A 57,333-nucleotide genomic window follows, 5' to 3' on the forward strand; every position below is an offset into this window, starting at 1 on the left:
AGCGCCTCGCTGCCCTCCACGCCCAGCACCTCACGCGCTTGCGTCGCAATGGGCAGGGTGAAATTGCCCAGGCCACAAAACCAGTCGATCACCCGCTCGCTCTTCTGCGCGTCCAGCAGACGCAGGGAGCGTGACACCAGCACGCGGTTGATGTGCGGGTTGACTTGGGTGAAATCGGTCGGTTTGAATGGCATGTAGATGCCGAACTCGGGCAGTTCGTAACTCAACTCTTCGCCACCCTCGTCCAGCAGATGCACGGTGTCTGGGCCATGCGGCTGCAGCCACCACTGCACCCGGGGATGCCGCCTGGCAAAGTCGCGCAGGGCGGCCAGGTCAGCGTCACACAGGGGTTCCATGTGGCGCAGCACCAGCGCAATCACGTTGTCGCCGCAGGCCAGTTCGATTTGGGGCAGGGTCTCGATGGCGTCCATCGAGGTGATCAACGCACGCAAAGGCAGCAACAAGTCACTCACCTCGGGCGGCAACACGTGACACTCTTTCATGTCGGCCACATAGCCGCTTTTACGCTCGTGAAAGCCCACCAGCACCGTACCTTTTTTGCGCACATGGCGCACAGAAATACGCGCGCGGTAGCGATAGCCCCAGGCAGGGCCTTCAATCGGCCGCATGATGTTGTCGGCCTTGACCTTGCCCAGGTGCCAGAGATTGTCTTCCAGTACACGCTGCTTGACGGCCACTTGCGCGCCCACATGCAAATGCTGCATCTTGCAACCGCCACAAGCACCTTCATGCAGGCCGAAATGAGGGCAGCCGGGTTTGACACGCTGGGACGACTCGCGCTGGATCGCAGTCACCATGCCCTGCTCCCAATTGTTTTTCTTGCGGTGCACATTGACCGTCACCACTTCGAACGGGAGGGCCCCTTTGATGAACACCACCTTGCCATCAGGCCGGTGGGCAACACCCTGGGCTTCCAGGTCAAGCGATTCAACCAGGAGCCAGTCGGGTGGATAAAGATCGGGTTTTTTGATTTCTTCAGTCATGCCGCTATTGTCTCAGGCTCATGCCCGGGTTCCATCGGCCCAAGGGGTGTCAAAGCAGGGCTTGCAGCGTGATTCCGTGGCGCAGCAGATGCCGCTTGAGCTTCAGCAAGGCTTCGTTTTGCACCTGCCGCACACGCTCACGCGTCAACCCCAGACGGGCGCTGAGCACATCGAGTGTTTCGGGATCGCGGTCATGCAGACCAAACCGGGCTTCAAGCACCTCTTTTTCACGTTCCGACAGGGTACTGATCCAGTCCTCCAGCATGTGGGCGACTTCGTGGGCCTGTGTCACACCGGAGGGATCGGGCGTCAACTCGTCGACCAGAGAGTCTCCCAGGGTCTGGTCCTCACCCGAGGAGGCGTCCAGCGACCGGAGGGGCTCGGCCAGGGCCAGTAAATCAGTCACACCCGTCGCGTCGCGGCCCAACAAGGCGGCGATATCCTCCACGCGCACGCCATCCGGTCGGACCGCGGCCAGCACGGGATCGCTCTCCAACGTGCGACGGGCCCGCAGCACCTGCTGCAGCTCCCGCACCACGTTCACCGGCAGACGCACCGCCCGCCCCTGGTTGATCAAGGCACGCTCCACCGACTGGCGAATCCACCAGGTGGCGTAGGTTGAAAAGCGGAATCCCCGGTCCGGCTCGAACTTGTCAATGGCGTGCATCAGGCCGAGGTTGCCCTCCTCAATCAGGTCGGACATGGGCACACCGCGCCCCATGAAGGACTTGGCAATGCTCACCACCAGGCGCAGGTTGTGCTCGATCATGCTTTGGCGTGCGGCAAAGTCGCCAGCGCGAGCCCGGCTGGCAAAGTCAAACTCTTCCTGGGGGGTGAAAAGACGGGTTCTGCGCACATGACGCAGGTAAATGGTCAGGGCATCGCCAGGCTCGCCGGAAAATTCCAAAGCGTCAGCCGACAGCCCCAATTCGGGCAGCGACTGAATTGCTACGAAATCAATAGCTGCTTGCGCACTGTCAACGGGGGCTAGAGGACTATTTTGATCTGTACCGGAGGCACACCGCGAAGGGGTTCTGGCTACTGGGCCATGACCATTCGCGGGGGGCGTTCTCACGGCATGGTCCCACTACCGGGCGGGCAGGTACTTGGCCGGGTCAACCGGTTTGCCTTGACGGCGCACTTCAAAATGGAGCTTCACGCGGTCGGCGTCGCTGTTGCCCATCTCGGCAATCTTCTGGCCCTTGCGAACCGATTGGTCTTCCTTGATCAGCAGCGTCTTGTTGTGTGCATAGGCTGTCAGGTAGGTGTTGTTGTGCTTGAGGATGATCAGGTTGCCGTAGCCCCGCAAACCAGCTCCCACATACACCACGCGTCCGTCAGCGGCGGCCAGCACGGGATCGCCTGCCGCGCCACTGATGTCCAGCCCCTTGTTCTTGACCTCGTCAAAGCCGGCAATGACCGCACCGCTGGTCGGCCAGATCCAGTTGATCTCGTCGTCCCCAGCGGAGGCCGCCGCAGAAGCGGGCGGTGCCGGTGCGGGCACTGGCGCCGTGGTCGCGCTGGCCGGGGCAGACGCCGCTGCGGCCGGTTTGTCCAGGCTGCCTGGTGTTGCGGACGACGTTGCCACGGGCGTGGCGCTGGCCACTGCGACGGGTTTGGACGCCGCACTGGCAACAGCGCCGGAAGCCCCGCCAATGGCAGGCGCGGTAGCGGTGGGCGGCACCACGCGCAGCACCTGGCCGATTTCAATGCGGTTGGCATTTTCCAGCGCGCTCCAGCGGGCGATGTCTTTGGCCGATTGGCCAGAATCCAGGCCAATGCGAATCAATGTGTCGCCCGGCTTGACGGTGTAATAGCCGGGCTTGCCGGCATTTTCATAGCCGGGGAGCTGCTTGATGGCTTGCGCCGCCGGATCCGTGGCTCCCTGTGAGGACTTGCCCATGGCAGAACCACGATCTTCCACTGGTGCGTGATTGAGTGCTTTGGAGCCGCACCCTCCCAGGAACAAACCCACGGTAACGACCGCCAACACAGAACCCAAACGACCACTCAAACCAAACATACGAAATCCCTTCATGCGACCCCGGATTTTAAAGGGACAAAGTGAACCGCCTCCAAAACCGTTTGCCGCACGCCCTGCGGCGTCTTGTCAATGACCATCAGGGCTTGCTGCCTGGCGGTAGCCCCCCCCGATGACACGGGTGCCACCAGGCGCCCGCCCATGGCCAATTGATCGACCCAGGCCTGGGGCACAGCCTCTCCGCCAGCCGCTGCAATGATGGCGGCATAAGGCGCGCCCTTCGCATAACCCGCCATGCCATCGCCAAAAAGCAAATGCAAGTTGGCCAGCCGCAAATGGCGCAGGTTGTCACGCGCCTTGTCATGCAGGCCGCGAAGACGCTCAATGCTGTAAACCTCATCCGCCAGCATCGCCAGCACGGCTGCCTGGTAACCACAGCCGGTCCCGATCTCCAGCACACGCCCCAATTTGCCGGGTGCGCCATTGCGCAATAACTCAGCCATGCGGGAGACCACACCGGGTTTGGAGATGGTTTGGCCCAGGCCAATGGGCAAACTGGTGTCTTCGTAGGCCTGGTTGACCAGGGCCGTGTCCACAAAGCGGTGCCGCTCAATGGTGCGCATGGCCAGCAACACGTAAGGATCGGTGATGCCCTGCCCGGCCAGCTTGTTCACCATATTGATTCGCACGGCACTCGAATCCATGCCGTGGCCTTGTGGCGCCAGACCGCCTCCGGGCTTGGCGCCCTGCGTCAATCCGTTGTGCACGGCCCCACTCACTGGCCGAGTTGTTTTGGCCTTGCCGACCGAAAAATCCAGCCGGGCGGGAAACGAAGGACGCTCTTTCATGCGAGGTCCGCTTGATGAAGTGCGGGCTGCAAGGGGGCGGACAGCTTCGCGGCCGTCTGGGCCCAGTAGCTGAGGTAGTCATGGTCCGTCAAATCGACCTTCAAGGGCGTCATGGACATGTGGCCCTGGCTCGTGGCGTGAAAGTCCGTGCCATCCGCCTCGTCCTTGACGGGCCCGGCCGCCCCAATCCAGTACATGGTGTCACCGCGCGGGCTCATCTGGGTGATGACGGCTTCTGCCGCATGGCGCCGGCCCAGACGGCACAGTTTGACGTGACCAATCTCATCAAATGGCAAGTTGGGAATATTGACGTTGAGTAGCCAGGGCGTGGTGCCAATCAGCTTGTGTTGCGCCATTTGCAGCACCAGATCACGGGCCTTGAGCGCCGCGGATTCCAGTTGCACCCAATCCCGGTCAACCTGCGAAAACGCGATGGCCGGTATGCCAAACAAAAACCCTTCCATCGCCGCGCCCACGGTGCCGGAGTAAATGGTGTCATCACCCATGTTGGCGCCGTTGTTGATACCTGACACCACCAGGTCGGGGCGGTAACCCAACAAGCCGGTCAAGGCAATGTGCACACAGTCCGCCGGCGTGCCGTTCACATAGCGAAAACCATTGCTGGCGCGCGTGACGTACAGCGGTGAATGCAGCGTCAGGGCATTGGACTTGGCGCTGTTGTTTTGCTCCGGCGCGATGACCTCCACCTCGGCCACGTCTTTCAGCGCCTCGTACAGAGCCACGATGCCTGGGGCCTGGTAGCCGTCGTCGTTACAAATAAGAATTTTCATAGTCAAGCGAAGTTGAAACTGATTGTAGGGCGCCCCCTGCCGCTGGCACTGCCGTCCCGGGAGAGACATTTTGACCCTCCGCTTGCCCCTATCATCGCTGTCACTTCTTTGGAGACCCTTCCTATGCATGCCTGGCTTTGTGAAAACCCTGTGGGCGTCGACGCCCTGACTTGGAAAGAAATCCCCACCCCAACGCCCAAAGCGGGCGAGGTGCTGATTGAAATCAAAGCCGCCAGCCTGAACTTTCCGGACCTGTTGATCGTTCAGAACAAATACCAGATGAAACCACCGCTGCCCTTCGTGCCAGGCTCCGAGTACGCAGGCGTGATTCAGGCCGTGGGCGAAGGCGTCACCCACCTGAAAATTGGGCAACACGTGGCTTGCCTGTCGGGCACCGGCGGCTTTGGCACCCACACCCTGGCCCCCGCTGCCCTGTGCATGCCACTGCCACCCGGTTTTCCATTCGTGGATGCGGCGGCCTTCATCATGATTTATGCCACCTCCCACCACGCGCTGGTGGATCGGGCCCAACTGAAAGCAGGCGAAACCGTGCTGGTGCTGGGCGCAGCGGGCGGTGTGGGCACGGCCGCCATCCAGATTGCCAAGGCCATGGGCGCCCGCGTTATCGCAGCAGCATCAACCGATGAAAAATGCGCGCTATGCACCTCGATTGGGGCTGATGCCACTATTAACTACACCAAAGAGAACTTGCGCGACGCCGTGAAAGCACTGACCGACGGCAAAGGCCCCGATGTCATTTACGACCCGGTCGGTGGCGACTTTGCCGAACCCGCCTTCCGCTCGATTGCGTGGCGCGGCCGTTATCTGGTGGTGGGGTTTGCCTCCGGCTCCATCCCCGCCCTGCCCTTCAATTTGGCACTGCTCAAGGGCGCCTCCATCGTGGGCGTATTCTGGGGCGACTTTGCCAGGCGCGAACCCAAGGCCAACGCGGCCATGATGATGGAGTTGGCCCAGTGGTACGGCCAGGGCAAGATCAAGCCCGTGATTGACAGCACCATGCCCATGGCGGACCTCAAAGCGGCTTACGCCCACATGGGCTCACGCGGGGTCAAGGGCAAGTTGGTCATGGTGAACTGACCCGTTGTTTCGGCCAGGCGCCCCCCTCATGGCCTTAGTGACGCCCGGTAAAAGCCTGCATGTGAAAGGCGGCGTGTTCAGGCCGGTACGTGTGTTCACGACCGACCGGACAGGCGCGCCGTGACAGGCAACCTGCCGTCATGCAATCTTCGCCGGCAGCCGTGTGAAGGTGAGCCGCGCAGGTGTCCAGCAGGTAGCCGGTTCCCGTGAAGGCCTGTACCGGACAGGCGCTCAAACAGGGTTGGCCCACACAGGTCAGGCACAGGTCAGCGCTGACAGCGCCCTGCAGTGGTGATGCTTCAGGCACGTCACCCGGCACCACGGCGGGCAAAGCGAGTGCAAAGCGGTAGGCGTGCCAGACACCAAACTCAGGGTGAATGCGCATCATCAGCGGACTGACCTGCAGCGGTTCTGCACGCGTTGCCCACTGCTGAAAGGGGTAGTACGGCGGCCCCTCAAACGGAAACAGCGCGAGACCACCCCACTTTTGCGCCAGTTCTGAGCCCATGACGCAACTCCACCGGTCCAGAGGATCGGGCAAACCGTCCTGGTAGAAAGATGACGCCTTGAAGGCGGGCCAAAACTCCGACCCTACCACGCCCACCATCCACACCACCGCTGCAGAGCGGCCGCCAGGCAAACGCGGCAACGCGTCGCTTCCGGTCGGCATCCACCCGCCCCGCACACGCAGACCATGGGCAGTCAGGCTCGCTTCGAGCAGGGCACGGGTTGGCGCAGCGGGATGCATGGGCTCAGGCAAGGGTGTATGAATTCTCATGTGCGTTGACCGTCCGGTGGGCTAAAGGCCCATCGTATTTTGGCATCATGTCCCATCAGAGGGTGATGCGCATCGCAGAAAAATATATAGAAAAACAGCCTGTAGCCCACGTCCCATGTGCGGTATCAGCTATCAATTAAATAGCAAACTGCACCGCAACAAGACCTGTTCAGGCAAACGTCAGGGCAGGTGCGCCACCAGATCCCGGGCCGATTCCTGAACGATGCTCTTCATCGACACGTATTCCTCCGCCAGCGACTCATGCGACACGGTTGACTCCTGCGCGCCCTCCCAGGCCACCGAGCCATCACGGCTGTCCCATATCTGAAGGAACAGCCGGATCGTGCTGGTCTTGGTCTCCAGCACGCGCAGCCCCAGCAGGCCAAACCGGGCCTTGGATTCCTGCCGGAACGCGCCGAGTTTGAGTTGCGCCAGATACCGTGTGTTGGTGACTTTGGCCACCTTCTGCAGTGTTTCAAGATCAAAGATGCCGGCCAGCCGGTAGTCCTCAAACATCTGCCTGTATTCGCGCGTCAGCCCCTGACGATTGATCGCGCCCAAGGTTTGCGGCAACGGCACGATGTGCAGGTCCGGCCGGGAGTTGACCAGTACCTCGGTAAAGGCCAGCGCCAGCGCCTGTTTGTCTTCTTCCTGTCCCGTCACCGACGACGGCGTGATGAAGGCCACCCCGCCGGTACGAAAGTCCTCCGGCTGCAGGCTAATGGCCAACACCTGCGTGGTGGGTGCGGTTTGCTGGGTTTTGGACTGCAGCTTCTGGCTGGCGCAGGCAGTGGAGAGAATTGCCATCACCGCAGTGGCCAAAACAATCACCAGACGCGACCTGACGGACGATGAAATGTTGCGCATTGGATGGTTAGCGCTCATGTTGCGCTCCTTTCACCGAATAGGTAAAAACATGGCTGCACAGTCACCCGACTTGCTATCAGCGCATTGTTTTGTATTTCGGGATGAAGGTATGTGCGGTGGCGAACCAAATAATCTTTACCGATTGCTATCCGAGGCATTGAGGCATCAGTCTTCGCCAATCTCCGTATCTCGCCGGCCAGCGTTGGAGGCCTTGGCCACCGTATTGATGGCAGTAGCGTCGCGCTCTATCAGGACGCAATTTGGTAACAAAATTCATGCCGACCGCTCGCTTGCCTGTACAGATGCGCCAAGCCGTGCGTTACGATGCGATTGAAGTTGATACTAACAATCGACTCGTCGAGAATCCTTTCGATTCGCTTGTTGTAGCAGGTGCCACTCACGACGGCCATCCTGCGTAGGCTCAAAATAGCACTCAGTTGAATGTTCAAGTCGGCGCGACGTCGTGCTTTGCCAAAACTGGCGGGTATCCACCAATTGCTGCTTCCCCTTGGCGAGAATTTGATCGTACCTACATCAGCTAATATTCAAAATACTTTACATTGCGACGCCCACAGAGCATTGATATGACCTCAACCCGCATTTTTCGCCGTGCCAAGTACTTGTGGAGCCCAATGATGCTGGGGGCTTTGCTGTTAGGCGCAGATTTCTCGGCACAGGCGGCTGACATCAAGGCATCCAAGTATTACGAAGACGCCTTGGTCCGATACGAGAAAAAAGACATCTCAGGGGCCATCATCCAGCTAAAAAACGCACTGCAAATCGACAAAAATATGCTGCCTGTGCAAGTTTTGTTGGGTAAGGCACTGCTTCGAAACGGTGAAGTCGTCGCCGCTGAAGTGGCACTCAATGAAGCCCTGCGAATTGGCGTTAGTCGCGCAGAGGTAGTAATTCCCCTGGGGCAGGCCTACCTCGCACAAGGCAAGCAAAAACAGATGCTTGAGCAGGAACAATTCAACCCCGCTGGTTTGCCCTCAAACCTACAAGTTCAGGTTTTCCTCCTGCGCGCCAGCGCCAACACAGACTTGGGCAATCTCAGCGCGGCTCTGAAAGCCATCGAAGAGGCGCGCGCCGTTGACCCCAAGTCGCTCGACAGTTGGTTAGCCGAAGTGCCTGTTCGTATTCGCACACGTAAGCTTCACGAAGCCACAGAGGCGGCCGAACGAGCCATTGTTCTGGCGCCAGAGTCTGCCGAGGCTTGGTACCAAAAGGGATCGGTGCTTCATGTCTCAGGAAACATACGCTTAGCCCTTTCCGCCTACGACCGAGCGCTGAATTTAGATACCGAACACATTGAAGCGCGCATCGCCAGGGCGGGCCTGTATGTTGACCTGGGCCAGCAGTCCAATGCTGCCCGCGACGTGACAGAGATTCAACGACTGTCGCCGCGTGAACCTCGCGCGGCCTACCTCAAAGCGCTTTTGGCAGAGCGCGACAACAAGCCTGAAGTGGCCCATGCGGCACTAAAGGCAGTGGTTGAACTCATTGACCCCGTGCCAATGGATTTCATACGTTACCGCCCCCTACTATTAATGCTCAACGGCCTGGCGCACTTTGGGTTGAATGAGCGCGAAAAGGCCAAACAATACCTGGAGGCATTTCAAAAGGCACAAGCCAACACGCCAGCATCCAAGCTACTCGCCCAAATTTACCTGGGTGAATCTAACTTTGATCGTGCCATTGAGGTGTTGGAACCCTATCTAAAGTCGCAAGCCGCCGATGGACAAGCCATGAGCCTGCTGGGTTCGGCGCTCATGGCCAAGGGGCAGCATGTGCGAGCTGCTTCTTTGATGCAGCAGGCCCTCAAAACGAATGATGCCCCTGAATTTCGCTCCGTTCTGGGCTTGAGCCTTTTGCGTAGCGGGCAAACTTTGAATGCAGTCAAAGAGTTCGAAGCATCGCTGAAAGCAGACCCACGCCAAACCCAGGCCACCGCTGCGCTCATAGCCCTTTACTTGCAAGGGGGTCTTGCCTCCAAGGCGGTTGTGTTGGGTGAAAGTCTCGTCAAACAACAACCTAACAATGCCGAATTTTTCAACTTGCTGGGCATGGCCAAAGGCCAAGCAGGCAACTTGACCGGGGCCAAAATCGCCTTTGAGCAAGCCATCAAGCTAAACAATGCCTTCACACAGCCCAAGCTGAATATTGCCCGACTTGAAATTGCAGGCAAAGCGTATGACGCAGCGGCCCTGCGACTGGGCGAGATTCTCAAATCAGACGCAAACAATACCGAAGCCATGTTCGAAATGGCCACTTTGGCAGACCGCAAAGGGCAAATTGCCGAAACCCAACGATGGTTGGAAAAAGCCAACGACCTTTCTGGCCCAAAAGAAATACGCTGGGGGCTAGCCCTGACGGACTTCCATTTGCGCAACGGCCAACCGGGCCCAGCGCTGGAAGCAGTCAAAAAAGTGTCGGCCAAAGTACCTGAAGACCTGTTTGTGTTGATGGCCTATGCCAAATCTCAGATCGCCAGCGGCGACTTGCCTGGAGCTAGAAGCAAGCTCACCAGCGCAACCAAAGTGGCTGACTACAACCCCCTGCTGCAAGTGCAAATCGCGGCGTTACAGATGGCAGCAGGCAACCTGCCTGGCTCGACCTACAGCCTGGAAAAGGCCTTGTCGAGTCAGCCCGACTTTTTGCCTGCACTGGTTTTGATGACCGATGTGGAGCTGCGCCATGGCGAACCCGCCAAAGCCGAAAAACGTGCCCGCCAAATCATAGAACAGAACCCAAAACGCGCCATTGGTCATAGCTTGATGGGCGACGTCGCAAAGGCACGTGGGCAGGCTCCAGCGGCACTGGAGAACTACCGCCGCGCTCATCTGACAGAACCAACGTCGGAAACAATGCTTCGGCTCTTCCGAGAGTTAACGCGCCAGGACAGCGGGAAACCTGCGCAACAACTGGCTGGTCAATGGCTCAAAGTGCACCCCAAAGACATTGGCGTGCAAAAAGCATTGGCTGACAGCTACGCTAGCGCTGGCAACTTTGCTGTCGCACGCATGCTGTACGAGAGTTTGCTAAAACAGGCCCCAGACGACGGAGAGGCCCTCAACAATTTGGCCAATGTCCTGCTGCGCCTCAAGGACCCCGGTGCCATCAAAGCGGCTGAACAAGCCGTGGCCCAAGCTCCAAATGACCCCAACACCATCGATACCCTGGGTTGGGCTTTGTTTCAAGGAGGCCAAACTGATCGTGGTCTGCAACTGCTACGTGATGCCCGCCTGCGAGAACCTGGTAGTCCCGAAATCCGTTACCACCTCGCGGCGATATTGGCAGGCACCGGCAGAAAGACTGAAGCACGCGAAGAGCTTGAGTTTGCTCTGAAAACCAATCGAGCTTTTGAAAGTAAAGTTGACGCAGCCGCGTTACTCAACACACTGAAATAGCAGCAGTGTCAAAGCCATCCAGTGCACGACAATAACTTGTCGGATTTTTTTACAAGTTGCTTCAATTTGTTACTCAACTAAATTGCAAGTCCTTGATAACTCAAAGGAAAGATTCACTGGCATGAATTTCGCATGTTTCACTAAAATTGTTACGAGTTGTTAGCTGTGACATGAAAAAGTCACCATTTCAAGGAAAGAGACTATGAAAACCGTTGTATCCAAATACTTTGCTACTGCTTTGGTCGCTTTTGGTTTTGTAGGCCCGTGGGCCTCAGTATTTGCGGCTTCCACATGGTCACTTGGCAGCTGCACGACAGGAACGGCTCCATCAGGGCAGCTTGGCTCCACCAATGCGGCAGGAGGGTCTGGGTGTGTGAGCGGAACAAATCTTGGAACGGGAACGAGCGCGAATTCCGTTCACGCATACGCATATGCAGCGGACAACGCGACGACCACTACTTTTTCGGCTGCAACCCTGAACCAGTATGGCGCGTCTGCTGGGTTGGCAGTTGCCTACAGTGACGAAGTTAAAGCTGCTCCAGAACATGCAATGGACAACAACCTCAAAACCGAGTTGATCGCCTTTAAATTTGACACGGAAGTCATTTTGAGTCAGATCAAATTCGGCTATGTATCCGGAGACGGAGATTTTTCATTGTTGGCTTGGAAAGGTTCTACGGCCCCGACCACTACTGACATCACAGGCAAGAGCGCTTTGACGCTGAAATCTGCAAGTTCAACCTCTGGATGGCAATTGGTTGGCAACTACGCCAATACACCTGGCGCCACAACGGACATTGACCGTGATGTGACAGTCAATAGTGGCGGCATGGGCTCCAGTTGGTGGATTGTGAGTGCGTGGAATGCAAGTTACGGTGGCACGAATGGAACTGGCCTTGGTGATACGACTCCGGACTACATGAAAGTAATGTCTATCGCCAGTAAAGATGCGGGGTCGACAAAGGTACCGGAACCGGGCTCGCTGGTTCTGGTGGGCGCAGGCCTTATTGGCCTGATCGGTTCGCGCCTTCGCCAGAAAAAAACAGTCTGATTAGGTCGCCTGCCTTCTTAAAAAGCGCTTCCAGCAGATGCTTTTATGACGCTCACCGCAACTCGCAAACCGAACGATCCACGATTTTTTTAGAGATACCTCGGGGCGTTCGACCAAGTGTTTTTATATCGACTTGGAGTATTCAAGCGACATGGTTAGGCAACAGGATTCAATAGCCCGCTGCTCGAAGGTGTCATGCCCCAGAGCTAGTTAACGCGTGGACCACTAACTACGTAGCAACCTGACTCCAAAATCAGCCCGATGTCCCCGACTCGCGCAGCAGGTCTTCAAGTTCAGACGGCGTCAGCGGATGGGCAAATAAATAACCCTGGCCAAAATCGCAGCCAGCCTGGATCAACAAGTCGCGCTGTTCGGCGGTCTCCACCCCCTCGGCCACCACCTTCATGCCCAGTTCGTGCGCCATGTGAATCATGGAGCGGCACAGCGCCATGTTTTTCGAGGTCGCCTGCAAATCGCAGACAAAAGACTGGTCAATCTTGATGAAGTCAATGCTGTACAACTGCAAATAGGCCAGTGATGAGTAGCCGGTTCCAAAGTCGTCAATCGACACCTGTATGCCGGTTTTTTGCAGGGTCAGCAGTTGCTGCTGGACCTGCTCGGACGCATCAAGCAGCAGACCCTCTGTGATTTCCACTCCAATGGCATCACCTTCCAGCCCAAGGGTTTTAAGGTGCTCGGCCCAGTGCTGCGGCGACCGCTTGGCGTTGCGAAATTGCAGCGGCGACGTATTGACGGCCACCTGTAGATGACGCGGGAGCGTCTGGCGCCAATCGACGACCTGCTGCGCCACCTGCCTGAAAACCCAATCACCAATCTCTGAAATCAGACCACTTGACTCGGCCAGAGGAATAAATTCGCCGGGTTCGATCAGCCCACGTTCGGGGTGTCGCCAGCGCAGCAAGGCTTCGACCTTGTCGACGCGCCCTGTGGCGAGTTCCACAATCGGTTGGTAGAGCACAAAAAACTGCTTCAACAGCAGCGCCTGGTGCAAGTCATTGGTCGTACGCAGGCGGGTCTGGGACTGCACCTCAAACTCCGGTGTAAAGAAGCTCACACCGTTGCGCCCGCGTGCCTTGGCGACATACATGGCCTGATCAGCTTGTTTGAACAGGTCATCCAGCAATTCACACTGCGACGTGGCCAGGGTGATGCCAATGCTGCCCGAAATGAAAATGTTTTCATGCCCAAGCACAAAGGGCTGGGCCAGTGCCTTGAGCATTTTCTGGGCGATGTCACCGGCATCGGCAGCGCTCTCCAGGTCGGTCAGGATGACGGCAAACTCGTCACCACCCAGTCGGGCGACGGTGTCAGTCCCCCGCAAATGACTGCCAATACGGCTGGCCGCCTCCACCAGCAAATCGTTGACCTCCTTGAAGTGGTCCAGGTCAATCATCAGCAGGCCCAGCAGCGCGCCTGTGCGGTGCTGGTTCTTGAGCGCCTGCAACCAGCGGTCGCGCAGCAAGCGGCGGTTGGGCAAGCCGGTCAGGGAATCAAAGTTGGCCTGTTGCCAAATGAGGGTTTCGGTTTTCTTCTGCTCCGTGATGTCGCGTGAAATGCCGTAAGTGCCAATCAATTCACCCCGGGAGTTGAGCAGGGGCATCTTGTTGGACACATTCCAGGCCTGTGTGCCATCGGCCCAGGTCTCGTGGTGCACCTGGTTGAGCACCGGCAAACCCGTGCGCATGATCTCGCACTCTTCTGCAGCGGTCTGGGCCGCATGCTCAGCCGAATAAAAATCCGCGTCTGACTTGCCGATGGCCTGTGCCGGGTCCGACAGGTTGTAGCGCCGGGACAGGCTGGGGTTGATCCGTATAAAACAGCTCTGCTTGTCTTTAAAGAAAATCTGGTCAGGCACGCCGTCCATCATGGCATGCATCAACTCACGCTCATAAGCGGCGGCCTGGTTGGCTTCCTGAAACGCAGTGACATCGCGCCAATGAATCACCAGCCCGGTCTTATTGCCCTGAACCACGTGGTGATAGGCATGGCGCTCGAACCAGCGCCCGTCCTTCAGTTCAAAAACTTGCCGCTGGACCGACAATTGCTCGCTCATGTCCAGACCGAAAGGCCACGCATGGTCGGGCGAGTCGGCAAGTTGCTGGTGCAGGTGTGCCATGCGTGCGTCCCCCGTCATGCCTTCCATGTGCTCGCGCTCAAAACCCCAGAGGTCAAGATAGCGTTGGTTGAACAGCACCAGCCGGTTGCAGGCATCCGTGACAGCAATCCCATCGGGATTGCACTCAATGACACCGGGCAGCAAATGCCTGGCTTGAACCGACAGGCGCTGCATCGCGCTGCTGCGATGGCGCTTTCTCAGGGTTCCGGACAAGGCCGGTGCAGGAGCGCTCATGGGCTTGCCCGCAGCGCTCTTTCTGGAAGCAATGAACTTGCGCAGGCTCAAAAAATTATCTCCCGCCGACGTTAGCCTCCCAAAGGCTATTCACTCTTTTTTGTATTTTTGGGGTATCCCTGTCAAGCGCACAGTTTGACAGATTGTGAAACCGGTCCAAAGTCAGGCCGACGCCCATAAAAAAAGCCACCTTACGGTGGCTTTTTTTATCAACAAAGTTGATTCAGCGTGAGCTTACTTCTTGACAGCGGCGTCAGCAGCGGCTTTGGCAGCGTCAGCAGCGGCATCAGCAGCACTCTTGACGGCGTCAACAGCAGCGCCAGTGGCAGCGGAAGCAGCAGCAGTGGCCGCAGCAGCAGCATCGGTAGCAACAGAAGCGGCGCCAGTCGCAGCAGCGGCTTCAACAACGGCAGAAGCGGCAGCAGCAGGAGCTTCGACAACAGCAGGAGCTGCTTCTTCTTTTTTACCGCAAGCAGCGAGGGCAGCGGCAGCAATAACAGCGGCCAAAACGAGTGATTTGTTCATTTGAAAATACCTAGTGAGTTAACGAAACAATTTCCGGAAATTGTCATTGCAATATGAACTGCAAGGACCAAGTAAAAACGGCTCGAGCATTTCTACCTAGCCTTAAATTATATTGCATAAGCACAGCCATACAGGCGCTGCGAGGGCTACAGAGACCAGGTAGTTGACTTCACGCAACACTTTTTTCCGTTAACAAATACTCATATTGAGGATTTGTCAATTCGGATATACGCACCCTGCCTATTTACAGACCCAGCGTTGTGACGGGAAAACCGGCGGCACTGTCCCTGATCTTCTCCTCCAGTATTTCCCTGAGTTGTATGGCACGTTCCCGGTCTGCGCCGCAAATGCCGACGCTACGAAGCGGATCCAGCCGATGCATAAACCAGGATCGGCTCCAGATCGCACTGGGAAAATCAAGGGGTGTGGCGGGGCGACAGACCCGGCACTCAATGATGTGCCCCCACGTTTTTCGCCAGGCCACAAAGCGCGCATGCTTGCGGATCACTTCGTCATAACGGGTGGCCAGCAGCGTCACATGCCGCCCGGACCTGGACCAGGCCTGCAGGGACTCCACCACAGCGCGTTCATGCAAAGGCCAATCTTCAAACGTGGCGTCGCTCAAAATCAACTCCGGCCAACCTTCGCTGGCAGCGCAGGCCAGCGCATCGCGCACCATTTGCTGAAATGCATCACGGCCGGCAAACCGGCCTCTGGCCAGCGCCTCAGAGTCCATGCAGCCACCCTGCTTCGCTCCAGGTTTGCAGCAAGGCCCGGGCCTCGACGCTGGTGCGATCCACCTCTTGCGGACTGAGACAGCGCTCGTCACACAAGCGGCGCATCAACGTCGCATCGCGCCCGCCAGCCCTGAAGCTTTCGCCGTTGATGAAAATATGTTTGGCATCAAACATCATCTTGGAACGGCGATCCAGGCGGATCGCACCGTCGGCCAGCCCTTGCCCATGGGCAGCACCGGCGTCCGCAGGTTCAAACCAGACATTCGCCTTGGGCTCTGTCAGATACTCACCCAACGCGCGGCCCAAGACCTCCGGGTCTTGCAGCGCATCCTGCAAGGCGTCCCGCGCGAACTCAACCATCTGGGCAGGAATTTCTCCGGGCTGGGACACTGCCGCCTGCTGAGGATCCCGGTAAAGGGAAACGCCCACCGCGTCTTCTGCATCTTCCGCCAGACGCTGCAGAAGTTCACGGGCCAACTCCCCCCGGTTGGGAGACCTGAACCCGATGGAGTAAGTCATACATTCCCCCATGGCCACGCCGTCGTGTGCGTAACGGGGCGGCAGGTACAACATGTCGCCGGGCTCCAGGACAAACTCCTCCTCCGGCACAAAATTGGCCAGCACCTTCAGGGGCACATCGGGCTGCAGACTCAGGTCTTTTTGGCGACCAATTTGCCAGCGCCGCTTGCCATGCGCCTGCAACAAAAAGACGTCGTAGCTGTCGAAATGGGGTCCCACACCGCCGCCGTCGCTGGCGTAGCTGATCATCAGATCGTCAAGCCGGCCATCCGGCACAAACCGAAACTGGTTCATCAAGGCATGAACAGCGTCATGGTGCAAGTCAACGCCTTGCAACAAAAGCGTCCACCCGGGTCGCTTCAAGGCCGGCAAGGCTCGCCGCTCAAAGGGCCCCTGCTTGAACCGCCAGGCGGGCGACTTCCCGGGCTCCTGGACCACCATGCGGGCCTGAACATTTTCGTTTGCCGCCAGGTCAAACAATTCACCCCGGTCCAGCAAAGGGCTGAAGCCCGGAATAGCCTGGCGCACCAACAGCGGCTTTTTCTGCCAATGCCGCTTCATGAATAATTGAGGCGTCAAACCGCCCAGCAACTGCAGTGGCATATCGATATTCATTGGTTTCTCCTGCCACGCGGGTGGCAATAATGTTGACTCTTCAAACTGCGACAATTCTCCTATGGAAATTACAAAACAATGCGTGGTCGCACTGACCTGGACGCTGAAAGACACCTTGGGCGAGGAATTGGACGTGCTGGACGCGCCCGTCGAGTTTCTGGTGGGCGGCGACGATCTCTTTGACGTGATTGAGAATGCACTGCACGGGCATGAGGTCGGTGCAGAACTTGAACTTCAAATCGAACCTGAACAGGGTTTTGGCGACTTCAATGACCAGCTGGTTTTTTTGGAACGCCGCGAACTGTTCCCGCCAGAACTTGAAGAAGGCATGACGATTGAAGGCATTGCCTTGCCAGCGGGCTGCCATCCCGAGGCCCCCAAAGACGTCATCTTCACGGTCACCGAGCTCTACCCTGAACACGTGGTGCTGGACGGCAATCATCCGCTGGCGGGTATTGCCCTGCGTCTGAGTCTGACGGTAGAGGCCGTCCGTGAAGCCACCGAAGAAGAAATCGGCCGCGGCTCAGCCGGCACCGGCTTCTTCAAGATTCAACCCGTGCACGCCAGTGCACCGGGCAACGACACCCTGCACTGACACAAATCAGGACTTGCCGGTCGAGCCGTAGCCCCCCTCCCCGCGCTCGCTGGCGGGGAACTCCGTCACCACATTGAACTGGGCCTGTACCACAGGCACGATCACGAGCTGCGCAATGCGCTCCATCGGTTCAATGGTGAAAGCGACGTCACTGCGATTCCAGGCGCTCACCATGAGTTGCCCCTGGTAATCACTGTCAATCAAACCCACCAGATTGCCCAACACAATCCCGTGCTTGTGGCCCAGTCCTGAACGCGGCAGGATCATGGCGGCAAAACTGGTGTCCTTCAGGTAGATGGCAATGCCGGTGGGAACCAGTTGCCAGGCATTCGGTTGCAGGGTGAGCGACTCACTCAGGCAAGCCCGCAAATCGAGTCCAGCACTGCCAGGAGTGGCGTACGCAGGGAGCTGCTCGGTCATCCGTGCATCGATGATCTTGACATCTATTTTCATCATTATTGGCCTCTGGCCCTCATTCTTATTACGATCTCTGCTATTAATTTGCGAGCAAGCGCGAGCTTGGAATCACGCGCCAGGTCTTTGGTACCGAATTCATCCACCAGGAGCAGTGCGTTGTCGTCCTGACCAAAAGTGGCAGGGCCGATGTTACCCACCAGCAGAGGCACGCCTTTTCTAAGGCGCTTGGCCTGCGCATGCGCCAACAAGTCATGGCTTTCGGCAGCAAAGCCGACGCAATAAAGCGCCCCCGAGCGGCCACGCGGCGACTGGGCCAAGGTGGCCAGAATGTCCGGGTTTTCCACAAAGGTCATGGCGGGCACCTCACCGGAGCCATCTTTCTTGATTTTTTGATCCGCCGCACTGGCTGGACGCCAATCAGCCACCGCTGCAGTTGCTACAAAAATGATAGCTGCCTGCGCTTGTTCCACGGTCGCATCAAGCATATTCTTTGCTGATTTGACGTCGATACGACGCACCCCGCGCGGTGTTGGCAGATGCACCGGCCCCGCGACCAGCGTCACCTCGGCGCCCGCCTCCCGCGCCGCCCGGGCAATGGCAAAACCCATTTTCCCGCTGGACAAATTCGTGATGCCCCGCACCGGATCAATCGCCTCGTAAGTGGGCCCGGCCGTGACCAGCACGTGCGCCCCCACCAGCGTCTTGGGCTGGAAGAAAGCCACCAACTCCTCCAGAAGCTCCTGCGGCTCCAGCATGCGGCCGTCGCCAGTTTCCCCGCAGGCCTGATCGCCCTGGCCCACGTCAAACACCGTGGCGCCGTCGGCCGCCAACTGCGCCACATTGCGCCGTGTCGCCGGGTGGGCCCACATTTCGCGGTTCATGGCAGGCGCAACCAGCAAGGGCACCTTGTCCAAGGGGCGCGCCAGACACATCAGGCTTAACAAATCATCGGCCCGTCCATGCAGCAGTTTGGCCATGAAGTCAGCGCTGCAAGGCGCGATCAAGATCGCATCCGCCTCGCGGCTCAGGTTGATGTGCGGCATGTTGTTGGGCTCGCGCGCGTCCCACTGGGAGCCATAAACCGTGCGGTTGCTCAGCGCCTGCATGGTCACCGGCGTGATGAAATGTTCGGCCGCCTCGGTCATGACGACCTGCACAGTCGCCCCTTCCTTGATGAGGGCGCGGCACAACTCAGCCGACTTGTAACAGGCAATACCACCGGTCAGCCCCAGAACAATGTGTTTTCCAGCAAGGTCATTCATGGGCCGCAATGTAGCAGAGCCTGGGCCATGGGCCGACCCGGCAAGGTCTCAAGTGGAGGCACGTATAATCGCTTTTTACCACCTCCCCGAGCGTGCAGCTCCCTCTGACATGACCAAATTTGTCTTCGTCACCGGCGGTGTGGTGTCTTCCCTTGGCAAGGGAATCGCCTCAGCCTCCTTAGCAGCGATTCTGGAATCGCGAGGCCTCAAAGTCACTCTGATCAAGCTTGACCCCTACCTCAACGTCGATCCCGGCACGATGTCACCTTTTCAACATGGTGAAGTTTTCGTCACCGAAGATGGCGCCGAAACCGATCTCGACCTTGGCCACTATGAACGCTTCGTGGAAACACGCATGCGCAAGGCCAACAACTTCACCACCGGCCAAATCTACAAGAGCGTGCTCGAAAAAGAACGCCGTGGCGACTACCTCGGTAAAACCGTGCAGGTCATTCCGCACGTCACCAACGAGATTCAGGATTTTGTCAAACGCGGCGCCCGCGTAGGCACGCCCGAGGCGGTCGATGTCGCGATTGTTGAAATTGGCGGCACCGTAGGCGACATCGAGTCCCTGCCATTTCTGGAAGCCGTGCGACAAATGAGTCTGAAGTTGGGACCCAACAACAGCGCCTTTGTGCACTTGAGCTATGTGCCCTGGATCGCTGCTGCTGGCGAACTCAAAACCAAGCCCACCCAGCACACGGCCAAACAGCTGCGGGAAATCGGCATTCAGGCCGACGCCCTGATCTGCCGCGCAGACCGGCCCATCCCCGAAGAAGAGCGCCAGAAAATCTCCCTGTTCTCCAATGTGCCCGACTGGGGTGTGATCTCCATGTGGGACGTGGACACCATTTACAAAGTGCCACGCATGCTGCACGAGCAAGGGCTGGATGGCCTCATTTGCGACAAGCTGCGCCTGAACACGCCTCCGGCCAACTTAAAACGCTGGGACGACCTGGTCTACGAGATTGAGCACCCCCAGGGCGAAGTCAACATCGCCATGGTTGGCAAGTATGTCGACCTGAGCGACAGCTACAAGTCGCTCAATGAAGCCCTACGCCACGCCGGCATGAAAAACCATGTGCGGGTCAAGATCGATTACATCGATTCCGAGCTGATCACGCCCGACAGCGTCAACCAGCTCGCCAAATTTGATGCCATTCTGGTACCTGGCGGTTTCGGCATTCGCGGCGTCGAAGGCAAGATCTGCGCCGCACGGTTTGCCCGCGAGAACAAGGTCCCTTACCTCGGCATCTGCCTGGGCATGCAAGTGGCGACGATTGAATTTGCCCGGCACGTTGCGGGGCTGACCGGCGCCAACAGCACGGAATTCGAGCCCAACAGCCCCAACCCCGTGATCGCACTCATTACCGAGTGGAAAGACGAAGACGGCTCCATCAAGGTGCGGGATGAAAATTCTGACCTGGGCGGCACCATGCGCCTGGGCGCACAAAGCTCTGATGTGGCCAAGGGCACACTGGCACACAAAATCTATGGCGATGTGGTGACTGAACGACACCGCCACCGCTACGAAGCCAATGTGAATTTTCTGGACACCCTGCGCAAGTCCGGCCTGGTGATCTCAGCCCTGACCCAGCGTGAGCAACTCACTGAAATCGTCGAACTCCCGCAAAATGTTCACCCCTGGTATGTGGGCGTGCAGTTTCACCCTGAGTTCAATTCAACCCCGTGGGATGGCCACCCCCTGTTCAATGCATTTGTCAAAGCGGCGCTGGACCATCAAGCCGCTGGCAAGAACCTGAAAGTGGCTGCCTGATGAAACTTTGCGGATTCGACATTGGCTTGCAACACCGCATCTTCCTGATCGCAGGTCCCTGCGTCATTGAGTCTGAACAGTTGCAGATGGACACCGCGGGCACGCTCAAGGAAATCACCACGTCATTGGGCATTCCATTCATTTTCAAGAGCAGTTTTGACAAGGCCAACCGGTCCAGCGGCGGCACGTTTCGTGGCCCCGGCATGGAAAAAGGTCTGGAAATTTTGGCCAAGGTCAAACGTGAACTGAATGTGCCCGTGCTGACCGACATCCACTCGGAAGACCAGATCGTCCAGGTAGCGTCAGTCGTGGACGTGTTACAGACCCCTGCCTTCCTGTGTCGCCAGACCGACTTCATTCGCGCCGTGGCGCAGTCGGGTTTGCCGGTCAACATCAAAAAAGGGCAGTTCCTGGCACCGGGCGACATGAAAAATGTCATCGACAAGGCCCGCGCTGCAGCCCGTGAAAAAGGACTGAATGAAGACAACTTCATGGCCTGCGAACGTGGCGCCAGTTTTGGCTACAACAACCTCGTGTCAGACATGCGTTCACTGGCCATCATGCGTGACACGGGTGCCCCGGTGGTGTTCGATGCCACCCACTCGGTGCAGTTACCGGGTGGTCAGGGCACCAGCAGTGGTGGTCAGCGCGAGATGGTGCCAGTGCTGGCCCGTGCTGCCGTGGCGGTTGGCGTGGCAGGTCTGTTCATGGAAACCCACCCCGACCCATCCAAAGCGCTGAGCGATGGCCCCAATGCCGTGCCCCTCCACCACATGAGAGCTTTGCTTGAAACTTTGGTAGCACTCGATTACGTAACCAAAAAAACTCCTCTCCTGGAGAATAATTTCACCTAAAAGGGGGCAACATCGCCGGGGTCGCGCCAATCCTTGAGTTTGTCGTTGGCATCAGATTTTGTTGTGGTTGATATTTAATTTATCTTGAAAGAAATCAATGAGTGCAATTGTTGACATCGTAGGTCGCGAAATTCTTGACTCCCGTGGCAATCCCACGGTCGAATGCGACGTGCTCCTGGAATCCGGCACCATGGGCCGTGCCGCCGTGCCCTCAGGCGCCTCCACCGGCAGCCGTGAAGCCATTGAATTGCGTGACGGCGACAAGAGCCGCTACCTGGGCAAAGGCGTACTCAAGGCCGTCGAACACATCAACACCGAAATCTCAGAAGCGGTGCTTGGACTCGATGCGTCCGAACAGGCCTTCCTGGACAAGACCCTGATTGACCTGGACGGCACTGAAAACAAGTCCCGCCTGGGCGCCAATGCCATGCTGGCTGTCTCAATGGCGGTGGCACGCGCCGCCGCGGAAGAGTCCGGCCTTCCGCTGTACCGCTACTTTGGTGGCATGGGATCGATGCAGATGCCTGTGCCCATGATGAACGTGGTCAACGGCGGTGCACATGCCAACAACAACCTGGATCTGCAGGAACTCATGATCATTCCGGTCGGTGCACCGAGTTTTCGTGAAGCCGTTCGTTATGGCGCCGAAGTGTTCCATGCCCTCAAGAAAATCCTGCACGACAAGGGCATGAGCGTGGCGGTGGGTGACGAAGGTGGTTTTGCCCCGAACGTGGCCAGCCACGAAGCAGCCATCCAGCTAATTTTGGAGGCGATCGACAAAGCAGGCTTCGTGGCCGGCGAGCAGATCGCCCTGGGTCTGGATTGCGCAGCCAGCGAGTTCTATAAGGACGGCAAATACCGTCTGGACGGCGAAGGCCTGGTTTTGAGCTCGGAAGAGTGGATCAACGTCATGGCCACCTGGGTTGACAAGTACCCCATCATCAGCATCGAAGACGGCATGGCTGAAAACGACTGGGACGGCTGGAAGCTGCTGACCGAACGTCTGGGCAAGAAAGTTCAAATTGTGGGTGACGACCTGTTCGTCACCAACACCAAAATCTTGAAAGAAGGCATCGACAAGGGCATCGCCAATTCGATCTTGATCAAGATCAACCAGATCGGCACCTTGACCGAGACCTTCGCGGCCATCGAAATGGCCAAGCGTGCAGGTTACACGGCAGTTATCAGCCACCGCTCGGGCGAAACCGAAGACTCCACCATTGCGGACATCGCTGTAGGCACCAATGCCGGTCAGATCAAGACCGGATCATTGAGCCGTTCAGACCGCATGGCCAAGTACAACCAGCTCTTGCGCATCGAAGAGGACTTGGGTGACATCGCCACCTACCCTGGTCGCGCTGCTTTCTATAACCTGCGCTGAATGGATTGATGGGCAATCGCGTTGTCCCGGCTGCTTTGATTGCACTGCTCGTGATTCTTCACGCGCAGTTGTGGTTCGGCCGTGGCAGCGTGCCCAATGTGTCGCGCATGATGGAACAGCTGGCTGATCAACACCAGAAGAACCAGCAGGCGCAACTCGCCAATGAGCAATTGGCAGCCGAGGTAAGAGACCTCAAAGAAGGCCTCGAAATGGTCGAAGAGAAGGCTCGCATGGAGTTGGGCATGGTCAGGTCCAACGAAATCTACGTGCAAATTGCCAAATAGCACCTCCCCCATCGGTTCCGATGAAGATTGCCATTCTGGGCGCTGAGAGCACCGGCAAAACCCAGCTCGCTCGCGACCTGGCAGACGCCTTGTATCAGCAGAACAAGACGGTCGTTGAAGTCCCGGAGGTACTGCGCGAATGGTGTGGGCACAACGGCCGCACACCGCGGCCCCATGAGCAAAGCGCCATTGCCATGGAGCAGGCCCGACGCGTTGAATCGGCCAGCCCAAGCGACTTTCTGATTGTCGATACCACCGCACTGATGACGGCCATCTACAGCGACCTGCTGTTTGGTGACCTCTCCCTGTATGCATTCGCCCTGGAACACCACCAACACTATGACCTCACCCTGGTGATGGGTCTGGACTTGCCGTGGGTGGCAGACGGCATTCAACGCGATGGCCCCCAGGCCCGTGAACCCGTCGATGCCCGATTGCGCCAGGTACTGGCGGACAAGGCCTTGAATTACACGGTGGTCTATGGCTCAGGGGCGGAGCGCACCCAGTGTGCGATGCAGGCCATTGCCCACGGCGAAGGGATGGCCACATCGCGCTCCCGCAAACGTCCCTCCCGCTGGAAATGGTCTTGCGAGAAATGCAGCGACGCGGAATGTGAACACAGGGTGTTCACGGACCGACTCCGAATGGATTTACTGAACGGACCCGGTTGAAGGCGGCAATTCCCCTGCAGTCCGAAAGATCAGGGCGGCATCCACCGGATCAAATCGGTACTGCTCCCCACAAAACTCACATCCGACTTCAATGTCGCCGCGCTCGGCAATGATGCTTTCGGCCTCCTCCGCACCCAGACCCAGAATCATCCGGCTAACCCGCTCACGACTGCAGGTGCAAGAGAAACGCGGAGCGGTCTCGTCGGCTGTCGGCTCAAAGCGCACGATTTTCTCCTCCCAGAACAGGCGCCTGAGAATGGTCTCGACATCCAGCGTCAAAAGCTCTTCACGTTTTAAAGTGGAGGCCAGGAGGGAGATACGGTTGTAGTGCTCATTGATGCCAATCTCATCTTCATTGGCCTGACTCACCAGGCTGCCAGCTAAGTTGCCAGCGCCTTCCAGCGGCAAGCGCTGGATCAACAAGCCAGCGGCCACGTTGTCATTAGCCGCCAGCACCAGGGTGGTGTCCAGCTGTTCGCTTTGCAACATGTAATGTTCCAGCACGTCACTGAGTTTTTCCAGCTTCTCGCGCTTGTCGCCAAACAGGGGCACAACCCCTTGGTACGGCTGCTGCCCGGGGAAGCGGTCTTTGGGGTCCAGCGTGATGGCGCATTTGCCGTCGTTATTGACGTTCACCATCGAACTCAGGCTGGCATCCGGCGCCACCTCGCCCACCACCGTGGCGGTGGCCCGCAAACCAAAATCAGGCTGCACTTCGGCAACAGCCAGTTTGACAGGCCCATCCCCAAAGACCTGAAGAATCAGCGAGCCGTTGAACTTGATGTTCGACTGCATCAAGGTGGCCGCAGCCATCATTTCGCCGAGCATGTTTTGCACCGGCGGGGCATAGGCGCCAGCGGCACTGCCGGACGCCCGGCGGCGCAGGATTTCGGTCCAGGCATCGGTCAGGCGCACCACCACGCCGCGTACCGGCAAGCCCTCAAACAAAAACTTGTGAATTTCAGACACTAACTTTTTCCATTCAAATTCGGGATCTCAAGCACGGAGAGTCCTCACGCAATTTTTTTCAAACCAACACGAAAACGACGGGCATTCGCCACGTAATGCAAGGCACTTTGCCGCAAGCCTTCCAATTGCTCCGGCGTGAGCTGGCGCACCACCTTGGCGGGGCTGCCCAGAATCATGGAGCCATCCGGAAATTCCTTGCCCTCGGTGACCAAAGAACCCGCCCCCACCAGGCAACCCTTGCCAATTTTGGCCCCATTGAGCACGATGGCGCCAATCCCAATCAAAGACCCGTCGCCCACCGTACAGCCATGCAGCATGACCTGATGGCCCACCGTCACGTCGTCACCCAGCGTCAGCGGCATGCCCACATCCGCATGCAGCACGCTGGCATCCTGGATGTTGGTACGACGCCCGATGCGAATGGTCTCCGTATCGCCCCGGACCACCGCGCCAAACCAGACGCTGGCGTCCTCGGCCAGTTCAACTCGGCCCATCACCTGCGCGCTGTCGGCCACCCAGGCCGAGTCGGCGATTTCCGGGGCAGCGCCATCGAGTTCATAAATTGCCATGTCAAGTCCGATCATTCAATATGCCTAGAATTGTAAGGATGGAAGCTCAAGCATGACGATGTCGACACAAAACCCAACCCGCAGGCAGGCTCAAGACCTGCTTTTGATCGAGTCTCCGCAAGAAAAGGCGACGGCTGTTCGTCGGTTGGACACCGACGCGTTGGGCATCGACGCGTCAGAAATCATCGCCGGGCGGGAGGGCATTCCTGGCCGCCCGGCGCGCCCCGTCCTGGTTCATCCGTCCCAACTGAAGACACGCGCCCCCGGCACGCCGGAAGGACGGGCGTCCCTGATTCATGCGCTGGCCCACATTGAAGCCAACGCCGTCAACCTGGCGCTTGACCTGCTGTGGCGCTTTGACGGCATGCCCGAGCGCTTCTACCTTGACTGGCTGCAAGTCGCCCGGGAAGAAGCCTTGCATTTTCAGCTGCTGGACCAGCACCTGAACGACATGGGCTTCACGTATGGTGATTTCCCCGCACATGACGGCCTGTGGGAAATGGCCGAAAAGACCCAGGATGACTTGCTGGCACGGCTCGCATTGGTGCCCCGCACACTGGAGGCCCGGGGGCTGGACGCCACACCGGCCATCAAAAACAAACTCATCTCCGTCGGGGACCGCCAGGGTGCGGACATACTGGACATCATCCTGCGCGATGAAATCGGGCATGTGGCCATCGGCAACCATTGGTATCGCCACCTTTGTACCTTGAGAGGTCTGGACCATGTCAGCACCTATGCCACCCTGTCAAAAATGTATGGCGCCAAGGCCCTCAAAGGCCCTTTCAATATGGCGGCCCGCCGGGCGGCAGGGTTCGATGAAGTTGAACTGGCGCTGCTCAGCGCCTGACTTAAGCGCCCTGCCGCACAGACCTCCCCGTGATTGCTCCGTAAAATGAATCGATTCAATTTCATGGTGCCTGATGTCCAACTTACCTGAAACTGAAAACTCGCCGAACCTGCTGGCACGAGATTCTGCGGCCATTGCGCGCCAAGCCATCCTGGAAGCCGACAACTCGGTATTTGGTTACGAGTTGTTTGATCGCTCGCTCGCCTCGGATCTGCACACGGCCGCCAGTGATGCGGCATTGCTGTTCAACGTGCTGTCCCACGCCGACGCCGAAGTGCTGGCCGACCGAAAAACGCTGTTCATCAATTGCACCCATCAAACGCTGGCCGGCGGACACCTGGAACTCATCCAGCCTGGCCGGGTGGTGCTGGAAATTCCACCACTGGCCGCGCCCACCGAAGAAGACATCGAGGCGCTCCTGCAGACGCTGACCGAAATTGCCAAGCGGGGCTTCCGGCTGGCTTTTGACCACCACGTTTTGAGCGAACCCTATGCCAGCTGGTTGCCCTTGGCCGCCTTTATCAAATTGGACCTGTTGCGGCTCACGCCCGAGGCGTTCAAGTCCAGCGTTGAACTGGCGAAAAAAAAATCTCCTGCCCGGCTGATTGCCGAAAAGGTCGAGACCGCGGCCCATCACGACATGGCGGCCAGCCTGGGTGTGAAGCTGTTCCAGGGTTACTGGTTTGCCATGCCGGTACTCGTGACCGGCCAAACCATTCGCCCGGCGCAAGCGGCCATCATTCAGTTGATCAACCTGGTGCGCAAGCAGGCCAGCACGTTTGAGATTGAAGAAGTTCTCAAACGGAACCCGACCCTCTCATTCAACCTGCTGCGTTTCATCAATTCATCGGGGTTCGGGCTGAGTTGCGAGATCACGTCCTTTCGGCATGCGGTGATGATTCTTGGCCTGAAAAAGCTGTTTCGCTGGGCGGCTTTGCTGATGACCTCGTCCCGTGCCGGAGGCGCCTCGCCGGCCGTGGGCAACATGGCCGTGGTGCGCGGGCGCTTGATGGAATTGCTGGCCGCCGAGTTGCTGTCGCCCGAAGAATGTGACAACGCGTTTGTGGTCGGGGTATTTTCTTTGCTGGACACCATGCTGGGCGTCCCCCTGGAAAAAGCGCTGGAGTCCATCTCCTTGCCCGAAACCGTCACGAATGCCCTGTTGCACAACACCGGCGTGCTGGCCCCTTTTCTCACCCTGACCAAAGCCTGTGAATCAGCAGACGACGAAGTTTTTGGCAAAACGGCCAATGCCCTGCAGCTGACCAATCAACAGGTGAACTGGGCGCATCTGCAGGCGCTGGCCTGGGCCGAATCACTGGCGGACTGAAGCACGGCCGGGCCGGGCCACAGGCCATTTACCCACGCGGGTGATGCTGGGCATGCAAGGTCTTCAACCGTTCACGCGCCACATGGGTGTAAATCGTGGTGGTTGAAATGTCGGCATGCCCGAGCAGCATCTGCACCGCACGCAAATCGGCCCCGTGGTTCAACAAGTGCGTGGCAAACGCGTGGCGCAAGGTGTGCGGAGACAAGGGCACGGTGATGCCAGCGCCCAGTGCATGTTTTTTGACAATCATCCAGAACATCACCCGGCTCATGGCCGAGCCCGCCTTGACCCCGCGATGGGTCACAAACAGGTCTTCGGTCTGCTTGCCCTCCAGCAGGCTGGTGCGGACGCCTGCCAGGTAACGCTTGATCCAGACACTGGCCACCTCGCCAAACGGCACCAGACGCTCCTTGTTGCCTTTGCCAAAGACGCGCAGCACGTTGTCGGACAGGCTCACGTTGAACACCTTCAATGTCACCAACTCGCTCACGCGCAGGCCACTGGCATACATCAGCTCCAGCATGGTGCGGTCGCGCACGCCCAGGTTGGTACCGGTATCGGGCGCCCAGAGCAGGGCCTCCACCTGCGCTTCGGTCAGGGTCTTGGGTACGCGCAAGGCCTGTTTGGCCGCCTGCAGCTTCAGGGTCGGGTCGATTGAGATGAGACGCTCGCGCAGCGCCCAGCGGAAATAACGTTTGAACACCGTCAACCGGCGGTTTGCCGTGGTGGCTTTGGTCACGCTGTGTTGGGCGGCAAAGTAAGCGTTCAGGTCGGTTTCCGACGTGTCGGTCAACACCCGCTCGCGCGCCTGGAGCCAGGTGACATACAGAGTCAAATCGCGCCGGTAGGCCGAGAGCGTGTTTTTTGACAAGCCCTCCTCCAGCCAGAGGGCGTCGGTGAACGCATCAATGGACGCGTCACCGTGCATCACGGCGGGCTTCACTCCAGCTTGAGTTTGGCCGAGTCCACCACTTTTTTATACACCTCGTACTCGGCGTTCATCTGCGCCGCGAATTGCTCGGGCGTATTGGCCACAATGATGGAGCCGGTTTCTTCAATCCGCTTGCGCACAGCAGGATCTTCCAGCGCTTTGCGCACACCGGCATTGATCTTGTCCACGATGTCCTTGGGCATGCCTTTGGGGCCGTAAATGCCGTAATAAGCCATGCGGTTCACCGGCTCCAGCCCGACCTCCTTGAAGGTGGGCACATTGGGCAGTTGCGACATGCGCTGGGAGGCCGCCACCACGATGGGAACCAGACGGCCGGACTGGATGAAGGGAAATGAGGACGGCATGTTGTCAAACGTCATCGACACCTGCCCGGCCACGGTGTCGTTGAGCGCCGGACCGGCGCCCCGGTACGGAATGTGGGTGACAAACGTGCCGCTCAGGTTCTTGTACAACTCCATCTGCAAATGCCCGATACCGCCCGTGCCAGAGGAGGAATACGAGTACTTGCCAGGGTTCTTTTTGAGCTCGGCAATAAAGCCTTTGTAGTCCTTGGCCGGAAAACTGGGGTGCACGGCAATCACATTGGGCGTGGCCGCAATGTTGATGATGGCTGTGAAATCGGTCAGCGGGTTGTACGGAATGCGCGGGTTGATGGCCGGGTTGGCCGCCGTGGTGGACACCGTGGCCATGCCGAGCGAATAACCGTCCGGTGCGGCCTTGGCGGTTTCGTTGGCGCCAATCACGCCACCCCCACCGGCCTTGTTCTCGACGATCACCGGTTGACCGAGCGCCTTGCCCAGTGCATCCGAGACGGTGCGGGCGATGATGTCGGTGGTGCCACCCGGTGCAAACGGCACTTGCAATTTGATGACCTTGTTCGGGTAACCCTGCGCCAGGGCAGAGCCCGCAACAGCAAAAAGACTCAACGCGATAAGACTTCGACGGTGCATGGTGGAGTAGCTCCTGAGGTGCCGAATGGCATGAACGATCAGGCCCGATATTACCCGTCCGGCAGACGCGCCTTTCTACGGGAAACACGTAGGGGCAAACCCGGGAAACCGGCTGGTTTCGCTGGTATTCTCAAAACGTGAATTACGCCCAACTCCTCTTCCCCGACTTCTCCCTGATCTTGTGCGGCTACCTGGTCTGCCGCTACACCGCCCTCAACCGTACCGTGTGGGAGCAGGTGGAAACCCTGGTCTATTACTTTTTGTTCCCCGTCCTGCTGTTTCATTCGATTGTGAAAAGCCCGCTGGACCTGGGTGCAGCGTCCAGCCTGATTGGCGCGGGCTGGGCTTTGGGGCTCATCGGCATCGCACTGGCCTATTCGCTGCCGCACTGGCCCTGGCTGAGTCAACACATTCCCAAGCGGGACCATGCGGCCAGTGCGCAGGTGGGTTTCCGGTTCAATTCCTTCATTGGTCTGGCGATTGCCGACCGCCTTGCCGGGCCGCAAGGCCTGTTGCTGATTGCGGTGCTGATTGGCGTGTGCGTGCCGCTCTTCAATGTGGGCGCCATCTGGCCGATGGCGCGCCATGCGCAACGCGGGCTGCTGGGCGAGCTGGTGCGCAACCCTTTGATCATTGGCACGGCGTCGGGTCTGCTCGCCAACGTTCTGGGTTTTTCCATGCCGGTCTGGCTGGAACCCACGGTGACCCGCATTGGCGCCGCTGCGCTGGCGCTGGGCCTGATGGCGGCGGGTGCCGGCATGCAGTTGGGCGCGCTGAGCCGGGCCAAAACACTGGCCGTGGCGATTTTGAGCATCCGCCATTTTTTACTGCCGCTGGTGGCGCTGGGGCTGGCAAAGCTGTTTCACCTCAACCCGGTGCAGACCACCATGCTGCTGGCGTTTTCGGCCCTGCCCACGGCGTCGAGCTGCTATGTGCTGGCCGCCCGCATGGGCTATGACGGGGCCTATGTGGCGGGACTGGTCACACTGTCCACGCTGCTAGGCATGGTGAGCTTGCCGTTTGCGCTGGGCGTGCTGCGCTACCTCTAGCCAAAGCCCATGACGCCTTTTGGGGGACCCTGACCATGCACATCACCCGCCTTCACCACGCCGCCATCATCTGCTCGGACTACGAGCGCTCCAAGCTGTTCTACACCCAGGTGCTGGGCTTGCGCATCGTCGCGGAAACCTACCGGGCGGCGCGTCAGTCCTACAAGCTCGATCTGGCCATGGCCGACGGCACGCAGATTGAACTGTTTTCCTTCCCCAACCCGCCGCCGCGCCCGTCTTACCCCGAGGCCTGTGGGCTGCGCCACCTGGCGTTTGCCGTGGCGGACCTGAACGCCAGCGTGGCGCATCTGCATTCAAAGGGCGTGCTGGTCGAACCGGTGCGGGTGGACGAGTTCACCGGCCAGCGCTTTACCTTCTTTGCCGACCCGGACGGCTTGCCGCTGGAGTTGTACGAGACCTCTGCCACGCATCCCACTTAAGCTTCAGATGCTATCAATTAAATAGCTACTACCGCACGTTCCACCTTGGCTAGAGGCCTATTTATTATATATTTCAAGTGCCCAGACGATGTGTTCGCGCACCAGTGCGCTGGCATCATTCAGGCGTGAATTCAGGGCATTGACCAGCGCCGGGTCGGGCGCCTGCCGCAGCGCGTTGCCCATGGCTACGGCCACATTGCGCAGCCAGCGTTCATGCCCGATGCGCCGGATCGGGCTGCCTTCGGTGAAACGCAAAAAGTCGTCTTCGGTCCAGCCAAACAGGGTCACCAACTGGCTGCCCGCCAAACCTTGTCGCTCGTCAAAGTCAGGCAAGGCGCTGCGCTGGGCGAACTTGTTCCAGGGGCAGGCCAGCTGGCAATCGTCACAGCCATAGATGCGGTTGCCGATCAGCGGCCGAAACTCCGCAGGGATCGGCCCGGCATGCTCAATGGTCAGGTAAGAGATGCAGCGCCGGGCGTCGAGCTGGTGCGGCGCGACGATGGCCTGTGTGGGGCACACGTCCATGCAGGCGCTGCAACTGCCGCAGTGGCCGGACACCGGCTCGCTCAAAGGCAGCGCCAGGTCCACATAAATCTCGCCCAGAAAAAACATGGAGCCCGCCTCGCGGCTGAGCAGCAAGGTGTGTTTGCCGCGCCAGCCCTGCCCGCTGCGCGCAGCCAGTTCAGCCTCCAGCACGGGTGCGGAGTCGGTGAACACGCGGTGGCCAAACGGCCCCAGTTCCGTGGCGATGCGGTCGCTCAGGCGTTGCAAACGCTTACGCAAAACCTTGTGATAATCCCGCCCACGGGCATAGACTGACACGATGCCCTCGGTGGGCCGGGTCAGCCGGTCAAACTCCACGGCCTGCCAGTCGTCGGGCGTACTCGCAGGCAGGTAATCCATGCGGGCAGTGATGACACTCACCGTGCCCGGCACCAGTTCGGCGGGCCGCGCGCGCTTGAGGCCGTGAGCTGCCATGTAGCCCATGTCACCATGAAAACCACGGGCCAGCCAGGCCGATAATCCTGCCTCCGATGACGACAAATCCACACCGGCCACGCCAATTTGGGAGAATCCAAGCTCCCGGGCCCAGGCCTGAATTTGGGACACCAATTGCTTACTGTTGATATGAGTGCTGAAGTGGGTCACACGCCGATTGTAAAAAGTATGCTCTGGCCCGATGAGACGGCCACGCAATTGTTTGCCGCCGCCCTGGCGGTGCAGCCTGCGCTGCGCCATGCCTTTATTGAATTGCACGGCGACCTCGGTGCCGGCAAGACCACGCTGGTGCGCCACCTGTTGCGCGCGCTGGGGGTGCAGGGCCGCGTCAAAAGCCCCACCTACGCGGTGGTGGAGCCCTATGAGCTGCCCGGCCTGAACATCTGGCACTTTGACTTTTACCGCTTCAGCGACCCGCGGGAGTCCGAAGACGCGGGCTTTCGCGACCTCTTTGCCAGCCCCGGCCTCAAGCTGGCCGAGTGGCCTGAAAAGGCCGTCGGCTTCATCCCCCGGGCCGATCTGGTCATTCATCTGGAGGCGCTGGACGATGACGCCCGCCAAGTCACGCTGACGGCGCAAACGCAGACCGGCATCACCTTGCTGGCAGCCACCGGGCCGGGCCTGTCGCAGACGCAACGTGGGCAGGATGGTCCGCCAGGAGCCCGCCCATGAAGCGGCGCAGCCTGCTGCAGTCCGGCGCCGTGGTGCTCTTGCTGGGCACGCAACACCTGGCCCGCGGCGCCACGATTCTGGCGGTGCGGGTGTGGCCTGCGCCCGAGTATTCCCGGGTCACCATTGAATCGGATACCTCGCTCAAGGCCAAGCAGTTTTTCATCCCCACGCCGCCGCGCCTGGTGGTAGATGTCGAAGGCATCGAACTCAATCCGGCCTTGAAGGAACTGGTGGCCAAAGTCGGGGCGGCGGACCCCACCATTGCCGGCATTCGCGTGGGGCAAAACGGCCCGGGTGTGGTGCGCCTGGTGGTGGATTTGAAGCAACCTGTGACGCCCCAGGTTTTTACCCTGGCGCCGGTGGCGGCTTACCAGCACCGGCTGGTGTTTGATCTGTACCCGACCCAGCTGGTGGACCCGCTCGAAGCCTTGATTGCCGAGCGGTTGAAAGACGTCGCACCGACCCCGGCGCCCGCGGATGCCCTGGGCGACCTCATCGCCCAACATGCCCACAAGCCCGGCCCCAAAGCCGATGCCACCGAACCCAAAGCGGGCGTAGGCAAATCCCCCGTTGCTGCACAATCGATAGCTACTCCCGCACCATCCACGGGGGCCAGAGGCCAAAATGATTCAAAAGAACCGGCCAACATCACCGACCGCCTGATCATCATCGCGCTGGACCCCGGGCACGGCGGCGAAGACCCTGGCGCGGTCGGCCCCGGCGGTACCCGCGAGAAAGACGTGGTGCTGCGACTGGCGCACCGGCTACGCGACCGCATCAACGCCACCACGATCAAGGGCAACACCATGCGCGCCTACCTGACGCGCGATGCCGATTTTTTTGTCCCCCTGCACGTGCGGGTGCAAAAGGCCCAGCATGTGCAGGCCGACCTGTTCGTCAGCATCCATGCCGATGCCTTTTTTACCCCGCGTCCGCAGGGCGCCAGCGTCTTTGCCCTGAGCCAGGGCGGCGCCTCCAGCACGGCCGCACGCTGGATGGCGGCCAAGGAAAACAAAGCCGACCAGGTGGGCGGGCTCAACGTCAAGGCCAAGGATGCCCAGGTCAAGCGCATGTTGTTTGACATGAGCACCACGGCCCAGATCAACGACAGCCTGAAACTCGGGGGCGCCATGCTGGGTGAAATCGGCCGGGTAGGCAAGCTGCACAAAGGCAAGGTGGAGCAAGCCAGTTTTGCGGTGCTCAAGGCACCGGACATTCCCAGCGTGCTGGTGGAAGCCGCTTTCATCAGCAACCCCGACGAAGAAGCCAAGCTCAACAGCGACGAATACCAGGACCAGCTGGCCAGTGCCCTGATGCGTGGCATTGAGCGCTATTTCTCCAAAAACCCGCCACTGGCCCGCAACCGCACGGTGTAGGTACCCGGCTTCGTCAGCCGCTCAGTCCCACGGCACCATCACATCGGCCCGGTGCCGGGTTTGCGCAATGCGCATGGCGTTGGGCTCATCGGTCTGGCGCATCCAGTCCAGCGCTTGCGCCCGGGTCCGGCCAAAGCGCATGTGGCGCGCCAGCAGGCGCTCGTGGCGCAAGGCCTCGTCCACGTACCACATCTCGTCCACCACGGGGCGCACACCGGCCCACGGGCCGTCGTCAAACAGCAGGTAATTACCTTCTGTGATGATCAGCGGCGTTGTGGACTCCACCGCAATGGCTCCCGCAATCGCCTCTTCCAGGTCACGCCGGAAGTCGGGGGCGTAAAGGGTGTCGCCTGCTGCCTGCGTCTTGATGCGGCCCAGCAGGTTCACAAAGCCGGCACTGTCAAACGTGTCCGGCGCACCTTTGCGCCCGGCCCGGCCCAGACGGGCCAGCTGAACATTGGCAAGATGAGCGTGTCATTTGGAAAAGCCGCCACCAGCGCCTGCGCCAGGGTCGACTTGCCCGCACCGGGCGGCGCCACAAGGCCCAGAATTTTGCGCTGCCCCGAGGCAAGCAGGCGGTGTACGCGGTCCAGACAAAGAGAAGAGAGGGTCATGGTGGTCCTTGAATTACTTTCCGGAAATACATACTTATTTGCAGTTTATTAGGGTTTTCCATAACTAAAGTAACTTGATTTAGTAACTTGTTTGGGAATATAGTCCAGTCGCGCTCCAACGTAAAGCGTAAAAATCCGGGGCTCACAGCCCTTTTAGCAAAAATCGATCGCCATCCCTTGAGGAGACTTCTCATGAAAAAATCCACCCAAACCCTGATGCTTTCTGCCTTGGTGCTTGCGACGTCCAGCGTCTTCGCGGCCGAGCAGCCCATCATTGGTCTGATCACCAAGACAGAAACCAACCCCTTCTTCGTGAAGATGAAGGAAGGCGCGCAAGCCGAAGCCAAAAAACTCGGCGCCAAGCTGATGAGCGCATCGGGCAAGAAGGATGGCGACACCGCCTCCCAGATCGCCGCCATTGAGAACATGACCGCCCGTGGCGCCAAGACCATCCTGATCACCTCCTCTGGCGATGCCATCCTGCCCGCCGTGAAAAAGGCCCAGGAAAAAGGCGTGCAAATCATCGCCCTGGACAGCCCGTTTGACGGCGCTGACGCCCTGTTCGCGACCGACAACTACCAGGCCGGTATCCTGATTGGCCAGTACGCCAAAGCCGCCATGGCGGGCAAGCCTGCCAAGATCGCCATGCTCGACCTGTTCCCCGGCCACCCCGTGGGCGCGCAGCGTCACAACGGCTTCATGAAGGGCTTCGGCTTGGCCGCGAATGACGCCAAGTCCAACGAGTTGTCCAAGACGGCCGAGACTGTTTGCGCCGGTGACACCGACGGCAACCAGGCCAAGGGCCAGACCGCCATGGAAAACTGCCTGCAAAAAGATCCCACCATCAATGTGGTTTACACCATCAATGAGCCAGCCGCTGCCGGGGCCTACAACGCACTGAAAAAAGCCGGCAAGGAAAAAGGCGTTGTGATCGTGTCGGTGGACGGCGGATGCGCCGGCATTGCGGACGTGGGCAAGGGCGTGATCACCGCGACCTCGCAACAATACCCCCTGAAGATGGCCGCCATGGGCGTGGCTGCAGGTGTTGAGTACGCCAAGGGCGGCAAGAAGGCCAGCGGTTATGTTGACACTGGCGTGACCCTGATCGCCAACAAGGCTGTCGCGGGCGTGGACAGCAAAGACCTCAAGACCGGCACCGCTTTGTGCTGGGGCAAGAAGTAAATTGACACGGGCGTAAGCCCTGTTGAACCCAAGCGCCCGGCGCGTCTGCACTGCCAGCCACGCCGGGCCTTTTCTCCATTTTTTTCATGCGCTTTCGCGCGCCAACCGGTAATTCCAAATGGCAACGAATTCTCCCAAACACATTCCCTGGGCCATGCTGGGTCCCTGGCTCGCCCTGCTGGCGGCCTGCGTGTTTTTTGCCACGCAATCCGACCGCTTTCTGACCGGTCAAAATCTCTCCCTGGTACTGCAACAGGTGATGGTGGTGGGTCTCCTGGCCATCGGCCAGACGCTGATCATCCTGACCGCTGGTATTGACCTGTCCTGCGGCATGGTGATGGCCCTGGGCGGCATCGTCATGACCAAATTCACCATGGACCTGGGCATGCCTCCCTACCTGGGCGTGTTGTGCGGCGTGGGCGTCACCGCGGCCTTTGGCCTGCTCAATGGCCTGCTCGTCACCCGCGTCAAACTGCCTTCTTTCATCGTGACCCTGGGGACGATGAACATCGCCTTTGCCATCACGCAAATTTATTCGGAAGCGCAGACCGTCAACAACCTGCCGGACTCCATGACCGCGCTGGGCAACACCTTCAACATAGGTGACACGGCGATTGCCTGGGGTACGGTGGTGATGGTGCTGCTGTACGTGCTGGCCTGGCACCTGCTGCGCGACACGGCCTCGGGCCGCCACGTCTATGCCGTGGGCAACAACCCTGAAGCGGCACGCCTGAGCGGTATTTCTGTCGAACGCGTGCTGCTCGGTGTGTATGTGCTGGCGGGTGTGCTGTACGGCATTGCGGCCATGCTGTCGGTGGCTCGCACTGGTGTGGGTGACCCGCAGGCCGGCCAGACCGAGAACCTGGACGCCATCACCGCCGTGGTGCTGGGCGGCACCTCGCTCTTTGGTGGGCGCGGCGTCATCCTGGGCTCGCTGGTGGGCGCGGTCATTGTGGGCGTGTTCCGCAATGGCCTGACCCTCATGGACGTGCCCTCTGTCTATCAAACCCTGATCACCGGCATTCTGGTCATTCTGGCCGTGGCCGCCGATCAACTTTCACGCAAGGGAGCACGCTGATGAGCACCCCCCAAATTATTCTGAAGGCCACCGGGCTGATCAAACGCTACGGCGGTGTGACGGCACTCGATGGTGTTGACTTCGAGTTGCGCGCGGGTGAAATCCTGGCGGTGATTGGCGACAACGGTGCGGGAAAATCGTCCCTCATCAAGGCGCTGTCGGGCGCCACCATTCCGGATGAAGGCAGCATCGAACTTGATGGCAAGGCCGTGCGCTTTCGCTCCCCCATCGATGCGCGCCGCCACGGCATTGAGACGGTTTACCAGGACCTGGCCGTGGCGCCCGCCATGTCGATTGCCGAGAATCTGTTTCTCGGGCGCGAATTGCGCAGGCCCGGCGTGCTGGGCAGCGTGTTTCGCTCGCTGGACAAGAAGAAGATGCTGCACGAGGCCATCACGCGCATGAACGACCTCAAGGTCGGCATTCGCTCCATGACGCAGGCGGTGGAAACCCTCTCAGGCGGCCAGCGTCAATGCGTGGCCGTGGCGCGCGCTGCCGCCTTTGCGCAGCACGTGGTCATCATGGACGAACCCACCGCCGCCCTGGGCGTGAAAGAAGGCAACATGGTGCTGGAGCTGATTCGCCGGGTGCGCGACAAAGGCCTGCCGGTGATTTTGATCAGCCACAACATGCCGCATGTGTTTGAGGTGGCGGACCGCATTCACATCCAGCGTCTGGGTCGCCGTGCGGCGGTGGTCAACCCCAAGGTCATCAGCATGAGCGACACCGTCGCGGTGATGACCGGGGCCAAAGCGGTGGAAGACCTGCCCGCCGAAGCCCTCGCCTGAACGGCGTTGACCGGGGCCTGTGCACTACTACATCTGCACAGGCTTGCGGCGTGACTTCCAGGCGCCAAAAGCCACCAGCAGACCTGGAATCAAAATCATCGCCCAGATGATTTTGTCCAGGTGGGCCTTTACAAACGGAATGTTGCCAAAGAAATAGCCGATGGTGATGATGCCCACCACCCACAGCGCACCGCCGGTGATGTCATAGAAGGTAAATTTGGCCCGGTTCATCTTGGCCACACCCGCCACAAATGGGGCGAAGGTGCGCACAAATGGCATGAAGCGCGCGGCCACCAGCGTGACGCCACCGTAACGCTCATAAAAATCATGCGCCCGGTTGAAGGCGGCCTTGTTGAAGAATTTTGAGTTCTCCCACTTGAACACGCGAGGCCCAAAGTGGCGCCCCATCGCATAGTTGGACTGGTTTCCCAGCACGGCAGCGGCCAGCAACAAGCCCACCGACAGCGGATAACTCATCAGCCCCACGCCACACATGGCACCCACCACAAAAAGCAATGAGTCTCCCGGCAAAAACGGCATGACCACCACACCGGTTTCCACAAAAATCACCAGGAACAGCAGCGCATAAACCCACAAGCCGTAGTTGCTCACAAAGGCCTCCAGGTACTTGTCTACGTGGAGGATGAAGTCGAAGATGAAGGTAATGATTTCCATGGGGCAGGATTATCCCTGCTCACAAGAAAGCCCCGTGACGCATGAGGGGCCAGCGCACGGTATCTATCTAAAATGGTTCAGTGAACGCTATTCTTTCCCCCGCCCCCCGCCGCCCCATCCGTGAACTGCCCGACGAGCTGATCAGCCAGATTGCCGCCGGTGAGGTGGTGGAGCGCCCCGCCTCGGTGGTGCGCGAACTGGTGGACAACGCGGTGGACGCGGGCGCCACGCAGATCACGGTGCGGCTGCTGGCAGGCGGTGTGCGGCTGATTTCGGTGGAAGACAATGGCATGGGCATCCTGCGCGAGGAGCTGCCGATTGCCTTCAAACGCCACGCCACCAGCAAGATCAGCAACCTCTCGGACCTGGAATCGGTGGGCACGATGGGGTTTCGGGGTGAAGCGCTGGCCGCTATCAATTCAATAGCTGACTGTGCAATACTATCAAGGGCTACAGGCCAAAACAGTGCTTATTTACTGGATGGCCGCACGGGGGAGACCCAACCCGTGGCGCGCAGCACCGGCACCACCGTTGAAGTCAAAGAGCTGTTTTTCAGCACCCCGGCGCGGCGCAAGTTCCTGAAAACCGATGCCACCGAGCTGGCGCACTGCGTGGAGGCCGTGCGCCGCCACGCGCTGGCGCGGCCTGATGTGGGCTTTGCCATCTGGCACGAGGGCAAGTTGGTGGAGCAGTGGCGCCGCAGCGAGAGCCAGGCCCACGCGCTGGCGGCGCTGGAGCAGCGCCTGGCGGATGTGTTGGGCACCGATTTCGTGGAGCGTTCGGTGTGGGTCGATTACAAAACCAGCACCAGCCGCCCCGACAACACGCCGCAGGTGCGGGTGTGGGGCCGTGCAGGCATTCCGGACGCTGCGCGCTCGCGGGCCGACCAGCAGTTTTGCTACGTGAACGGCCGCTTTGTGCGCGACAAGGTGCTCACCCACGCCGCTCGCAGCGCCTATGAAGACGTGCTGCACGGCCACCGCCAGCCGGTCTATGCGCTGTACATCGAGATTGAGCCCACCCGGGTGGACGTGAACGTGCACCCCACCAAGATTGAAGTGCGTTTTCGCGACAGCCGCGAAGTGCACCAGGCCGTGCGTCACGCCGTGGAAGACGCGCTGGCCGCACCACGTGCCGCCCTGGCCGCGGCGTCGGCCCATGCAGGCAGCGCGGACGCCACAGCCGCAGAATTTATGCCAAATAGGGCTGTAGCGCCCATGTACTCTGCGCAACCAGCTATTAATTTCGGAGCAAAAAGCGGACACCACGTCAGTGACCTGGGCGCGCTGTGGGGTGCAGGCGGGTCAACGGACACCCTTGCGGCAACGCCCGATGCGTTCGGTCCATCAACCTACCGTGCGCCGCCTGCCGCCACTGCGGTGGCCACGGATTTACCCCCCGGCGACTGGCCGCTGGGGCGGGCCCTGGCCCAGCTGCAAGGCATCTACATCCTGGCCGAAAACACGCAGGGCCTGATCATTGTGGACATGCATGCCGCGCATGAGCGCATCGTGTACGAGCGGCTCAAGGCCCAACTGGAAGCCACCTCCGGCAACGCAGGCGGCTCCGGACGCCCAGGCATCGCCAGCCAACAGCTTTTAATTCCAGCCACCTTTGCCGCCACCCCGCAGGAGGTCGCCACCGCCGAGGGAAGTGTGGCGGTGCTGGAAACCCTGGGCATGGAAATCACCCCCTTCTCCGCCAAAACGTTGGCCGTGCGTGCGGTGCCCACCACGCTGGCACAAGGCGACGCCGTGGAGCTGGCCCGTGGTGTGCTGGCCGAACTGGCGCAGCACGACGCCAGCACGGTCATCCAGAGGGCTCAAAACGAGCTGCTGGGCACCATGGCCTGCCACGGCGCCGTGCGGGCCAACCGGCGCCTCACGCTGGACGAGATGAACGGCCTGCTGCGCCAGATGGAAGCCACCGACCGCTCCGACCAGTGCAACCACGGCCGCCCGACCTGGCGACAAATCACCATTCGCGATCTGGATGCCCTGTTTTTGCGTGGGCGTTGAATGCCCACGCTGTACACCCTGCGCCGACTGTCATCCCCCGATCTCCGCGCCCAAACCCGTTCTGAAGCCCGCGCCCTGTGGCTGCTGGCCTGGCCCATCCTGATCGGCCAACTCGCCAACGTGGGCATGGCCGTGGTGGACGTCGCCATGGCCGGGCACGCCTCGGCACAGGACCTGGCCGGGGTCTCGCTGGGCGTGTCGATCTGGAACATGGTCATCATCACGCTCATGGGGGTCATGATGTCGATCAGCCCGATCGTGGCCCACCACGTGGGCGCACGCGAGTTCACGCAGGTGCCGTCCGTGGTACGCCAGGCCCTCTGGAAGGCGTTAGGCGTGGGCAGCATCGCCTTTGTTTTCGCCAACGTGTCGACGCTGGTGTTTGACCACCTGGCGCTGGAGCCGCTGGTGCGTGACATGGCCAAGGACTTTGTGCACATCACCAGCTTTGCCCTGCCCGCCTTCGCCTGCTACCGCGTGCTCTACGGCTACAGCACCAGCCTGAACCAGACCAAACCCCTGATGATGATGGCCCTGGGCGCCCTGCTGCTCAATGGACTGGTCAACTGGTTGCTGGTGTTTGGCAACCTGGGCTTTCCGCGGCTGGGCGGCCTGGGCTGCGCCTGGTCCACCCTGCTGTGCGTGTGGTTCAACCTAACCGGTTTGCTGTGGTGGATGCGCCGCTCGAGCGCCTACCACAGCACCTGGCCGTTCGAGCGCTTTGAGTGGCCCCACTGGCCGCAGGTGCGCGGTTTGCTCAAACTGGGTCTGCCCATCGGCGTGACCTACTTTGCAGAGACCAGCGCCTTCAGCCTGATTGCGCTGCTGGTAGCCAAGTTTGGCAGCACCCAGGTGGCGGCGCACCAGATTGCCCTGAATTTTTCTTCGCTGGTGTTCATGGTGCCCCTGAGTCTGGGGGTGGCGATTCTGACCCGGGTGGGTCAATCGCTGGGCGCCGGTGACCCTCTGGCGGCACGCTTTCGCGCCTGGGTGGGCGTGGGCACGGCGCTGCTCTGTGCCACCGTGACAGCCGCCTTCATGGCGGTCTTCAACCAGCAGATTGCAGCCGCCTATACCAATGATGAGACCGTCGCCACTGTGGCGGCGCACCTGCTGTTTCTGGCCGCGATCTTCCAGCTGTCCGATGCCACGCAAGTGGCGACCAGCTGCGCCATACGCGGCTACAAGGTGACGCGTTCGCCCATGGTGATTCACCTCACTGCGTTTTGGATCTTTTCTTTGCCACTGGGTTACGCGCTGGGCATCGCACCGGCGTGGTTGCCGTGGGTCCCTGCCCAGCCGATGGCCGCGCAAGGGTTCTGGATTGCCCTGGTCGTAGGCTTGACCGTGGCTGCAGTGGGGCTCACAGGCCTGTTGCGTTACGTGGCAAGACAAAGGCTGAGGCGTTGCCCTTGATGCACCCCGCGTCAAAACGTCATGGGAAGGCGCACAGTCAGCGAAACATCGGGCGTATCACGCGTGAGGCCCGCACCCACTGACACGTTCAAGGTGGTCTTCTTGCTCAGGCGGTAAGAGTAGCCCAGGAGCAGGGTCGCCAACTGGGTGCGCACCGAGCCGGCCGTCACCGCCCCATTCAAACGGGTGCGGCCCACCGAACTGTGGTCATACCCCACGCTGAACGATGCCTTTTCATTCAAGGCCAGGCCCATCCCGAAATTGAAGCCCACCGTGTCGCCCGGGGCCACTGTGCCCAGGAACTCGGAGCCACCATCTCGCACCATGCGGCTCACGTTGTCACGTGCAAAGGTGTGCGTATACGTGATACCGCCAAAAAACACGGCAGGATCCGACGGGTACAACACCGTCAATCCCACTTGGGCCGAATAGAAGCCGGAGCCGGTTGGCAAATCAAGCGGCAGGCCCGTGCCGGTGACATTGGTGCCCACGCAGCGGGGCGAGCAATCGGTCACGACCTCAAAGGGATCCTTGCCGGTTCTGGTTTTCAGCCGCAACGAGCCGATGTAAAAGGCCTTGTCAATACCGCCATCGTTCAACTGGTAACGGGCACCAAACTCGATATCGCCCATGTGCATGCCATTGGTGGAGAAAACCCCCTCGGCAGACGAACCAACAAACAGCTCGCGGCTCACAGACGCATCCGTTCTGTACACATAGGGCGCCCGAACCTCCAGCTCAAGCCGGTTGGTAATACCAAAGCGGGCCGACAGGGCGGCCGTCATCGTGTTGCGTTTGATCTCACGCACATCAATCAAGCCAATCAACAGGGCCGGAATGATGGTGTAGCCCACCAGCGCCACCCGGTTGCTGGACGAATAGCCGTATTGCACCGAGGGCTCAAGCACATAGTGATTAGGCTGCGTCAACACACCGGGTTGCTCAAAAATAGGTGCGACCTCAGGCGGACGTCCATCAGACCCGGGCGACTGCCCCACCGGTGCAGGGTCTTTTACCGGGGCCTGGGCCACTTGCTCCGGGTCACCCACCTTGCCAGCGCCGCGCTGCATAGCCAGGACATCCCATGCCACCGTGCCGCGCAACTCACTGAGGACCGTTTGTTGCTGCGCCACCTGCCGCTCAAGCGCTTCAATCAACGCACGTTGTTCAGCAAATTGCTTTTGCATCGACTGCAATTGCACGAGCAGCCTTTTTTGCTCGGTCAACTCTTGCGTCAACGCATCCAGGCGCGCCTCCAGCCCTTGACTCGGGACCACAAGAGACTGGGCATGCGCCATCCCACCCAGGAACAACAAGACTGCGCAACTCACCACACGAACCGCGGGTAACTTCACATTGGCCATGACTCAATTCTCCGATTGACTGCTCGATCAAAAAGTCTCACTCCCACGGAATGAGTGTTGAAGATGAACTCCATGGCCATGTTGACAAAAATCAAGAAGGAAGTTCAGTGCCGTTCGACGCGCAAAGCCTGGGAAGTGACAAATGTCAAGGCAAAAAATTGGGGGGCCGCTACGCTTCGAGCCGGGTCATACAGACAGCGCCCGAAGATCTGAAACTTTCAGCTGTTGGATCCGAAAAATAGTCAGGGAAGATCAAAGGAATTGCAGATGCCGCTTCGAAAGCTCTTGAGCGTCTCGCTGGGCGATCTCTCGCCCATGGGCGCGCCGTCCATGCTGCAAACATCCTGGGATGTTTGCACCGTTCATGACCTTCAGGCCGCGCGCAGAGAGCTGAACCATCAGCCCTTTCACGTTGGATTGCTGTTGATTGACAGTAGCGGTGATGCCGAGATCGGCGCCATAGACGCATTGCTTGAAGCCTACCAATCGACCCAATGGGTTGCGGTGCTGCCTGCCGATGCCATCCAGCGCCCGGCCTGTCGAACGCTGATTGTTCAACACCTCTTTGACTTCCACACGTGGCCTATTGACCCCTTTCGCATCAACCATACGCTGGGCCATGCTTTCGGTTATGCCGAGTTAAGCAAACGCCCTGATGTGCAGACAGCAGGCAAGCGGGACATGGCATTGGTCGGTCAAAGTGTCGCCATCCAAAACCTGCGAAAGCAAATCGCCAAGGTTGCACATGCCAATGCCCCCGTTCTCATCTGGGGAGAAAGCGGCAGTGGCAAAGAGTTGACAGCACATGCCATACACAACCATTCGACCAGGGCGAATGGACCTTTCATTGCGGTGAATTGCGGCGCCATTCCGGCCAGCCTGATTCAGTCAGAACTCTTTGGTTACGAGCGGGGTGCATTCACAGGCGCCGCCAAAGAAAAAAAGGGGTTGATCGAATCTGCGGCAGGCGGGACTCTCTTTCTGGATGAGATTGGCGACTTGCCGCTTGAACTTCAAGCCAACCTGTTGCGCTTTCTGCAGGAAGGCACCATCAGCCGGGTGGGCTCTTCGCAGAACATCAAAGTGGATGTGCGGGTCATTGCGGCCTCTCATATGTTTCTTGAAGAAGCCGTGAAGATGGGGCAGTTTCGCGGAGATCTGCTCTACCGGCTCAACGTGCTCCCGTTGTCGGTTCCTGCCTTGCGGGAAAGAAAGGAAGACCTGGAACTGTTGGCTGCCCACTTTTTCAAAGTTTTCGTGCACGACAAGAGTCCCCGACTCACAGGCTTCAGCACTCGGGCCCTGCTTGCGATCAAGGCGCATAACTGGCCTGGCAATGTTCGTGAGCTCATCAATCGCATCCGCCGGGCGATGGTGATGTCTGAGGGCCGCCTGATTACCCCCGAAGACCTGGACCTGGAAAAACCAGCGCCCCCACGTAACGGTGAAGCCCTGGAAGAAGCCCGCATTCGCGCCGAACGCGATGCCATTCACGTTTGTCTGCAAGGCAGCGGAAGCAATGTCACCCGCGCCGCCCGCGATCTCGGCGTATCCCGCATGACGCTGTATCGGCTGATGGAGAAACACGGCATCAGCTCGTGAGTTTCCCCGGGCATTGAGTCCCTCGTTGCGTTCAATTTCCCGCCTGAAGTGACTTGCCTGCGGAGCTTGCCGTGGCTGCGTGCGCACGCCTGAAAAAAAACAGGCCGAGTGTCACAACAATGAGACACCCAAAAGACACGACCAACGGACTCGATGTGGCCCGCCCTCTATTGAAATCAACGGTGAAATTTCGTCGTTTTTGCGCAATCGCAAACAGTTACAGGTCACATTGAAAAAGACCTGTAACGAAGATGTGACATGTGTGAACGGGATCGGGCAATTCTTGTCCGGGAAAGACCTGAAATTATTCTATTTTCAACAACAAAGAAACAAAATTCTCCTTATTTATCAAGCACTTGAAAAATGGCAATTGGGTGCTGGCATCAAATTTGCCATGTATCCGGTGGATTGGCGTCGTACGTGCGCCGAGCCATGCAAATCTCAATTGGTAATTTCTCAAGGAGCTAACATGAAAAAGACAATTTTGGCATCGGCTGTCGCAGTTGCTTTTGGTATCGCGGGTCAGGCGATGGCAGATACAACAAACAACAACAACGCCGATGTGGCGGGCACCAACACCCAGACTGCCACCGCGAATTCGGATCAGTCTGCCACCACGGGCGCTTCGGCGAACGAGTACTCCTCCGCGAATCAAAACACGGGCAACAACAGCAGCACCAACAATGCGGATCAGAACAACAACAAAAGCTCAAACACGGATAACACGGACCAAAACTCCAACAAGAGCGTCAATAACGCGGATCAAAACAACAACAAGTCGACGAACAATGCTGACTTGAACAACAACAAGAGTGTCAATACCAACAACACGGATCAGAACGCCAACAAGAGCGTCAACACCAACAACACCGACCAGAACTCCAACAAGAGTGTCAACAACGCAGACCAGAACAACAACAAGTCCAGCGGCAATGCCGATGCGACGGCAACTGGTTCAGCGGCGGCCAACAATGGGGGGACAGCCAATGCCAATGCGTCCAACGCCTACAACAACAACACAGCGAATGCGACCAGTAGCCTCAATGGCACGGTCTCAGGCAACACTGTTAGCGGCATTGGCAACACGGTAAGCAACAGCGGCAATGCCAATGGTGCCGTCGGTGCGGTCGGTCAGGGTGGTGCAGGCACGGGTGGCAGTGCAACCGGCCAGGGTGGCGCCGGGGCAACGGCCACTGGCGGCGCGGGCGCCATGGGCGGCGTGGGCGGCAGTGCAAGCAATGGCAGTGTGTCCAATGGAAGTGCCTCCAATGGCTCCAACACCTCTGGCATGGGCGGTGCGGGCGGCAATGCAGCTGAAGCGCACAGCATGGCCGGTGCAGGTGCTGCAGGCGGTTCAGGTGGCGCGGGTGGTGTGGCGGGTGCAGCGAGCGGCGGCGCAGGAGGCAATGGTGGTGCCAGTGGCAGCACAACGGGCGGCATGGGCGCCGCCAGCGGCAACACAACGGGTGGCATGGGTGGCACCAGTGGCAGCACCACGGGCGGCATGGGCGCCGCAAGCGGCAGCACCTCTGGCGGCTCAGGTGCCTCCAGCGGTAGCGCCACCGGTGGCCTGGGTGGAAGTACCGGCGCGGCCACGGCCGGCACGGGCGGCAACGGTGGCGGCACAGGCAACGCCACTGGCGGCTTGGGTGGCAATGGCGGTTTGGGTGGCAGCGGTGCCGCAAGCGGTACAAGCACGGGCGGCGGCGCGGGCTCGACGGCCAGTGGCGGCGGATCCAACTCCAATGCCGGAAACTCGGGCACCAATGGCGGCTCACTCAGCGCAGCCGGTGGTAGCCAGGGTGGATCACAAACCGGCGCCAACGGTGGTAACGCCAATGGCGGAACCGGCCCACTGCCAGCAGGCGCTGGCGGCACGGCCAGCGGCGGCGGTAACTCTGCCGATGGCAATGCAGGAACAGGTGGCGGCGGCAGCACAGCGGGCGGCACCAGCAGCTCTACCGGCGGCGCCAGCAGTGCCAACACCGGCAGCGGGACAGCAACTGCCGGCGCAGGTGGAAGCGGCGCAGGGGGCTCCGGTGCAGCCGGTGCAGCGGGTGCAGCCGGTGCAGCGGGCACGAACACAGGCGCAGCCGGTGCAGCCGGTGGAAATGGCGCCAGCGGGACCGCCGGTTCAGGTGCGGCAGCCACCAGTGGTACAGCCGGTTCGGGCGCGGCAGCTTCGAGCGGCGCAGGTGGCGCCGGTGCGGCAGCCTCCAGTGGTGCAGCCGGTTCGGGCGCGGCAGCTTCGAGCGGCGCAGGTGGCGCGGGTGCGGCAGCCTCCAGCGGTACGGGCGGTACAGGTGCGGTCGGGGCAGCGGGCAATAGCACGGGCGGCGCAGGCGCAGCGGGCGCAGCGGGCGGCAATGGCGGTGCCAGCGGCACAGCGACCAACAACGGCGGCACAGCCGGTGCGGGTGGCAGTGCAGGCAGCGGCGACGCCACCAATGGCAGTGCGACCAACGGTAACTCTACAGCAGGTGCTGGCGGTTCTGGTGGCGCCGGTGGTGGCGGTAACACAGGCGGCTCTGGTGGCGATGGTGGCACCGTCGCTGGCGGCGTGGGCACCGGTGGTGTGGGTAACGGGGGCGCAGGCGGTGCCGGTGGCAACCTGAACCTGAACGCAGGCACCTTCAACATGTCCAACGTGATGACCAGTGTTGGGCAGTCTGCGGCCGGCATCATGATTGCGGCTCAAAACAGTGGTTTGAACGCGCTGGTACAACAAAGCGTCAATGTTCAGTCCAACCTGAGCCTGGGTAAATAAGCAGACGGGCTGGTCATCGGGTCATTCACATCTCACCCGATGACCAGCAGTTCAATGGAGTACCGTATGCAATCCAATATCAAACTTTTGAGAGTCATCGTGGCGCTGGCGGTTGGTACGTCCGGGACCTCGCTGGTGGTTGGCGCTGCGCTGGACGATCGACCGCAAATAGCGGAAAGCGTGATGGACATTCCCATGGAGCAGGAGCTTTTAACGCCCGTATCCGGACTGGGCACACCGATGGCCAGCACAGAACTCAAGAGCTACCGTGGTGGCTTTGATCTGGTCAAAAACGACATGCAGTTGAGTGGAACAGTGGCCAACAACGCTGCATCCAATGTCATGTCCGGCAGCAACTACATCACCGATGGCGCATTCACCAATTCAGCGGGTTTTCCAACCGTTATTCAAAACTCAGGCTCCAACGTTTTGATTCAAAACGCCACCATCGTCAACCTTCAGATGCAATAAGCCATGAGGACCCTACCCTTACTGGTTCTGGCTGGCTTGTTGGCGGTGAGCGCAAGCGCGCAGGCTGATACGGTCGAACTCTCGGGCATTGGCGGCGCAAGGTACACGGTCAAAATTACCAGCCTCAAAGAAGCACGCTTCAATGCAACGACACGTCAGCAATACGACTTCAGTTGTGGCTCCGCGGCAGTGGCAACATTGCTCACGCACCACTACAACTACCCTGTGACAGAGCAAGCCGTTTTTGAAGAAATGTTTGCACGCGGTGATCAGGAGAAAATTCGCCGTGAAGGTTTTTCATTGCTGGACATGAAAACCTATCTGGGCGAACACCAATTTCAAGCGGACGGGTTCGAACTGCCTTTGGTCAAACTGCTGGAATCAGGTTTGCCCGCCATTGTCCTGATTGCGGACAATGGATACCACCATTTTGTGGTGATCAAGGGAATGCGCGACGGGCGCGTTTTAGTGGGTGATCCGTCCTCTGGCACACGCGCTGTATCGCAAGAGTCCTTTGAGTCAAATTGGGTGAACAAACTTCTTTTTGTCATTCATAACAAGCAGGCCCAGGCCAGGTTCAACATGGCCGCCGACTGGCAGGTTGCACCACGCGCACCGTTAACTTCAGGAGTCAACCTTGAGGGTCTGGGCACCGTGACATTGGGAAAATTTGGACCAGGTGATTTTTAACGGATCAAACATCATGAATCCGCCTTCATTCAAACCGATCGGTGTGTGCGTCCTGCTATTGGCCTACCATGCTTGCCATGCCGACGGGCCAGGGCTTGTGACCAATCCACCCTCCTGGTCATACGACTGGACTGCTGTGAGCGACGAACAACTGGATAGCTTGCGTGGTGGCTTCGATACAGGACAAGGCCTCACCGTCTCATTTGGCATCATCAGGAGCGTCACAATCAACGGTGATGTGGTCAATCAAACCAGCTTCAACCTGCCCGACGTGACAAGAATAACGCCAGATCAGGCCCGACTGGCCAGTGCCGCGATTTCCGAGTCTGGCATCGTGCAAAACGGTCTTGGCAACACCATCGACCCCGCCATCAAGTCGCAGTTGCCTTCGGGGGCACTGGTCGTGCAAAACAGCTTGAGCGAGCAGAACATTCAGACCTTGACGGTCATCAATGCCAGCGTGAACAGCTTGAGTCTGCTGAAATCAATCAACTCACAGGCCACACTCAAAGATGCCTTGCTGGTGCCATTAGGTACTCGCTAGTGACCACTCAATCCTGCCCGAATCGGGGGCGCGACTGGCCTTCGGCAGGCTCTCCGGTTTCAGGGTCTATCCAGTCCGAGATGCCGATTTCGTCCTCCGCCTCTTGCAGGGTTTCGCCGGGGCCGACCTCTTCTTCGTCATCGAAAGCCTCCATGTCAGCCAGGGCCAAATCCACGGTATCGAAGGGTCCAAACTCTTGCCGACCATCAGGGACCTGCCAGTAATACCCGTCAGGCCGCGCCATGATCTGATCCATTCGGCTGTCGGACAGCACGTCATCCTCAGTCGCCGAATCTTTCTCAACAGGTGTCGTAGGCACATTGCGCATCATGTTCCTCCTTGGAATCCGAATCCACCATTAGCAATGAAGACTATACGCTTTGCGTTTGACATTCGCCTATGGCCTTTTTTAAAATCAGGCGTTGTACATGTATTCACGTGTCAACGGCTGTTGCAGCAATGCCGTGTACTCAGACTTGCTGCAAAGCACCTGGTAAAGATTCATCCACCCCTGGGCGAACCCAAAAGCACAACCAGCAAGATAAATCTGCCAGATTCGGTACCGTCGTTCACCCACCATCGAGGCGGCCGCTTCCCGATTTGACTCAAGCTTGTCAGACCAAGCCTCGCAAGTGAGCGCATAGTGCCTGCGTAAAGACTCCACATCCAGCACTTCCAGCCCCGCACCGGCCATCTCCTTTAAAGCCAGTGACACGTGCGGCAATTCTCCGTACGGAAATACGTAACGGTCAATGAATTCGCCCGCGCCCAACGCCATCCAGCGGCTCTCCACATCACTGGTCGTGATGCCGTGGTTAAGCACCATGCCATCATTTTTCAAGAGCCTGTGCACAGCCCCGAAATAAGCCGACAGGTTATTCAGGCCAACATGCTCAAACATGCCAACGCTGGCTATTTTGTCGTAGGAGCCGGTCTCTCTCAGGTCACGGTAATCGCACAGAAGTACCTTGCACTGCCCTGCCAGGTTCAGCGCCTCAATTTTCCTGCGCGTGAATTGAAACTGATTTTCAGAGAGCGTGATTCCGGTGGCCAGCACACCATATTTCTGAACAGCCCGGGTGATCAGCGCGCCCCAACCACACCCAATATCAAGAAGCTTATCCCCCTCTTTGAGTTGAAGCTTGTTCAGAATATGGTCAATCTTTTGCATCTGCGCAGCATCGAGCGTGTCCTTTTCATCGCGATAGTAGCCACAGGAATAAACCATGCTTTCGTCCAGGAACAGGGAATAAAAATCATTGTCCAGGTCATAGTGATATTGAACCGCCTTTCGGTCTCGTACTTGACTACGGCCACCAGGCCAACGCGTCGACCTTGAGACCTTGGCGGGCATGTTTCGGGCCAAGTCCTGCGCAACCTTGAAAACGTTTTTTGATGACCCCTCTACATGGATATGCCCCTCCACAAAGGCCTCCCCCAAGGTGTTGAGGTTTGGAGAAATGAAATAGCGCAGTGCAGACGAATTCGGGATTCTCACCGTCACGCTGGGATCGCTGCCAAGGTCAAACTGCCGTCCGTTCCAAAGTTCGATCCGCAGTGGAATGACGCATTGGTCACGAAATTGATCAAAGACTTTCAAAAACCGTTTTTCGAAAAACATAGGGTCTCCATCGTCCGGATGTCTGCTGGCAAAGGGCACACGCGCTGAAACAATATTCAGACTTGTGCCGTCCGAGGCGCTTGCGATTTGTCAAACTTGGCAAGGAACGCCGAACTTGCGCGCCTCACATGATCCATCATCGTCATTCAACGAGTCAGGCCCATGCGGCACCCCGACGCATGCTGACGCCTTCAAAATCGAGACATTCTTGCCCGAGAAATCAAAGCGCCGCTGCCGAACAATGGTTTGGAACCGGGTGCTTACTGCAGGCCAATCTCAAGACGGTTGCGCCCATTTTTTTTGGCCCGGTACAACGCCGCATCTGCCAGTCCCAGCAAAGCCGAGAAAGTGGTCTCCCCGGACAAACATCCCGCCCCGATGCTGACCGTATATCTCACCTGATCTTGTCCCACCTGCACAGGCAAGGCGCGCACATTCTCGATAATTCGGTGTGTCAGGGCACTGCCCCCTTCCAGCGTGGTGTTGGGTAACAAAACAGCAAACTCCTCCCCCCCCAGGCGACCAATGAAATCGGACTCCCGCAAGACGCTAGTCACCGTCTGTACAAATGCCTGCAAAACAGCGTCACCCGCCGCATGACCGTATTTGTCATTGATGAGTTTGAAATGGTCAAGGTCCAGCATCAACACCATGAGCGGCAATTCGTAACGGATTGATCGCGTCAACTCCTGCTCAGCCAAATTCAGGAAATGGCGCCGTCCCAGAGCACCCGTCAATGTGTCCGTGTTGGCGAGGATCATGCTGGCAAGTTCAGCTGCTTTGAGCTTGGTGACATCCTCATGGCTCACGACGAGGCGTTCAGCCATGTCATGCACCGAGGTAACTTTCATCAGGAACCAACGCTTGTCCAACGGAGAAAAGAAGGGCTGCGGCAACTGAAAGCTGGAAGCTTCGCTGCTTGCCACCGACGCCATTCCCTCTGCAGCAGCCTGCACCGTATTCTGATCGTTGCCGGTCAGACGCTCCAAAATTTTCAGATAGTTGCCCCCGATGAATCCTGTCTTATCCAGAAATTCATTTTCCACGGCGTACTTTTGCCAAGCCGCGTTGGTTTGAAGTACCGTTCCATGCCGATCCAATACAGCAGTTTGGGCCGATAGAGAATCAAACAAAGCCTCCTGGAATCGAACAGACACCCGCAATTCTTCTTCTATCCGTTTCCTGCTCGTGATATCAACATGCGTACCAATCATGCGCACGGGTTTGCCTTCATCGTCGCGACTGACGATGGCGCCACGGCACAAAATCCATTTCCAGCTGCCGTCTTTGCACTTCGCCCGAAACTCCTGAATGCAGCTGGCTGCCTTTCCATTCATGTAGGCTTGAATCATCGCCATCAGCGGTGGCTTGTCATCTGAATAGACACGCTCCATCAAATGCTCCAGGTGGTTCCCGTATTCATGCCTGGAATAACCGTAGAGTTCCTCGAATCGTCTTGAAAACACCATCTCGCCATTCAACAAATTCCAGTCCCAAACCCCATCACCTGCAGCTTCCAGAGCCAGCTTCCAGCGCTCTGCGCTTAATCTCAACTTTTCTTCCACCTGCTTGCGTTGAGTGATATCCACCAGGACCACTTGCCAGCCTTCGTCCTCAGGCAGCATGACCACCCAGATTTGCACAAAAATCGCAAGAGTCCCGTTTCTCGAAATTGAAACCTCGCCACCCTGAAGGTCCCTGGTTTTTTGGGCATTGCTCAACAACTCGTTGAACACAGAACGCTCTGCGTTAGATACGAAGAAGCCAAATTGGCACCCCAATAACCTCGCGCGCTCCTCACCAAGCAAACTCGCACCTGCAAGATTCAGTTTGGTGATGGTGCCTGCCGGGTCCAGCGACACAATACCCACAGGTGCAAAGTCATACAGTTCACTGCTTTGGCCCAACGCAAGCTCGAGCTGGGCCCTGGCCAGATTCAAGTGCTCGTTTTGCAGTTCCAATTCAATTTGATGAATTTCCAACTCTTCAAACAGCTGCTGAACGTCAAGGAGTGTCAAGGCAGCCGTGGCGCTGATTTTGTGACCACTCAACCTCGCCTGTGCCAGCCGGCGTAATTCCTCAGCATCGACCGGATTTTTACGGTAACCCATGGCTGGCGCCCTCGGATTTTGATTGATCCGCCAACACCTGAAGCACATCTTTGGCGGCTCTCAATTCGGCTTCGAGCTTCTTGCTGACAGAGATATCCGAGAAGGTGATAACAAGGCCGTCAATCCGGTTTTCCTGCGTTCGATACGGCATGATCCGGACTTTGAACCAACGCCCATCGGTGGTAGGCACGTCTGTCTCGTGAAAGACCAGTGTACGCAAGACCTCCCTGGCGTCGTCCACCATCTCAGGGTAAAGAAGGTCGGTCACGATGTCGGTGATCGGACGCCCGGTGTCTACCGGAATGAGCTTGATGATGCGCGTCATCTGCGTCGTGAAGCGTTGCACATTCAGCGCAGTGTCCAGAAACAAGGTCGAAATCTCGGTGCTATCAAGCAGGTTGCGCATGTCGTCGCTGGCACGCGACAGCTCTGCCACCTTGGCTTGCAACTCATGGTTGATCGTCTGCATCTCTTCGCGAACCGACTTGGACTCCTCGCGAGACTGTTGCAATTCTCTGATCGCGACTTCCAGCCGGGCGCTCTCTTCCGTCGCGCTCTCAGAGTCACCGTTCAACCTCCTGCGCCGCGGCGGTACAACATCGTGAAAAACAATCAGCGCCATTCCACGCAGCCCGGCGGGCTCTTCCAGAGGCTGCACCACGACATCCACGTATTGCGCAGGGCCATGGCTGCTGATCTTTATTTTTTTGAGGGTGACGACATTTTTTTGCAGCATGGCCTGATGGAAAGCCTCGCTCAAAGCCTGGTTGAGCCCGTCGCGCGCCATGGCGAACAAATTCAGACTGGGCTTGCCCGAGGCGGGTTCCAGATACTTGCCCGTCTTTCCGCTGAAGAAAAGCATGTCGCCCTGGTCCGTGACCAGAACGGCGGCAGGTGCATAGCGCTGTAAAACCAGTTTTTCAACCAGCAATTGAAGATTGGCTGGCGGGGGCAACAAACCGCCCTGACCGGTCACCACACCCTCTGTATATCTCGTGTGCGAGTTGGCAAAGGCCAATGGAAAGCCTACCGGCAAAACACGCACGGCTGCATCCAGCCGGCGGTAAATCCGAGTCTTGCCTGCCAGCGACGAAAACAAATGGGTTGCTGAGCCAGTCGACTCGGCGCTGCCCAGTATCAACACACCGTTGGGGTTCAGGCTGCAATGAAAAAGCTGCTGCAATTTGGACTGCAACTCCGACTCCAGATAAATCAACAGGTTGCGGCAGCTCAACAAATCGAGCTTGGTAAAGGGGGGGTCCGCAATGATGTTTTGCTCGGCAAAAATCACCATTTCACGAATTTCATTGCATACCCTGTAGCAGCCCGCCTCCTCCCCGGTGGAGCAACCTGGAACCCAAGCGCGTAGCACACCCCCGTCGGGGTAAGCCGCCAGCAATGCCGGCATGACTTCGGTCTTGAGTTGATCCCACACGGCGGGGTCGCGAAAAAAGCTCGTAACACCAATTAACATTTCACCAAACAGCAACGCCGACTCTTGGGGACTTTCGCGCAAATAGCGCAGATAGTCCGTGAGTCGAGCCAATTGATGCAAACCCATGCGCAGCTCAATACGCCGAGCAATGGTGCTTTTTTTATACAGAGAAAAGTCATGGCCCGTCTGCAGGCGCAGCAAGACAATCACCTTGTCCAACATGCCATTGTCTTTGTGATCGACCTCGGCCTTGCTTTCAGTGGCGTCCTGAAGCTGAACCCGGCCGATGTAAGCCAGAATCTTGCCCGGCAATTCGTGGGCATTCGCAATCACATCCGCCACACCCGCATGGATGGCGCTGCGTGGCATGCCGTCAAACTGCGCCGAAGCGGGCGACTGGACAAAACAGGCACCGGCGGCTTGCCGGATGGCACGCAAACCCAGTGTTCCATCCGATCCCATGCCGGAGAGAATGACGCCTATGCTGTCCTGCTGACGATCATCAGCAAGGGATTTGAAAAAGAAATCAATTGGCAGGCGTAAAGCACGTGGTTCGGGAAGCGCCAGCAGATGCAGCGCCCCGTGCAACAAAGACAGGTCCTGGCCTGGTGGTATGACATACACATGGTCTGGCTCGACCCGCATCTGGTCACGAACTTCAACGACCGGCATGGGCGTATGAAGCTGCAGCAACTCAACCAGCATGCCGTGCCGGTGAGGGTCCAGATGCTGAACTATCACATAGGCCATGCCACTTTTGGTAGGTACATGTGACAAAAACTGCTGCAACGCTTGCAGCCCACCCGCAGAAGCACCAATTCCGACCACTGGAAAAGGCGTGTCTCCAACACCTGTATTATTTTTTTCCAATCAATCCCCACATGCAATTTTTATACGAAAAGCACTGCTACTTTGACTGTAACTTTTGCAGCTTGCCGTGTAAATGGGGATATGTCTCAAGGTTCAATAGCGTTATGTCGCATCAGGCCTTCCGCATGCGTAATTTCGTCAGGCGTTGAGCGATCAACCATGACCGGGATGGAGGCCAGTGTGAGTGTTTTGAGGGCCACGCTGCCCAGAAAGACCCTGGACAAGCCACTGCGACCATGCGAACCCATGAAGATAAACCCGCAGTTTTCGCGCTTCGCCGCATCAACAATCGCCTGGGAAGGCGCAGAGTTGAATTCGATTCTGGTGCTGACACTCACCCCTTGCGCCTCTGCCACCTTGGCAATCACACCCAGATAACGTTCGGCAATGGCCCGGCATTGGGCTTCGTAGTCCGCCTCGGACGGATATTCAAAGGGAATGCCTCCCAAGTAGACCGGGTACTGGTAGAGAGGAATCGAATGAAAGGCCACCAACCGGGCAACCAGGCGTTTGGCCAACTCCACCGCTTTGAGTGCCGCCGCAATGGACAACGCAGACCCATCCGTTGGCGCAAGAATGCTGTCAAATTTGGGATTAACCCGCTGGATCGGAACCACATTGCCAGTGGCCATGACCGCTAGCTCTCAAACTTGCGCAATGCATCCATATCGAGAATTCTGATTTCGCGCCGCTCCACCGCAATAATCCCAAGATGATCCAGAGACGAAAACGCACGGCTGACGGTCTCCAGGGTCACGTTGAGGTGATTGCCAATGTCACGCCGCGTCATGGGCAGCGTAAACCGGTTGGGCGAATAACCCATGGCATTGAAACGCTCTGACTGAATGCGCAGAAACCGCGCCACCCGCGCCTCGGACTTCGCGGAATGAGACAAGGCGTAGGCAGTTTGCTCCTGCACGATTTCGCGGCTGATGGCCCAGTAAGCCATGCGTTCAATGTCGTTGCAACCTCGGCCGGGCGAAAACAATTCTTCTGATGGAATCTTGATCAAATCGCAATCGGTCAGAGCGACCACTTCGCTCAGGTATTTGTTTTTGCAAATACCGTCAAAGCCCAAAAGATCACCCTTCATGGGGAAGGTCAATACATGCTCTGCACCATCCAGGTGCGTCATGGATGTTTTCAAAGCCCCCAAGCGCACGATGTAAAGCCCTTCAAACGGCTGCCCCATACGCAAAGCGGACTGGCCGACCTTCAGGCGACGCCGCCGGAACAGGCTGGTGTTGTCGGTTTCGTGCACATGGCCATCAAACTGCAACAAATCCAGAACTTCCTGAAAACTTGACCAGCGCTCGTCGCTCTCCAGCTTCAGTGCAGACGGCTTGGGCAAGGGCTGCCAGCGGCTCGTACTCGGTACGGTTTGGACGTTCAACATGTTTTTCTCCCCTTTTTGGATGCCTCGCCCGGAGTGGCGTTTGGGTCATTCCTCGGGTGCAACTTTATGATTTGCATCAAGTTCCGTCTGTAGGGAGATATCAACAACTCGGGTAGTCCAACGCTGACATCAAGCGCAAACGCAGCGACTGGCGGAACTTATGGAGTCACGGCGCTTCAGCGTCAATCAGCTTGAGGCGAATGGCCATGCGAACCAGGCCGGGCACATCACTGACGCCCAACTTGGCCATCAGCCGGCTGCGGTAAGTGGCCACAGTTTTGGGCGACAAGTGAAGCTCCAGCCCGATCTCGGCACTGGACTGTCCGGTAACCACCATGGTGATGATCTGGCGCTCACGTGGCGACAAAGTGTTCAACGGGTCTGCATCGTCTTCCTGGGTAAAAACCTGCATCGCCAGATCGGCCACTTCAGCCCCGAGGTATTTCTTGCCCTGCACCGCCGAGGCAATCGCGCTCATGAGGTCACTGCCGGCAGAGCCTTTAAGCACATAGGCACTTGCGCCCATGCGCAGCGCCTCCGCCACGTGGCGGGGCTGAGCCGACATGGTCAGCACCACGCTACGGGTTGGCAACTGGCGGCGCTGCAGTTCCGCCAGCAACTCAAACCCGGAGCGCCCGCCCAAATTCAAGTCCAGCAGCAAGACCTCCGGATTCAGACGCTGCAACTCAAACAGTGCCT

General features: G+C 58.8%; 52 protein-coding genes and 1 pseudogene (2 of these 53 cut by a window edge). 25 read left to right on the forward strand and 28 right to left on the reverse strand.

The window, feature by feature from the left end:
* The 5 genes in view from rlmD to surE are tightly spaced (at most 49 nt apart) and all read right to left on the reverse strand, a layout consistent with a single transcriptional unit that may run on beyond the window.
* Positions 1–1,004, reverse strand: the 5' portion of a protein-coding gene (gene rlmD, locus AC097N_RS07175; RefSeq protein WP_479580211.1) for a 23S rRNA (uracil(1939)-C(5))-methyltransferase RlmD. It extends 430 nt beyond the left edge of the window; only the first 1,004 of its 1,434 coding nucleotides appear in the window; its start codon is at positions 1,002–1,004; its stop codon lies off the left edge, out of view.
* Positions 1,005–1,053: 49 nt separating this feature from the next.
* Positions 1,054–2,079 (reverse strand): sigma-70 family RNA polymerase sigma factor, encoded by a 1,026-nt coding sequence (locus tag AC097N_RS07180; protein WP_479580212.1) that lies wholly within the window; start codon positions 2,077–2,079, stop codon positions 1,054–1,056.
* Between the two features lie 12 nt (positions 2,080–2,091).
* Positions 2,092–3,042, reverse strand: a complete 951-nt coding sequence (locus AC097N_RS07185) for a peptidoglycan DD-metalloendopeptidase family protein (RefSeq protein WP_479580213.1) — start codon at positions 3,040–3,042, stop codon at positions 2,092–2,094.
* Positions 3,039–3,833 (reverse strand): protein-L-isoaspartate(D-aspartate) O-methyltransferase, encoded by a 795-nt coding sequence (locus tag AC097N_RS07190; RefSeq protein WP_479580214.1) that lies wholly within the window; start codon positions 3,831–3,833, stop codon positions 3,039–3,041. The genes AC097N_RS07185 and AC097N_RS07190 overlap by 4 nt, the downstream gene beginning before the upstream one ends.
* Positions 3,830–4,624 carry a 5'/3'-nucleotidase SurE gene (gene surE / locus AC097N_RS07195; RefSeq protein WP_479580215.1) on the reverse strand — a complete coding sequence of 265 codons (795 nt, stop codon included), beginning with the start codon at positions 4,622–4,624 and terminating at the stop codon, positions 3,830–3,832. The genes AC097N_RS07190 and surE overlap by 4 nt, the downstream gene beginning before the upstream one ends.
* Positions 4,625–4,747: 123 nt before the next feature.
* On the opposite strand from surE, the gene AC097N_RS07200 reads away from it, so the two are divergent.
* A complete protein-coding gene (locus AC097N_RS07200; RefSeq protein ID WP_479580216.1) occupies positions 4,748–5,722 on the forward strand; it encodes an NADPH:quinone oxidoreductase family protein in 975 nt (324 codons plus the stop codon).
* A 34-nt stretch (positions 5,723–5,756) separates the two neighbouring features.
* On the opposite strand, the gene AC097N_RS07205 is transcribed toward AC097N_RS07200, so the two are convergent.
* Together AC097N_RS07205 and AC097N_RS07210 are read right to left on the reverse strand one after the other, a co-directional pair.
* On the reverse strand, positions 5,757–6,500 hold the full coding sequence (locus tag AC097N_RS07205; RefSeq protein WP_479580217.1) for a hypothetical protein: 744 nt from the start codon (positions 6,498–6,500) through the stop codon (positions 5,757–5,759).
* Between the two features lie 180 nt (positions 6,501–6,680).
* Positions 6,681–7,385 carry a hypothetical protein gene (locus tag AC097N_RS07210; RefSeq protein WP_479580218.1) on the reverse strand — a complete coding sequence of 235 codons (705 nt, stop codon included), beginning with the start codon at positions 7,383–7,385 and terminating at the stop codon, positions 6,681–6,683.
* 566 nt (positions 7,386–7,951) lie between these two features.
* Here AC097N_RS07210 and prsT point away from each other — a divergent pair.
* Positions 7,952–10,777: an XrtA/PEP-CTERM system TPR-repeat protein PrsT gene (gene prsT, locus AC097N_RS07215; protein WP_479580219.1), complete on the forward strand. Its 2,826-nt coding sequence runs from the start codon at positions 7,952–7,954 to the stop codon at positions 10,775–10,777.
* 202 nt (positions 10,778–10,979) lie between these two features.
* Positions 10,980–11,828, forward strand: a complete 849-nt coding sequence (gene xdp1, locus AC097N_RS07220; protein WP_479580220.1) for an exosortase-dependent surface protein XDP1 — start codon at positions 10,980–10,982, stop codon at positions 11,826–11,828.
* 253 nt (positions 11,829–12,081) lie between these two features.
* On the opposite strand, the gene AC097N_RS07225 is transcribed toward xdp1, so the two are convergent.
* The 4 genes from AC097N_RS07225 to AC097N_RS07240 form a co-directional block, all read right to left on the reverse strand.
* A complete protein-coding gene (locus AC097N_RS07225) occupies positions 12,082–14,199 on the reverse strand; it encodes a putative bifunctional diguanylate cyclase/phosphodiesterase (RefSeq protein ID WP_479580221.1) in 2,118 nt (705 codons plus the stop codon).
* A gap of 234 nt (positions 14,200–14,433) precedes the next feature.
* Positions 14,434–14,724 (reverse strand): hypothetical protein, encoded by a 291-nt coding sequence (locus tag AC097N_RS07230; RefSeq protein WP_479580222.1) that lies wholly within the window; start codon positions 14,722–14,724, stop codon positions 14,434–14,436.
* Between the two features lie 244 nt (positions 14,725–14,968).
* Entirely contained in the window at positions 14,969–15,460 is a 492-nt protein-coding gene (locus AC097N_RS07235) for a hypothetical protein (RefSeq protein WP_479580223.1), read from the reverse strand.
* Positions 15,450–16,595: a JmjC domain-containing protein gene (locus tag AC097N_RS07240; RefSeq protein WP_479580224.1), complete on the reverse strand. Its 1,146-nt coding sequence runs from the start codon at positions 16,593–16,595 to the stop codon at positions 15,450–15,452. Before AC097N_RS07240 ends, AC097N_RS07235 begins: the two co-directional genes overlap by 11 nt.
* A 61-nt stretch (positions 16,596–16,656) precedes the next feature.
* Here AC097N_RS07240 and AC097N_RS07245 point away from each other — a divergent pair, with 61 nt between their 5' ends.
* Positions 16,657–17,190, forward strand: a complete 534-nt coding sequence (locus AC097N_RS07245; RefSeq protein ID WP_479580225.1) for an FKBP-type peptidyl-prolyl cis-trans isomerase — start codon at positions 16,657–16,659, stop codon at positions 17,188–17,190.
* Positions 17,191–17,196: 6 nt separating this feature from the next.
* On the opposite strand, the gene dut is transcribed toward AC097N_RS07245, so the two are convergent.
* Together dut and coaBC are read right to left on the reverse strand one after the other, a co-directional pair.
* Entirely contained in the window at positions 17,197–17,643 is a 447-nt protein-coding gene (gene dut / locus AC097N_RS07250) for a dUTP diphosphatase (protein WP_479580226.1), read from the reverse strand.
* Positions 17,644–17,645: 2 nt separating this feature from the next.
* Positions 17,646–18,869, reverse strand: coding sequence for a bifunctional phosphopantothenoylcysteine decarboxylase/phosphopantothenate--cysteine ligase CoaBC (coaBC, locus tag AC097N_RS07255; protein ID WP_479580227.1), 1,224 nt, complete (start codon positions 18,867–18,869; stop codon positions 17,646–17,648).
* Between the two features lie 109 nt (positions 18,870–18,978).
* On the opposite strand from coaBC, the gene AC097N_RS07260 reads away from it, so the two are divergent.
* From AC097N_RS07260 to AC097N_RS07280, 5 genes are all read left to right on the forward strand, one after another.
* Positions 18,979–20,646, forward strand: coding sequence for a CTP synthase (locus AC097N_RS07260; protein WP_479580228.1), 1,668 nt, complete (start codon positions 18,979–18,981; stop codon positions 20,644–20,646).
* Positions 20,646–21,500: a 3-deoxy-8-phosphooctulonate synthase gene (kdsA, locus tag AC097N_RS07265; RefSeq protein ID WP_479580229.1), complete on the forward strand. Its 855-nt coding sequence runs from the start codon at positions 20,646–20,648 to the stop codon at positions 21,498–21,500. Before AC097N_RS07260 ends, kdsA begins: the two co-directional genes overlap by 1 nt.
* Before the next feature lie 97 nt (positions 21,501–21,597).
* Positions 21,598–22,881, forward strand: coding sequence for a phosphopyruvate hydratase (eno, locus tag AC097N_RS07270; protein WP_479580230.1), 1,284 nt, complete (start codon positions 21,598–21,600; stop codon positions 22,879–22,881).
* Between the two features lie 8 nt (positions 22,882–22,889).
* On the forward strand, positions 22,890–23,165 hold the full coding sequence (locus tag AC097N_RS07275; RefSeq protein WP_479580231.1) for a septum formation initiator family protein: 276 nt from the start codon (positions 22,890–22,892) through the stop codon (positions 23,163–23,165).
* A 20-nt stretch (positions 23,166–23,185) separates the two neighbouring features.
* A complete protein-coding gene (locus tag AC097N_RS07280) occupies positions 23,186–23,836 on the forward strand; it encodes an AAA family ATPase (protein ID WP_479580232.1) in 651 nt (216 codons plus the stop codon).
* Here the strand turns inward: AC097N_RS07280 and hslO are convergent.
* Together hslO and AC097N_RS07290 are read right to left on the reverse strand one after the other, a co-directional pair.
* Entirely contained in the window at positions 23,816–24,805 is a 990-nt protein-coding gene (hslO, locus tag AC097N_RS07285; protein ID WP_479580233.1) for an Hsp33 family molecular chaperone HslO, read from the reverse strand. The genes AC097N_RS07280 and hslO overlap by 21 nt on opposite strands.
* A gap of 44 nt (positions 24,806–24,849) precedes the next feature.
* The gene (locus AC097N_RS07290) at positions 24,850–25,374 is read right to left on the reverse strand and encodes a gamma carbonic anhydrase family protein (RefSeq protein ID WP_479580379.1); all 525 of its coding nucleotides are present in this window, start codon (positions 25,372–25,374) and stop codon (positions 24,850–24,852) included.
* 52 nt (positions 25,375–25,426) lie between these two features.
* Between AC097N_RS07290 and AC097N_RS07295 the strand changes: the two genes are divergently transcribed.
* Both AC097N_RS07295 and AC097N_RS07300 read left to right on the forward strand, forming a co-directional pair.
* Positions 25,427–26,224, forward strand: a complete 798-nt coding sequence (locus tag AC097N_RS07295) for a ferritin-like domain-containing protein (RefSeq protein ID WP_479580234.1) — start codon at positions 25,427–25,429, stop codon at positions 26,222–26,224.
* 73 nt (positions 26,225–26,297) lie between these two features.
* Positions 26,298–27,554: an EAL and HDOD domain-containing protein gene (locus AC097N_RS07300; RefSeq protein WP_479580235.1), complete on the forward strand. Its 1,257-nt coding sequence runs from the start codon at positions 26,298–26,300 to the stop codon at positions 27,552–27,554.
* Positions 27,555–27,582: 28 nt separating this feature from the next.
* Here AC097N_RS07300 and xerD read toward each other — a convergent pair whose 3' ends face one another.
* Both xerD and AC097N_RS07310 read right to left on the reverse strand, forming a co-directional pair.
* Positions 27,583–28,482: a site-specific tyrosine recombinase XerD gene (gene xerD, locus AC097N_RS07305; RefSeq protein ID WP_479580380.1), complete on the reverse strand. Its 900-nt coding sequence runs from the start codon at positions 28,480–28,482 to the stop codon at positions 27,583–27,585.
* A gap of 11 nt (positions 28,483–28,493) precedes the next feature.
* Positions 28,494–29,456 (reverse strand): tripartite tricarboxylate transporter substrate binding protein BugE, encoded by a 963-nt coding sequence (locus AC097N_RS07310; protein ID WP_479580236.1) that lies wholly within the window; start codon positions 29,454–29,456, stop codon positions 28,494–28,496.
* Between the two features lie 137 nt (positions 29,457–29,593).
* Here AC097N_RS07310 and AC097N_RS07315 point away from each other — a divergent pair, with 137 nt between their 5' ends.
* A complete protein-coding gene (locus AC097N_RS07315) occupies positions 29,594–30,505 on the forward strand; it encodes an AEC family transporter (RefSeq protein WP_479580237.1) in 912 nt (303 codons plus the stop codon).
* A 35-nt stretch (positions 30,506–30,540) separates the two neighbouring features.
* A complete protein-coding gene (gloA2, locus tag AC097N_RS07320; RefSeq protein ID WP_479580238.1) occupies positions 30,541–30,945 on the forward strand; it encodes an SMU1112c/YaeR family gloxylase I-like metalloprotein in 405 nt (134 codons plus the stop codon).
* A gap of 57 nt (positions 30,946–31,002) precedes the next feature.
* Here the strand turns inward: gloA2 and queG are convergent, their stop codons facing one another.
* A complete protein-coding gene (gene queG, locus AC097N_RS07325) occupies positions 31,003–32,046 on the reverse strand; it encodes a tRNA epoxyqueuosine(34) reductase QueG (protein WP_479580381.1) in 1,044 nt (347 codons plus the stop codon).
* A 27-nt stretch (positions 32,047–32,073) separates the two neighbouring features.
* Here queG and tsaE point away from each other — a divergent pair, with 27 nt between their 5' ends.
* The gene (gene tsaE, locus AC097N_RS07330) at positions 32,074–32,616 is read left to right on the forward strand and encodes a tRNA (adenosine(37)-N6)-threonylcarbamoyltransferase complex ATPase subunit type 1 TsaE (protein ID WP_479580239.1); all 543 of its coding nucleotides are present in this window, start codon (positions 32,074–32,076) and stop codon (positions 32,614–32,616) included.
* Positions 32,613–33,992 (forward strand): N-acetylmuramoyl-L-alanine amidase, encoded by a 1,380-nt coding sequence (locus AC097N_RS07335; protein WP_479580240.1) that lies wholly within the window; start codon positions 32,613–32,615, stop codon positions 33,990–33,992. Before tsaE ends, AC097N_RS07335 begins: the two co-directional genes overlap by 4 nt.
* Before the next feature lie 21 nt (positions 33,993–34,013).
* On the opposite strand, the pseudogene AC097N_RS07340 reads toward AC097N_RS07335, so the two are convergent.
* Positions 34,014–34,606: pseudogene (locus tag AC097N_RS07340) on the reverse strand (nucleoside/nucleotide kinase family protein).
* Positions 34,607–34,798: 192 nt separating this feature from the next.
* Between AC097N_RS07340 and AC097N_RS07345 the strand changes: the two are divergent.
* The 3 genes from AC097N_RS07345 (at position 34,799) to AC097N_RS07355 (ending at position 37,654) form a co-directional block, all read left to right on the forward strand.
* Complete coding sequence (locus AC097N_RS07345) at positions 34,799–35,788, forward strand: substrate-binding domain-containing protein (RefSeq protein WP_479580241.1); 990 nt, start codon at positions 34,799–34,801, stop codon at positions 35,786–35,788.
* A gap of 118 nt (positions 35,789–35,906) precedes the next feature.
* Positions 35,907–36,866, forward strand: a complete 960-nt coding sequence (locus AC097N_RS07350) for an ABC transporter permease (RefSeq protein ID WP_479580242.1) — start codon at positions 35,907–35,909, stop codon at positions 36,864–36,866.
* Entirely contained in the window at positions 36,866–37,654 is a 789-nt protein-coding gene (locus AC097N_RS07355) for an ATP-binding cassette domain-containing protein (protein WP_479580243.1), read from the forward strand. Before AC097N_RS07350 ends, AC097N_RS07355 begins: the two co-directional genes overlap by 1 nt.
* A gap of 27 nt (positions 37,655–37,681) precedes the next feature.
* Here the strand turns inward: AC097N_RS07355 and AC097N_RS07360 are convergent, their stop codons facing one another.
* Positions 37,682–38,329: a VTT domain-containing protein gene (locus tag AC097N_RS07360; RefSeq protein ID WP_479580244.1), complete on the reverse strand. Its 648-nt coding sequence runs from the start codon at positions 38,327–38,329 to the stop codon at positions 37,682–37,684.
* Between the two features lie 80 nt (positions 38,330–38,409).
* On the opposite strand from AC097N_RS07360, the gene mutL reads away from it, so the two are divergent.
* Together mutL and AC097N_RS07370 are read left to right on the forward strand one after the other, a co-directional pair.
* Positions 38,410–40,347, forward strand: a complete 1,938-nt coding sequence (gene mutL, locus AC097N_RS07365; protein WP_479580245.1) for a DNA mismatch repair endonuclease MutL — start codon at positions 38,410–38,412, stop codon at positions 40,345–40,347.
* A complete protein-coding gene (locus AC097N_RS07370) occupies positions 40,348–41,763 on the forward strand; it encodes an MATE family efflux transporter (protein ID WP_479580246.1) in 1,416 nt (471 codons plus the stop codon). It begins immediately after the preceding gene.
* Positions 41,764–41,774: 11 nt separating this feature from the next.
* Here AC097N_RS07370 and AC097N_RS07375 read toward each other — a convergent pair whose 3' ends face one another.
* A complete protein-coding gene (locus AC097N_RS07375) occupies positions 41,775–43,127 on the reverse strand; it encodes a coiled-coil domain-containing protein (RefSeq protein ID WP_479580247.1) in 1,353 nt (450 codons plus the stop codon).
* Between the two features lie 267 nt (positions 43,128–43,394).
* Between AC097N_RS07375 and AC097N_RS07380 the strand changes: the two genes are divergently transcribed.
* The 5 genes from AC097N_RS07380 (at position 43,395) to AC097N_RS07400 (ending at position 49,201) form a co-directional block, all read left to right on the forward strand.
* On the forward strand, positions 43,395–44,729 hold the full coding sequence (locus AC097N_RS07380; protein WP_479580248.1) for a sigma-54 dependent transcriptional regulator: 1,335 nt from the start codon (positions 43,395–43,397) through the stop codon (positions 44,727–44,729).
* Positions 44,730–45,198: 469 nt separating this feature from the next.
* On the forward strand, positions 45,199–47,496 hold the full coding sequence (locus AC097N_RS07385; RefSeq protein WP_479580249.1) for a hypothetical protein: 2,298 nt from the start codon (positions 45,199–45,201) through the stop codon (positions 47,494–47,496).
* 66 nt (positions 47,497–47,562) lie between these two features.
* Positions 47,563–47,967 carry a hypothetical protein gene (locus AC097N_RS07390; protein ID WP_479580250.1) on the forward strand — a complete coding sequence of 135 codons (405 nt, stop codon included), beginning with the start codon at positions 47,563–47,565 and terminating at the stop codon, positions 47,965–47,967.
* A 3-nt stretch (positions 47,968–47,970) separates the two neighbouring features.
* A complete protein-coding gene (locus AC097N_RS07395) occupies positions 47,971–48,657 on the forward strand; it encodes a C39 family peptidase (protein WP_479580251.1) in 687 nt (228 codons plus the stop codon).
* 13 nt (positions 48,658–48,670) lie between these two features.
* Entirely contained in the window at positions 48,671–49,201 is a 531-nt protein-coding gene (locus tag AC097N_RS07400; protein WP_479580252.1) for a hypothetical protein, read from the forward strand.
* Positions 49,202–49,208: 7 nt separating this feature from the next.
* Here the strand turns inward: AC097N_RS07400 and AC097N_RS07405 are convergent, their stop codons facing one another.
* The 7 genes from AC097N_RS07405 to AC097N_RS07435 form a co-directional block, all read right to left on the reverse strand.
* Positions 49,209–49,529 carry a hypothetical protein gene (locus tag AC097N_RS07405; RefSeq protein ID WP_479580253.1) on the reverse strand — a complete coding sequence of 107 codons (321 nt, stop codon included), beginning with the start codon at positions 49,527–49,529 and terminating at the stop codon, positions 49,209–49,211.
* Between the two features lie 87 nt (positions 49,530–49,616).
* Positions 49,617–50,822, reverse strand: coding sequence for a class I SAM-dependent methyltransferase (locus tag AC097N_RS07410; protein ID WP_479580254.1), 1,206 nt, complete (start codon positions 50,820–50,822; stop codon positions 49,617–49,619).
* Between the two features lie 260 nt (positions 50,823–51,082).
* Positions 51,083–52,933 (reverse strand): sensor domain-containing diguanylate cyclase, encoded by a 1,851-nt coding sequence (locus AC097N_RS07415; protein WP_479580255.1) that lies wholly within the window; start codon positions 52,931–52,933, stop codon positions 51,083–51,085.
* On the reverse strand, positions 52,920–55,196 hold the full coding sequence (locus tag AC097N_RS07420; protein WP_479580382.1) for a chemotaxis protein CheB: 2,277 nt from the start codon (positions 55,194–55,196) through the stop codon (positions 52,920–52,922). Before AC097N_RS07420 ends, AC097N_RS07415 begins: the two co-directional genes overlap by 14 nt.
* A 128-nt stretch (positions 55,197–55,324) precedes the next feature.
* Positions 55,325–55,870, reverse strand: a complete 546-nt coding sequence (locus tag AC097N_RS07425) for a universal stress protein (RefSeq protein WP_479580256.1) — start codon at positions 55,868–55,870, stop codon at positions 55,325–55,327.
* A gap of 5 nt (positions 55,871–55,875) precedes the next feature.
* The gene (locus AC097N_RS07430) at positions 55,876–56,634 is read right to left on the reverse strand and encodes a Crp/Fnr family transcriptional regulator (RefSeq protein ID WP_479580257.1); all 759 of its coding nucleotides are present in this window, start codon (positions 56,632–56,634) and stop codon (positions 55,876–55,878) included.
* A 166-nt stretch (positions 56,635–56,800) separates the two neighbouring features.
* On the reverse strand, positions 56,801–57,333 hold the 3' portion of the coding sequence (locus AC097N_RS07435) for a response regulator (protein ID WP_479580258.1). It continues 109 nt past the right edge of the window; the window shows 533 of its 642 coding nt (coding positions 110–642); the start codon falls outside the window, past its right edge — the gene reads right to left on this strand; its stop codon occupies positions 56,801–56,803.

Source organism: Rhodoferax sp. LS1R11 (genome assembly GCF_056521395.1).

Coding starts and splice junctions, on each gene's coding strand:
- AC097N_RS07185 (WP_479580213.1), bottom strand. CDS start 3,042: ATGAAGGGATTTCGTATGTTTGGTTTGAGTGGTCGTTTGGGTTCTGTG.
- AC097N_RS07190 (WP_479580214.1), bottom strand. CDS start 3,833: ATGAAAGAGCGTCCTTCGTTTCCCGCCCGGCTGGATTTTTCGGTCGGC.
- surE (WP_479580215.1), bottom strand. CDS start 4,624: ATGAAAATTCTTATTTGTAACGACGACGGCTACCAGGCCCCAGGCATC.
- AC097N_RS07200 (WP_479580216.1), top strand. CDS start 4,748: ATGCATGCCTGGCTTTGTGAAAACCCTGTGGGCGTCGACGCCCTGACT.
- AC097N_RS07205 (WP_479580217.1), bottom strand. CDS start 6,500: ATGAGAATTCATACACCCTTGCCTGAGCCCATGCATCCCGCTGCGCCA.
- AC097N_RS07210 (WP_479580218.1), bottom strand. CDS start 7,385: ATGAGCGCTAACCATCCAATGCGCAACATTTCATCGTCCGTCAGGTCG.
- prsT (WP_479580219.1), top strand. CDS start 7,952: ATGACCTCAACCCGCATTTTTCGCCGTGCCAAGTACTTGTGGAGCCCA.
- xdp1 (WP_479580220.1), top strand. CDS start 10,980: ATGAAAACCGTTGTATCCAAATACTTTGCTACTGCTTTGGTCGCTTTT.
- AC097N_RS07225 (WP_479580221.1), bottom strand. CDS start 14,199: ATGAGCGCTCCTGCACCGGCCTTGTCCGGAACCCTGAGAAAGCGCCAT.
- AC097N_RS07230 (WP_479580222.1), bottom strand. CDS start 14,724: ATGAACAAATCACTCGTTTTGGCCGCTGTTATTGCTGCCGCTGCCCTC.
- AC097N_RS07235 (WP_479580223.1), bottom strand. CDS start 15,460: ATGGACTCTGAGGCGCTGGCCAGAGGCCGGTTTGCCGGCCGTGATGCA.
- AC097N_RS07240 (WP_479580224.1), bottom strand. CDS start 16,595: ATGAATATCGATATGCCACTGCAGTTGCTGGGCGGTTTGACGCCTCAA.
- AC097N_RS07245 (WP_479580225.1), top strand. CDS start 16,657: ATGGAAATTACAAAACAATGCGTGGTCGCACTGACCTGGACGCTGAAA.
- dut (WP_479580226.1), bottom strand. CDS start 17,643: ATGAAAATAGATGTCAAGATCATCGATGCACGGATGACCGAGCAGCTC.
- coaBC (WP_479580227.1), bottom strand. CDS start 18,869: ATGAATGACCTTGCTGGAAAACACATTGTTCTGGGGCTGACCGGTGGT.
- AC097N_RS07260 (WP_479580228.1), top strand. CDS start 18,979: ATGACCAAATTTGTCTTCGTCACCGGCGGTGTGGTGTCTTCCCTTGGC.
- kdsA (WP_479580229.1), top strand. CDS start 20,646: ATGAAACTTTGCGGATTCGACATTGGCTTGCAACACCGCATCTTCCTG.
- eno (WP_479580230.1), top strand. CDS start 21,598: ATGAGTGCAATTGTTGACATCGTAGGTCGCGAAATTCTTGACTCCCGT.
- AC097N_RS07275 (WP_479580231.1), top strand. CDS start 22,890: ATGGGCAATCGCGTTGTCCCGGCTGCTTTGATTGCACTGCTCGTGATT.
- AC097N_RS07280 (WP_479580232.1), top strand. CDS start 23,186: ATGAAGATTGCCATTCTGGGCGCTGAGAGCACCGGCAAAACCCAGCTC.
- AC097N_RS07290 (WP_479580379.1), bottom strand. CDS start 25,374: ATGGCAATTTATGAACTCGATGGCGCTGCCCCGGAAATCGCCGACTCG.
- AC097N_RS07295 (WP_479580234.1), top strand. CDS start 25,427: ATGACGATGTCGACACAAAACCCAACCCGCAGGCAGGCTCAAGACCTG.
- AC097N_RS07300 (WP_479580235.1), top strand. CDS start 26,298: ATGTCCAACTTACCTGAAACTGAAAACTCGCCGAACCTGCTGGCACGA.
- xerD (WP_479580380.1), bottom strand. CDS start 28,482: ATGCACGGTGACGCGTCCATTGATGCGTTCACCGACGCCCTCTGGCTG.
- AC097N_RS07310 (WP_479580236.1), bottom strand. CDS start 29,456: ATGCACCGTCGAAGTCTTATCGCGTTGAGTCTTTTTGCTGTTGCGGGC.
- gloA2 (WP_479580238.1), top strand. CDS start 30,541: ATGCACATCACCCGCCTTCACCACGCCGCCATCATCTGCTCGGACTAC.
- tsaE (WP_479580239.1), top strand. CDS start 32,074: ATGAGTGCTGAAGTGGGTCACACGCCGATTGTAAAAAGTATGCTCTGG.
- AC097N_RS07335 (WP_479580240.1), top strand. CDS start 32,613: ATGAAGCGGCGCAGCCTGCTGCAGTCCGGCGCCGTGGTGCTCTTGCTG.
- AC097N_RS07345 (WP_479580241.1), top strand. CDS start 34,799: ATGAAAAAATCCACCCAAACCCTGATGCTTTCTGCCTTGGTGCTTGCG.
- AC097N_RS07350 (WP_479580242.1), top strand. CDS start 35,907: ATGGCAACGAATTCTCCCAAACACATTCCCTGGGCCATGCTGGGTCCC.
- AC097N_RS07355 (WP_479580243.1), top strand. CDS start 36,866: ATGAGCACCCCCCAAATTATTCTGAAGGCCACCGGGCTGATCAAACGC.
- AC097N_RS07360 (WP_479580244.1), bottom strand. CDS start 38,329: ATGGAAATCATTACCTTCATCTTCGACTTCATCCTCCACGTAGACAAG.
- AC097N_RS07370 (WP_479580246.1), top strand. CDS start 40,348: ATGCCCACGCTGTACACCCTGCGCCGACTGTCATCCCCCGATCTCCGC.
- AC097N_RS07375 (WP_479580247.1), bottom strand. CDS start 43,127: ATGGCCAATGTGAAGTTACCCGCGGTTCGTGTGGTGAGTTGCGCAGTC.
- AC097N_RS07380 (WP_479580248.1), top strand. CDS start 43,395: ATGCCGCTTCGAAAGCTCTTGAGCGTCTCGCTGGGCGATCTCTCGCCC.
- AC097N_RS07385 (WP_479580249.1), top strand. CDS start 45,199: ATGAAAAAGACAATTTTGGCATCGGCTGTCGCAGTTGCTTTTGGTATC.
- AC097N_RS07390 (WP_479580250.1), top strand. CDS start 47,563: ATGCAATCCAATATCAAACTTTTGAGAGTCATCGTGGCGCTGGCGGTT.
- AC097N_RS07395 (WP_479580251.1), top strand. CDS start 47,971: ATGAGGACCCTACCCTTACTGGTTCTGGCTGGCTTGTTGGCGGTGAGC.
- AC097N_RS07400 (WP_479580252.1), top strand. CDS start 48,671: ATGAATCCGCCTTCATTCAAACCGATCGGTGTGTGCGTCCTGCTATTG.
- AC097N_RS07405 (WP_479580253.1), bottom strand. CDS start 49,529: ATGCGCAATGTGCCTACGACACCTGTTGAGAAAGATTCGGCGACTGAG.
- AC097N_RS07410 (WP_479580254.1), bottom strand. CDS start 50,822: ATGTTTTTCGAAAAACGGTTTTTGAAAGTCTTTGATCAATTTCGTGAC.
- AC097N_RS07415 (WP_479580255.1), bottom strand. CDS start 52,933: ATGGGTTACCGTAAAAATCCGGTCGATGCTGAGGAATTACGCCGGCTG.
- AC097N_RS07425 (WP_479580256.1), bottom strand. CDS start 55,870: ATGGCCACTGGCAATGTGGTTCCGATCCAGCGGGTTAATCCCAAATTT.
- AC097N_RS07430 (WP_479580257.1), bottom strand. CDS start 56,634: ATGTTGAACGTCCAAACCGTACCGAGTACGAGCCGCTGGCAGCCCTTG.